The 57,671-nt window shown below is 69.5% G+C and carries 55 protein-coding genes and 3 pseudogenes (1 of these 58 cut by a window edge); 34 read left to right on the forward strand and 24 right to left on the reverse strand.

Annotation, left to right across the window (positions count from 1 at the left end):
• Positions 1-173 precede the first annotated feature (173 nt).
• From smpB to O7632_RS00685, 3 genes are all read right to left on the reverse strand, one after another.
• Positions 174-668, reverse strand: a complete 495-nt coding sequence (gene smpB / locus O7632_RS00675; RefSeq protein ID WP_278110481.1) for an SsrA-binding protein SmpB — start codon at positions 666-668, stop codon at positions 174-176.
• Positions 669-942: 274 nt separating this feature from the next.
• Positions 943-1,251: a type II toxin-antitoxin system PemK/MazF family toxin gene (locus tag O7632_RS00680; RefSeq protein WP_278110483.1), complete on the reverse strand. Its 309-nt coding sequence runs from the start codon at positions 1,249-1,251 to the stop codon at positions 943-945.
• Complete coding sequence (locus O7632_RS00685) at positions 1,251-1,487, reverse strand: ribbon-helix-helix domain-containing protein (RefSeq protein WP_278110485.1); 237 nt, start codon at positions 1,485-1,487, stop codon at positions 1,251-1,253. The genes O7632_RS00680 and O7632_RS00685 overlap by 1 nt, the downstream gene beginning before the upstream one ends.
• Positions 1,488-1,552: 65 nt before the next feature.
• Here O7632_RS00685 and O7632_RS00690 point away from each other — a divergent pair, with 65 nt between their 5' ends.
• The 9 genes from O7632_RS00690 (at position 1,553) to O7632_RS00730 (ending at position 10,283) form a co-directional block, all read left to right on the forward strand.
• Positions 1,553-1,741 carry a hypothetical protein gene (locus O7632_RS00690; protein WP_278110487.1) on the forward strand — a complete coding sequence of 63 codons (189 nt, stop codon included), beginning with the start codon at positions 1,553-1,555 and terminating at the stop codon, positions 1,739-1,741.
• An 81-nt stretch (positions 1,742-1,822) separates the two neighbouring features.
• On the forward strand, positions 1,823-2,005 hold the full coding sequence (locus O7632_RS00695; protein WP_278110489.1) for a hypothetical protein: 183 nt from the start codon (positions 1,823-1,825) through the stop codon (positions 2,003-2,005).
• Positions 2,002-2,091: a K(+)-transporting ATPase subunit F gene (kdpF, locus tag O7632_RS00700; protein WP_278110491.1), complete on the forward strand. Its 90-nt coding sequence runs from the start codon at positions 2,002-2,004 to the stop codon at positions 2,089-2,091. Before O7632_RS00695 ends, kdpF begins: the two co-directional genes overlap by 4 nt.
• On the forward strand, positions 2,091-3,746 hold the full coding sequence (kdpA, locus tag O7632_RS00705; RefSeq protein WP_278110493.1) for a potassium-transporting ATPase subunit KdpA: 1,656 nt from the start codon (positions 2,091-2,093) through the stop codon (positions 3,744-3,746). The genes kdpF and kdpA overlap by 1 nt, the downstream gene beginning before the upstream one ends.
• 5 nt (positions 3,747-3,751) lie before the next feature.
• Positions 3,752-5,887, forward strand: a complete 2,136-nt coding sequence (gene kdpB / locus O7632_RS00710) for a potassium-transporting ATPase subunit KdpB (protein ID WP_278119744.1) — start codon at positions 3,752-3,754, stop codon at positions 5,885-5,887.
• Complete coding sequence (locus tag O7632_RS00715) at positions 5,887-6,768, forward strand: potassium-transporting ATPase subunit C (protein WP_278110495.1); 882 nt, start codon at positions 5,887-5,889, stop codon at positions 6,766-6,768. Before kdpB ends, O7632_RS00715 begins: the two co-directional genes overlap by 1 nt.
• 111 nt (positions 6,769-6,879) lie before the next feature.
• Positions 6,880-9,435, forward strand: a complete 2,556-nt coding sequence (locus O7632_RS00720) for a DUF4118 domain-containing protein (RefSeq protein ID WP_278110497.1) — start codon at positions 6,880-6,882, stop codon at positions 9,433-9,435.
• On the forward strand, positions 9,432-10,115 hold the full coding sequence (locus O7632_RS00725; RefSeq protein WP_278110499.1) for a response regulator: 684 nt from the start codon (positions 9,432-9,434) through the stop codon (positions 10,113-10,115). Before O7632_RS00720 ends, O7632_RS00725 begins: the two co-directional genes overlap by 4 nt.
• Before the next feature lie 15 nt (positions 10,116-10,130).
• Complete coding sequence (locus O7632_RS00730; RefSeq protein WP_278110501.1) at positions 10,131-10,283, forward strand: hypothetical protein; 153 nt, start codon at positions 10,131-10,133, stop codon at positions 10,281-10,283.
• Between the two features lie 595 nt (positions 10,284-10,878).
• Here O7632_RS00730 and O7632_RS00735 read toward each other — a convergent pair.
• From O7632_RS00735 to O7632_RS00755, 5 genes are all read right to left on the reverse strand, one after another.
• Complete coding sequence (locus O7632_RS00735; protein WP_278119745.1) at positions 10,879-11,526, reverse strand: response regulator transcription factor; 648 nt, start codon at positions 11,524-11,526, stop codon at positions 10,879-10,881.
• Positions 11,527-12,169: 643 nt separating this feature from the next.
• Positions 12,170-12,931 carry an ABC transporter permease gene (locus O7632_RS00740; RefSeq protein WP_278110503.1) on the reverse strand — a complete coding sequence of 254 codons (762 nt, stop codon included), beginning with the start codon at positions 12,929-12,931 and terminating at the stop codon, positions 12,170-12,172.
• Positions 12,928-13,746 (reverse strand): ATP-binding cassette domain-containing protein, encoded by an 819-nt coding sequence (locus O7632_RS00745; protein WP_278110505.1) that lies wholly within the window; start codon positions 13,744-13,746, stop codon positions 12,928-12,930. The genes O7632_RS00740 and O7632_RS00745 overlap by 4 nt, the downstream gene beginning before the upstream one ends.
• On the reverse strand, positions 13,743-14,126 hold the full coding sequence (locus tag O7632_RS00750) for a DUF1048 domain-containing protein (protein WP_278110531.1): 384 nt from the start codon (positions 14,124-14,126) through the stop codon (positions 13,743-13,745). The genes O7632_RS00745 and O7632_RS00750 overlap by 4 nt, the downstream gene beginning before the upstream one ends.
• Positions 14,126-14,458, reverse strand: a complete 333-nt coding sequence (locus O7632_RS00755; protein ID WP_278110533.1) for a PadR family transcriptional regulator — start codon at positions 14,456-14,458, stop codon at positions 14,126-14,128. The genes O7632_RS00750 and O7632_RS00755 overlap by 1 nt, the downstream gene beginning before the upstream one ends.
• A gap of 720 nt (positions 14,459-15,178) precedes the next feature.
• Here O7632_RS00755 and O7632_RS00760 point away from each other — a divergent pair.
• Positions 15,179-16,468, forward strand: a complete 1,290-nt coding sequence (locus O7632_RS00760) for an MFS transporter (protein WP_278110535.1) — start codon at positions 15,179-15,181, stop codon at positions 16,466-16,468.
• Between the two features lie 248 nt (positions 16,469-16,716).
• Here the strand turns inward: O7632_RS00760 and O7632_RS00765 are convergent, their stop codons facing one another.
• Positions 16,717-17,658, reverse strand: a complete 942-nt coding sequence (locus tag O7632_RS00765; protein ID WP_278110537.1) for an AraC family transcriptional regulator — start codon at positions 17,656-17,658, stop codon at positions 16,717-16,719.
• An 81-nt stretch (positions 17,659-17,739) separates the two neighbouring features.
• On the opposite strand from O7632_RS00765, the gene O7632_RS00770 reads away from it, so the two are divergent.
• The 9 genes from O7632_RS00770 (at position 17,740) to O7632_RS00810 (ending at position 25,436) form a co-directional block, all read left to right on the forward strand.
• Positions 17,740-18,573 (forward strand): NmrA family transcriptional regulator, encoded by an 834-nt coding sequence (locus O7632_RS00770; RefSeq protein WP_278110539.1) that lies wholly within the window; start codon positions 17,740-17,742, stop codon positions 18,571-18,573.
• Positions 18,574-18,657: 84 nt separating this feature from the next.
• Positions 18,658-20,190 carry an AMP-binding protein gene (locus tag O7632_RS00775; protein WP_278110541.1) on the forward strand — a complete coding sequence of 511 codons (1,533 nt, stop codon included), beginning with the start codon at positions 18,658-18,660 and terminating at the stop codon, positions 20,188-20,190.
• Entirely contained in the window at positions 20,187-20,447 is a 261-nt protein-coding gene (locus O7632_RS00780) for a phosphopantetheine-binding protein (protein ID WP_278110543.1), read from the forward strand. The genes O7632_RS00775 and O7632_RS00780 overlap by 4 nt, the downstream gene beginning before the upstream one ends.
• A 2-nt stretch (positions 20,448-20,449) precedes the next feature.
• The gene (locus O7632_RS00785) at positions 20,450-21,499 is read left to right on the forward strand and encodes a hypothetical protein (protein WP_278110545.1); all 1,050 of its coding nucleotides are present in this window, start codon (positions 20,450-20,452) and stop codon (positions 21,497-21,499) included.
• Entirely contained in the window at positions 21,492-22,307 is an 816-nt protein-coding gene (gene trpA / locus O7632_RS00790) for a tryptophan synthase subunit alpha (RefSeq protein WP_278110547.1), read from the forward strand. The genes O7632_RS00785 and trpA overlap by 8 nt, the downstream gene beginning before the upstream one ends.
• Before the next feature lie 13 nt (positions 22,308-22,320).
• The gene (locus O7632_RS00795) at positions 22,321-22,695 is read left to right on the forward strand and encodes an ectoine synthase (RefSeq protein WP_278110549.1); all 375 of its coding nucleotides are present in this window, start codon (positions 22,321-22,323) and stop codon (positions 22,693-22,695) included.
• Between the two features lie 10 nt (positions 22,696-22,705).
• On the forward strand, positions 22,706-23,842 hold the full coding sequence (locus O7632_RS00800) for an acyl-CoA dehydrogenase family protein (RefSeq protein ID WP_278110551.1): 1,137 nt from the start codon (positions 22,706-22,708) through the stop codon (positions 23,840-23,842).
• The gene (locus tag O7632_RS00805) at positions 23,839-24,570 is read left to right on the forward strand and encodes a hypothetical protein (protein WP_278110553.1); all 732 of its coding nucleotides are present in this window, start codon (positions 23,839-23,841) and stop codon (positions 24,568-24,570) included. The genes O7632_RS00800 and O7632_RS00805 overlap by 4 nt, the downstream gene beginning before the upstream one ends.
• A 149-nt stretch (positions 24,571-24,719) precedes the next feature.
• Complete coding sequence (locus O7632_RS00810; RefSeq protein WP_278110555.1) at positions 24,720-25,436, forward strand: hypothetical protein; 717 nt, start codon at positions 24,720-24,722, stop codon at positions 25,434-25,436.
• Between the two features lie 145 nt (positions 25,437-25,581).
• On the opposite strand, the pseudogene O7632_RS32170 reads toward O7632_RS00810, so the two are convergent.
• From O7632_RS32170 to O7632_RS00830, 4 genes and pseudogenes are all read right to left on the reverse strand, one after another.
• Positions 25,582-28,362, reverse strand: a pseudogene (locus tag O7632_RS32170) (BTAD domain-containing putative transcriptional regulator); the annotation flags it as partial.
• A 310-nt stretch (positions 28,363-28,672) separates the two neighbouring features.
• Entirely contained in the window at positions 28,673-29,014 is a 342-nt protein-coding gene (locus O7632_RS00820; protein ID WP_278110557.1) for a hypothetical protein, read from the reverse strand.
• A 5-nt stretch (positions 29,015-29,019) separates the two neighbouring features.
• Positions 29,020-31,092, reverse strand: coding sequence for an ISAzo13 family transposase (locus O7632_RS00825; protein ID WP_278119747.1), 2,073 nt, complete (start codon positions 31,090-31,092; stop codon positions 29,020-29,022).
• Positions 31,093-31,179: 87 nt separating this feature from the next.
• A complete protein-coding gene (locus O7632_RS00830; protein ID WP_278110560.1) occupies positions 31,180-33,180 on the reverse strand; it encodes an AAA family ATPase in 2,001 nt (666 codons plus the stop codon).
• A 248-nt stretch (positions 33,181-33,428) separates the two neighbouring features.
• Between O7632_RS00830 and O7632_RS00835 the strand changes: the two genes are divergently transcribed.
• The 7 genes from O7632_RS00835 to O7632_RS00865 all read left to right on the forward strand — a co-directional run bounded on the left by O7632_RS00835 (position 33,429) and on the right by O7632_RS00865 (position 39,401).
• Positions 33,429-33,704, forward strand: coding sequence for an acyl carrier protein (locus O7632_RS00835; protein ID WP_278110562.1), 276 nt, complete (start codon positions 33,429-33,431; stop codon positions 33,702-33,704).
• Positions 33,701-34,720, forward strand: a complete 1,020-nt coding sequence (locus tag O7632_RS00840; RefSeq protein WP_278110564.1) for a beta-ketoacyl-ACP synthase 3 — start codon at positions 33,701-33,703, stop codon at positions 34,718-34,720. The genes O7632_RS00835 and O7632_RS00840 overlap by 4 nt, the downstream gene beginning before the upstream one ends.
• Positions 34,717-35,484: a 3-oxoacyl-ACP reductase family protein gene (locus tag O7632_RS00845; protein WP_278110566.1), complete on the forward strand. Its 768-nt coding sequence runs from the start codon at positions 34,717-34,719 to the stop codon at positions 35,482-35,484. Before O7632_RS00840 ends, O7632_RS00845 begins: the two co-directional genes overlap by 4 nt.
• A 30-nt stretch (positions 35,485-35,514) precedes the next feature.
• The gene (locus O7632_RS00850; protein WP_278110567.1) at positions 35,515-36,726 is read left to right on the forward strand and encodes an acyltransferase domain-containing protein; all 1,212 of its coding nucleotides are present in this window, start codon (positions 35,515-35,517) and stop codon (positions 36,724-36,726) included.
• Positions 36,727-36,993: 267 nt separating this feature from the next.
• Positions 36,994-38,490, forward strand: a complete 1,497-nt coding sequence (locus tag O7632_RS00855) for an FAD-binding protein (RefSeq protein WP_278110569.1) — start codon at positions 36,994-36,996, stop codon at positions 38,488-38,490.
• A 74-nt stretch (positions 38,491-38,564) separates the two neighbouring features.
• Positions 38,565-38,939, forward strand: coding sequence for an SgcJ/EcaC family oxidoreductase (locus O7632_RS00860; RefSeq protein WP_278110571.1), 375 nt, complete (start codon positions 38,565-38,567; stop codon positions 38,937-38,939).
• A 12-nt stretch (positions 38,940-38,951) separates the two neighbouring features.
• Positions 38,952-39,401 (forward strand): acyl-CoA thioesterase, encoded by a 450-nt coding sequence (locus O7632_RS00865; RefSeq protein WP_278110572.1) that lies wholly within the window; start codon positions 38,952-38,954, stop codon positions 39,399-39,401.
• 517 nt (positions 39,402-39,918) lie between these two features.
• Here O7632_RS00865 and O7632_RS00870 read toward each other — a convergent pair.
• A complete protein-coding gene (locus O7632_RS00870) occupies positions 39,919-41,148 on the reverse strand; it encodes an RCC1 domain-containing protein (RefSeq protein ID WP_278110574.1) in 1,230 nt (409 codons plus the stop codon).
• Positions 41,149-41,586: 438 nt separating this feature from the next.
• Between O7632_RS00870 and O7632_RS00875 the strand changes: the two genes are divergently transcribed.
• Together O7632_RS00875 and O7632_RS00880 are read left to right on the forward strand one after the other, a co-directional pair.
• Positions 41,587-41,928: a hypothetical protein gene (locus O7632_RS00875; protein WP_278110575.1), complete on the forward strand. Its 342-nt coding sequence runs from the start codon at positions 41,587-41,589 to the stop codon at positions 41,926-41,928.
• A 37-nt stretch (positions 41,929-41,965) separates the two neighbouring features.
• Positions 41,966-42,415 carry a hypothetical protein gene (locus tag O7632_RS00880; protein ID WP_278110577.1) on the forward strand — a complete coding sequence of 150 codons (450 nt, stop codon included), beginning with the start codon at positions 41,966-41,968 and terminating at the stop codon, positions 42,413-42,415.
• Positions 42,416-42,461: 46 nt separating this feature from the next.
• Here O7632_RS00880 and O7632_RS00885 read toward each other — a convergent pair whose 3' ends face one another.
• From O7632_RS00885 to O7632_RS00905, 5 genes are all read right to left on the reverse strand, one after another.
• A complete protein-coding gene (locus tag O7632_RS00885) occupies positions 42,462-43,466 on the reverse strand; it encodes a DMT family transporter (protein ID WP_278110579.1) in 1,005 nt (334 codons plus the stop codon).
• A gap of 35 nt (positions 43,467-43,501) precedes the next feature.
• Positions 43,502-45,109 (reverse strand): radical SAM protein, encoded by a 1,608-nt coding sequence (locus O7632_RS00890; protein ID WP_278110582.1) that lies wholly within the window; start codon positions 45,107-45,109, stop codon positions 43,502-43,504.
• Between the two features lie 606 nt (positions 45,110-45,715).
• The gene (locus O7632_RS00895) at positions 45,716-46,009 is read right to left on the reverse strand and encodes an amphi-Trp domain-containing protein (RefSeq protein ID WP_278110583.1); all 294 of its coding nucleotides are present in this window, start codon (positions 46,007-46,009) and stop codon (positions 45,716-45,718) included.
• Positions 46,010-46,095: 86 nt separating this feature from the next.
• A complete protein-coding gene (locus O7632_RS00900) occupies positions 46,096-47,091 on the reverse strand; it encodes a serine/threonine-protein kinase (RefSeq protein WP_278119749.1) in 996 nt (331 codons plus the stop codon).
• A 236-nt stretch (positions 47,092-47,327) separates the two neighbouring features.
• Positions 47,328-48,746: a hypothetical protein gene (locus tag O7632_RS00905; RefSeq protein WP_278110585.1), complete on the reverse strand. Its 1,419-nt coding sequence runs from the start codon at positions 48,744-48,746 to the stop codon at positions 47,328-47,330.
• Between the two features lie 186 nt (positions 48,747-48,932).
• On the opposite strand from O7632_RS00905, the pseudogene O7632_RS00910 reads away from it, so the two are divergent.
• A pseudogene (locus O7632_RS00910) lies at positions 48,933-49,130 on the forward strand (ATP-binding cassette domain-containing protein); the annotation flags it as partial.
• A 48-nt stretch (positions 49,131-49,178) separates the two neighbouring features.
• Here O7632_RS00910 and O7632_RS00915 read toward each other — a convergent pair.
• Genes O7632_RS00915 through O7632_RS00935 form a run of 5 tightly spaced genes read right to left on the reverse strand, consistent with a single transcriptional unit; the run spans position 49,179 to position 52,861 of the window.
• A complete protein-coding gene (locus tag O7632_RS00915; protein WP_278110587.1) occupies positions 49,179-50,825 on the reverse strand; it encodes a polyamine aminopropyltransferase in 1,647 nt (548 codons plus the stop codon).
• Positions 50,825-51,250: a DUF350 domain-containing protein gene (locus O7632_RS00920; RefSeq protein ID WP_278110588.1), complete on the reverse strand. Its 426-nt coding sequence runs from the start codon at positions 51,248-51,250 to the stop codon at positions 50,825-50,827. The genes O7632_RS00915 and O7632_RS00920 overlap by 1 nt, the downstream gene beginning before the upstream one ends.
• A 24-nt stretch (positions 51,251-51,274) precedes the next feature.
• Complete coding sequence (locus O7632_RS00925) at positions 51,275-51,670, reverse strand: DUF4247 domain-containing protein (RefSeq protein WP_278110590.1); 396 nt, start codon at positions 51,668-51,670, stop codon at positions 51,275-51,277.
• Positions 51,671-51,696: 26 nt separating this feature from the next.
• Positions 51,697-52,200 carry a DUF2617 family protein gene (locus tag O7632_RS00930; protein WP_278110592.1) on the reverse strand — a complete coding sequence of 168 codons (504 nt, stop codon included), beginning with the start codon at positions 52,198-52,200 and terminating at the stop codon, positions 51,697-51,699.
• A 1-nt stretch (position 52,201) separates the two neighbouring features.
• Entirely contained in the window at positions 52,202-52,861 is a 660-nt protein-coding gene (locus tag O7632_RS00935; RefSeq protein ID WP_278110594.1) for a DUF4178 domain-containing protein, read from the reverse strand.
• Positions 52,862-53,033: 172 nt separating this feature from the next.
• Here O7632_RS00935 and O7632_RS00940 point away from each other — a divergent pair, with 172 nt between their 5' ends.
• From O7632_RS00940 to O7632_RS00960, 5 genes and pseudogenes are all read left to right on the forward strand, one after another.
• Positions 53,034-53,471 (forward strand): DUF1622 domain-containing protein, encoded by a 438-nt coding sequence (locus O7632_RS00940; protein WP_278110595.1) that lies wholly within the window; start codon positions 53,034-53,036, stop codon positions 53,469-53,471.
• 46 nt (positions 53,472-53,517) lie between these two features.
• Positions 53,518-53,709, forward strand: coding sequence for a phosphatidylethanolamine-binding protein (locus O7632_RS00945; RefSeq protein ID WP_278110597.1), 192 nt, complete (start codon positions 53,518-53,520; stop codon positions 53,707-53,709).
• A gap of 16 nt (positions 53,710-53,725) precedes the next feature.
• Entirely contained in the window at positions 53,726-53,956 is a 231-nt protein-coding gene (locus tag O7632_RS00950; protein WP_278110598.1) for a hypothetical protein, read from the forward strand.
• Between the two features lie 75 nt (positions 53,957-54,031).
• The gene (locus O7632_RS00955) at positions 54,032-56,587 is read left to right on the forward strand and encodes a SpoIIE family protein phosphatase (RefSeq protein WP_278110600.1); all 2,556 of its coding nucleotides are present in this window, start codon (positions 54,032-54,034) and stop codon (positions 56,585-56,587) included.
• 165 nt (positions 56,588-56,752) lie between these two features.
• A pseudogene (locus tag O7632_RS00960) lies at positions 56,753-57,671 on the forward strand (glycoside hydrolase family 15 protein); its annotated part runs 971 nt beyond the window's last position; the annotation flags it as partial.

Consider the following 57,671-nt stretch of genomic DNA (forward strand, 5'->3'; position numbering starts at 1 on the left):
ATCTCGTCGGCGAAGAACCGCCCTGGTGTTGGACCCCACGGCGGAGTCACCCGCCATCGGTCGAGCGGACGCAGCGGTCGGGCGTTGGCGATGCCGCAATGCCGCGATGCGGCGATGCGGCGATGCGGCGATGCGGCGATGCGGCCGATGCTGGTTGCGGTCGGCGTGGTTGGTCAGCCCTGGTGGCGGGGCCTGCCCTTGAGTCGACGGCTGAACTCCCGGGCGATCTCCCGGTTCGCCTCCCGCTCGGCGATGGCCTGCCGCTTGTCGAATCCGCGCCGGCCCTTCGCCAGGCCGAGTTCGACCTTCGCCCAACCGTTCTCGAAGTACAGCGACAGCGGTACGAGCGTCAGACCGCCCTCCCGGAGACGTTCCAGGATCCGATCGATCTCCACCCGACGCAGGAGCAGCTTCCGGGTACGCCGGGGCTGGTGGTTCGTCCAACTCCCGAAGCCATACTCGGCGATGTGCAGCCCGTGCAGCATGATCTCGCGGTCCCCTTGCTGCGCGAAGGCGTCCACCAGCGACACCCGACCGGCCCGCAGCGACTTCACCTCGGTGCCGACCAGGACTATCCCCGCCTCGTAGGTGCGCAGGATCTGGTAGTCGTGCCGCGCCCTCTTGTTGGTGGCCACCAGCAGGTGACCGCTTTCGCCGGATCTCCCCATGGAACCATCACCTCGCCACGGCGCCTCCCCACAAGGGTATCGGGGCGCGGCGGGAAGCGGGCTCGACGCAAGAGTCCGGACCCGGGTACGCATCGAAGTCCGGCTCACTCACAGCACCCGCCTCCACCACTCGTCCAGGTCCGCGCCACCCAAGGCGCGCTCCGGCGCCCACACACACAGGCCGTACCCGCACCGCGGCCCAAAGTCAACGTCCCGCGCGGAGCATCAGGCTCAGTCCGAATCCCTTCCTTCCTCTCCCTGTTCGGGTGGGTTCCTATTCGGGCGGGTCGAGGTCGTAGGCGGCGAGGATGGCCTCGGCCAGGGCGGGTTCCTGGTGGGGCAGCAGGTAACCGAGGTGCCGGCCCAGGGCGCTCTTGGGGATGGTGACGACGTTGTCGCAGCTGACCACGCTGTTGCGGTCGAGCCCGTTGGCCGGGCCGACGGGGACTTCGGTGGACAGGCCGCGAATGATGCTGGTGATGGGCGCGACGGTGAGCCGGGCAAGGTAGGGGCGTACCGCTTCGCGCGTCAGGACGAGTACGGGCCGGGTCTTGTCGAGGTGGGCGAGGTGGACCGGTCGCATCAGTCCAGGTCTTCGATCGGGACTGCGGCGGCGTGCTCGGCGAGGCGGTCCAGATCCGCATCGGGTTCGACGCGGGCGAGGATCGCGGCGTCGCGGGCGGCGGCGGTCTGCCGTCGCTCTCGACGCAGCGCTCGGGCCACGACGGCGGCCCTGCTGGGTGCGTCGCCATGGCGGACCAGCTCGTCAACGAACTCGACGAGATCGTCCGGCAGGCGTACGGCGATCTGGGTACTCATGCCGTCGATGGTACCGGATCGATACCTGTTCGAATACCGGATTGGGACCTCTCCCTACTTCGCGGGTGTCTGTCGGGCCTGCCTATCCGGGCACCCTCGACGGTCGGTCCAGCCGACTTGAGTTGCTGCGGCCGGGGGTGGTGTTCGCGTACGTGTTCGAACTGGGCGAGGACTGGACCCACGCCTGCACGACTCTCACCGCCGTGGACACCGTCCCGGCCCACCGCGAGCGCCGCAGGTGGTACGGGACATGAACCGTGACGCCCGGGATCGCCCGGTCGAGGGCGGCGTGAAGGGGGCGTTAAAAAGCGCCGGTCCGCCGTGATGGTCGCGTGATGGCCCCTGTCATTGCGGGCCTGGCTGGCGTTGTGATTGCTCGGCGCGGCCGGAAGGCGGCCCGTGGCAAGCCGGTACGGCGATTCGAGGAGTCAGGCGTGTCTGACGTGGTGTTCGTGGTGTTGACGCTGGCGCTGTTCGCAGTGCTCGCGCTCGTGGTGAGGGGTGTGGAGAAGCTGTGAACGTGGTCAACGCCGTCGGTCTGGTGCTGGCGACCGGGCTGGCCGTGTTTCTGGTGGTCGCCCTGCTGTTCCCGGAGCGTTTCTGATGACCGTGACAACAGCGGGTGCGCTGTTCATCCTCTCGCTGGCGGTGGCGCTGGTCGCCGTGCACCGGCCGTTCGGCGACTACCTGTACCGGGTGGTCTCCGGCACCCGGCACTCCCGTGTCGAGCGGGGCGTCTATCGTCTGGTCGGCGTCGATCCGGTGGCCGAACAGTCCTGGGCCGTGTACGGCCGCAGTCTGCTGGCGTTCTCGGCCGTCTCGATCCTGTTCCTGTACGGGTTCATGCGGCTGCAGAACCACCTGTGGCTGTCGCTCGGCTTCGACCCGGTGATGACCCACGGCGCGTGGAACACGGCGGTGTCGTTCGTGACCAACACGAACTGGCAGTGGTACTCGGGTGAGTCGACCATGGGTCACCTGGTGCAGATGGCCGGCCTGGCGGTGCAGAACTTCGCCTCGGCCGCCGTCGGCATCGCGGTCGCGGTCGCGCTGGTCCGCGGGTTCGCCCGCAGCCGTACGGGCGGGTTGGGCAATTTCTGGGTGGACCTGACCCGGATCTTGCTGCGGGTCCTGCTGCCGATCTCGGTCCTCGCCGCGATCGTGCTGATGATCGGCGGCGCGGTGCAGAACCTGTCCGCCGGCACCGAGGTCACCACGCTGACCGGTGGCGGCCAGACCATCACCGGCGGGCCGGTGGCCAGTCAGGAGGCGATCAAGGACCTCGGCACCAACGGTGGTGGCTTCTACAACGTCAACAGCGCCCACCCGTTCGAGAACCCGACCGCCTGGACGAACTGGTTCGAGATATTCCTGCTGCTGGTGATCCCGTTCACCCTGTCCCGGGTCTTCGGTCGGATGGTCGGGCAGAACCGGCAGGGCTACGCGATCGCGGCGGTGATGGCGATCCTGGCGATCTCGAGCATCGCCCTGACCAACGTGTTCGAGCTAGCCGGCGACGGCACGGTGCCGCAATCGGTGGGCGCCGCGTTGGAGGGCAAGGAGGTCCGGTTCGACGTGTCGAACTCGGCCATGTTCGCGTCATCGACGACGCTGACCTCGACCGGCTCGGTGGACTCGTTCCACGACTCGTACACGGCGCTCGGTGGCGGGATGTTGCTGGTCAACATGATGCTCGGTGAGGTGGCGCCTGGTGGGGTCGGTGCCGGTCTCTACGGCATGCTGATCCTGGCCGTGATCACCGTGTTCGTCGCCGGCCTGATGGTCGGCCGCACCCCGGAGTACGTGGGCAAGAAGATCGGTTCGCGGGAGATCAAGCTCGCGTCGCTGTACTTCCTGGTGACCCCGGCTCTGGTGCTGATCGGCACGGCGGCGGCGTTCGCCACTGGCAACGACTCCACCGCGCTGAACACCGGCCCGCACGCCCTGTCCGAGGTTCTGTACGCGTTCACCTCGGCGAGCAACAACAACGGGTCGGCGTTCGCCGGCCTGACCGTGAGCACGCCGTGGTGGAACACCGCGCTGGGCCTGTGCATGCTGCTCGGCCGGTTCCTGCCGATCATCCTCGTGCTCGCCCTGGCCGGCTCGCTCGCTCGACAACAACCGACGCCCGTCTCCGCAGGCACCCTGCCGACCGACCGGCCGCTGTTCGTCGGGATGGTCGTGGGCGTGACGGTGATCCTGGTCGCGCTGACCTTCCTGCCGGCTCTCGCGCTCGGCCCGCTGGCGGAAGGGCTGTGACCGTCATGAGGGAGAAGGACATGCTCGATCCGCGACAGCTGATCCGGTCCCTGCCGGACGCGCTGCGCAAGCTCGACCCCCGTACGTTGTGGCGCAACCCGGTGATGCTGATCGTCGAGATCGGCGCGGCCTTCACCACCGTTCTCGCCGTCGCGGCCCCGTCGGTGTTCGCGTGGGCCATCACCGTCTGGCTCTGGCTTACCGTGCTCTTCGCCAACCTCGCCGAGGCCGTCGCCGAGGGCCGGGGCAAGGCGCAGGCCGCAGCCCTGCGCAAGGCAAAGACGGACACCGTCGCCACCCGGCTGCTCGGCTGGACGCCCGGCGCGCGGGCCGACGCCTACCAGGAGGAGGCCGTCCCGGCACCCGGACTGAGGCAGGGCGACATCGTTCTGGTGGAGGCCGGCGGCGTCATCCCCGGTGACGGGGACGTGGTCGAGGGCATCGCCAGCGTCGACGAGTCGGCCATCACCGGCGAGTCCGCGCCGGTGATCCGGGAGTCCGGCGGTGACCGCAGCGCGGTCACCGGCGGCACGAAGGTGCTCTCCGACCGGATCGTCGTGAAGATCACCCAGAAGCCGGGGGAAAGCTTCATCGACCGGATGATCGGTCTGGTCGAAGGCGCGAACCGGCAGAAGACACCGAACGAGATCGCGCTCAACATTCTGCTCGCCGCGCTCACGATCATCTTCCTGCTGGCCGTGGTCACCCTCCAGCCGCTGGCGATCTTCTCCAAGGCGTACCAGGCAGCCGCGCCGGACACCGGCGCGATCACCGACAGCGGAGTCACCGGTGTGGTGCTCGTGTCGCTGCTGGTCTGCCTGATCCCCACCACCATCGGTGCGCTGTTGTCGGCGATCGGCATCGCCGGGATGGACCGTCTGGTGCAGCGCAACGTGCTCGCCATGAGCGGGCGGGCGGTGGAGGCCGCCGGCGACGTCAACACGCTGTTGTTGGACAAGACCGGAACGATCACGCTGGGCAACCGGCAGGCTGCCGAATTTCTCCCGGTCGAGGACGTCACCGCAGACCGGGTGGCCGACGCCGCCCAGTTGTCCAGCCTCGCCGACGAGACCCCCGAGGGCCGGTCGGTCGTGGTGCTCGCCAAGAACGGATTCGGCCTGCGGGAGCGCGAGCCGGGCCTGATGCCGCACGCCGTCTTCGTGCCGTTCACCGCGCAGACCCGGATGAGCGGCGTCGACCTGACCCCGGACGCGGCTGTCGACGGCGGCACGGCCGGGCAGGTGCGACGGATCCGCAAGGGCGCCGCCGCCGCCGTGATGAAGTGGGTACGCGAGAACGGCGGCCACCCGACCGAGCAGGTCGGCCAGATCGTCGACGAGATCAGCGGCATCGGCGGCACCCCGCTCGTCGTCGCCGAGCACCTCGATGGTCGACCGGCCCGCGCCCTCGGTGTCATTCATCTCAAGGACGTGGTCAAGGCCGGCATGCGGGAACGCTTCGACGAGATGCGCCGGATGGGCATCCGCACCGTGATGATCACCGGTGACAATCCGCGTACCGCCCGGGCGATCGCGGACGAGGCGGGGGTGGACGACTTCCTCGCCGAGGCCACCCCGGAGGACAAGCTCGCGCTGATCCGCAAGGAGCAGGAAGGCGGCCGGCTGGTCGCGATGACCGGCGACGGCACCAACGACGCTCCCGCGTTGGCGCAGGCCGACGTCGGTGTCGCCATGAACACCGGTACGTCGGCCGCGAAGGAGGCCGGCAACATGGTCGACCTCGACTCCGACCCGACGAAGCTGATCGAGATCGTGCAGATCGGCAAGCAGTTGCTGATCACGCGCGGCGCGTTGACGACCTTTTCGATCGCCAACGACATCGCGAAGTATTTCGCGATCATCCCGGCCATGTTCGCCGGCATCTACCCGAGCCTGGACGCGCTGAACGTCATGCGGCTGTCCAGCCCGGAGTCGGCGATCCTGGCCGCGGTGATCTTCAACGCGGTCGTCATCGTCGCGCTGATCCCGTTGGCGCTACGCGGCGTGCGCTACCGGCCGGCCGCCGCGTCACGGCTGCTGCGCCGCAATCTGCTGATCTACGGCCTCGGCGGCGTCGTCGTGCCGTTCATCGGCATCAAGCTCATCGACCTGCTCATCCAGCTCATTCCAGGGATCTCGTGATGCGCCTACCTACCTGGCTCGCCCTGCACCTGGCCGCGCTGCGCGCCCTGCTCGTCTTCACCGTGCTGCTCGGTCTGGCCTACCCGCTAGCCATGGTCGTCGTCGGCCGGTTTCCCGGCCTGGCGAGCCGGACCGACGGTTCGATCATCGAGGTCGACGAACGGCCCGTGGGCAGCGCCCTGATCGGGCAGACGTTCACCGACGCGGACGGCGACCCCGTCCCACGCTACTTCCAGTCCCGCCCCTCCTCGGCCGGCGACGGATACGACCTCACCTCCACCAGTGCCAGCAACCTGGGCCCGGAGGACATCGTCGACACCATCGCCGTCGACTCCGACGACACGACCCTGAGCCTGCTCACCCAGGTCTGCGCCCGCAGCGCAGCGGTCGGCGAGCTCGAGGGCGTCGACGGACGACGCCCGTACTGCACACTGGACGGAGTCGGGGCCGTACTGGCGGTGTTCCGCCGTGACGGCCTGTCCGGGCCGGTCGTTCGGGTAGTCAGCGTCAACCAGACCGCACCCGCCACCGCGTTCATCGCACGTTACGACGGCGTACCGGTGGAGCTGGCCGACCCGGGTGTGGACTACCGGGCGGCCGGGGCGACCATCGTGCCCATCCGGGGCGACGCTCCGGCCGAGCCGGCGGTGCCGGCCGACGCGGTCACCGCCAGCGCGAGCGGTCTCGACCCGCACATCAGCCCGGCGTACGCCGAGATCCAGGTCGACCGGGTGGCGCGCGAGCGGGGCGCGGACCCGAGCGAGGTCCGGCGCCTGGTCGAGGAGCACACCACCGGCCGGTCGCTCGGCTTCATGGGCTCGCCGGGGGTGAACGTGTTGCAGCTCAACCTCGCGTTGGACGAACAGCTTCCGGCACGCTGACCACGACGGCACGCTGAAACGACGGCGCACCGACCACGACGGCGCCGGGCCGGGACGCTGGCACCGTCCCGGCCCGGCGCCCGCCGGCAACGCTAGGAAAGGACACTCGCCGTGCCACGGGGAGAACTGCGCATCTACCTCGGTGCCGCACCCGGCGTCGGCAAGACCTATGCCATGCTCGAGGAGGCCCACCGCCGCGCCGAACGCGGCACCGACGTGGTCATCGGGTTCGTCGAGACGCACGGCCGAAAGCACACCGCCGCCATGATCGGCGACCTGGAGACGGTCCCCCGCCGCACGATCACCTACCGGAACACCCAGTTCACCGAGATGGACCTCGACGCGGTCCTGGCCCGCCGTCCCGAGGTCGCCGTCGTCGACGAACTCGCCCACACCAACGTGCCCGGCTGCCGCCACGAAAAACGCTGGCAGGACATCCAGGAACTGTGCGACGCCGGGATCACCGTACTGACCACCGTCAACGTCCAGCACCTGGAGTCGATCAACGACGTCGTCGCCCAGATCACCGGCACCACCCAGCGGGAAACCGTCCCGGACGCCGTCGTCCGCGCCGCCGAGCAGGTCGAACTGGTCGACATGACCCCGGAGGCGCTCCGCCGACGAATGGCACACGGCAACATCTACCGCCCCGACAAGATCGACGCCGCACTCGGCAACTACTTCCGCGTCGGCAACCTCACCGCCCTGCGCGAACTGGCCCTACTCTGGCTGGCCGACAAGGTCGACGAGCAACTCGACGCCTACCGAGCCCAGCAGGGCATCTCCGCGACCTGGGAGGCCCGCGAACGGGTCGTCGTCGCGCTCACCGGAGGGCCGGAAGGGGAGGCGCTGATCCGGCGCGCCGCCCGGATCGCCGCCCGCAGCAAAGGCGCCGACCTGCTCGCCGTACACATCGCTCGTAGCGACGGCCTCGCCGGCGCCGACCCGGCCCGACTCGCCCGGCACCGGGTCCTGGTGGAGAGCCTCGGCGGCACCTACCACCAGGTCCTCGGTGCCGACATCCCCGCCGCGCTGCTCGACTTCGCCCGGGGCGTCAACGCCACCCAACTCGTCCTCGGTGCCAGCCGACGCGGCCGCGTCGCACAGCTGTTCTCCCGTGGAGTCGGCGTCACCACCACCGCGCTGTCCGGGCCCATCGACGTGCACCTGGTCACCCACCCCGAGGCTGGTCGCGGCCGGACCGGACCGACGGTCCCGGCCGCGCTGTCCCGACGTCGCCAGCTGTACGGCTTCGTCCTCACCGTCGCGGGCCTGCCCGCCCTGACCGCGCTACTCAAGGCGCTCCCCGATCTCAGCCTCACCAACGACATCCTGATATTCCTCGCCTGCGTCGTCGGCGTGGCACTGGTCGGTGGGCTCTGGCCGGCGCTGCTCGCCGCGCTCGGCGGGTCTCTGCTGCTGAACTGGTTCTTCACCCCGCCCTTCTACACACTGACCATCGCCGAGCGTGACAACTGGCTCGCCCTCGGTGTCTTCGTCGGCGTCGCCGTCGCGGTCAGCTGGATCGTCGACGTGGCCGCCCGACGTACCCGCGAAGCAGCCCGCGCCTCCGCCGACGCGCAGACTCTGGCCACCGTCGCCGGCAACGTACTCCGTGGCCAGCGGCCCTTGCCCGCACTGTTGGAACGGCTCCGGGAGACCTTCGCGCTCCGCGCGGTCAGCGTGCTCGAGTTGGTCGAATCCGCTGGCGGGCGACCGGATCGGGCCCGTGAGGAGGGCGCCTGGCGGATCGTCGCGAGCGTCGGTGAGGCACCGGCGACGAACCCCGACGCGGGCGAGACCGCCGTACCGGTCGACGAACGGCTCACCGTCGTGCTCCGCGGCCGTCGGCTGGAGGCCGCGGATCGGCGCATCGTCGAGGCGTTCGCCGCCCAGGCCGCCGTCGCGCTCCGGCAGGAGCGCCTCGCCGCCCAGGCTGCCGCCGCCCGGCCGTTGGCCGAAGCCGACCGGATGCGCACCGCGCTGCTGGCCGCCGTCAGCCACGACCTGCGCACCCCCCTCGCCTCGGCCAAGGCCGCCGTGTCCAGCCTGCGCAGCCGCGACGTCGATTTCGACGCCGACGACCGCGACGAGCTGCTGGCCACCGCCGACGAGTCGCTCGACCGACTCAGCCGCCTCGTGGCGAACCTGTTGGACATGAGTCGGCTGCAGGCCGGGGCACTCGGCATCACCGCCGCCACGATCGGCCTGGAAGACGTCGTACCCCGGGCTCTGGACGAGCTCGGCCCACCCGCCACCGACGTCGCCACCGACATTCCCGCCGATCTGCCCGCCGCCACCGCCGACCCGGGCCTGCTCGAACGGGTTCTGGTCAACCTCGTCGCCAACGCCCTGCGCCACAGCCCACCCGGGCGACCACCCACCATCACCGCCAGCGCCCACGCCGGCCAGGTCGAACTCCGCGTCATCGACACCGGCCCCGGCATACCCGAAGACCAGTGGGACCACGTCTTCCTGCCGTTTCAGCGACTCGGCGACCGCGACAACACCACCGGCGTCGGACTCGGGCTCGCCCTGTCCCGTGGCCTTGCCGAAGCGATGGGCGGCAGCATCACTCCGGAGACCACGCCCGGCGGTGGACTCACCATGGTGCTGCGGCTGCCCGCCGCCACAGCCGCCGAACCCACGGAGGGCCCACCGCCATGAACCGGATCCTCGTCGTCGACGACGAACCACAGATTCTCCGCGCGCTGCGCATCAACCTGCGTGCCCGTGGATACCACGTCGACGTCGCCGCCACCGGCACCGCCGCGCTCAAAGCCGCCGCCAGCCACCCACCCGACCTCGTCGTGCTCGACCTCGGTCTGCCCGACCTCGACGGGGTCGACGTCATCCGAGGGCTCCGTGGCTGGACCACGGTCCCGATCATCGTGCTCTCCGGCCGCGCCGGCAGCGACGACAAGGTCACCGCCCTCGACGCCGGCGCGGACGACTACGTCACCAAACCCTTCGGCGTCGACGAACTCCTCGCCCGCATCCGCGCCGTCACCCGCCGACACGCGTCGGGCACCGACCCGACCGGCCCCACCGCGCGACTCGGCCACCACACCGTCGACCTCGCCGCCCACACCGTCACCGCCGACGACGGCACCGAGGTCAAACTGACCCCCACCCAGTGGCGGGTCCTCGAGACACTGCTGCGCAACCCCGGGAAGCTGATCAGCCAGCGCCAACTCCTGCACGACGTCTGGGGCCCGGGTTACGAGACCGAGACCAGCTACCTACGCCAGTACCTGGCCCAGCTACGCCGCAAACTCGAACCCAACCCCGCCCGGCCACGCCATCTGCTCACCGAACCCGGCATGGGCTACCGCTACCAGCCATGAAACGGAGCAACCACTGTGGAGATACTCGGCCACCTGGCGCTGATCGTCCTCGCCGTCGGAGCGATCTTCCTCGCCGTCGCCGTCGGCGCGGGCCTTGTGAATCGGACGCCGATGCACCGTCCTCCCCCCGCCGACCCACCACACCGGCGGGACGACGACCGTCAGTGAAACCCCGGCCCACCCCGGCTGCAGCGGCGGGACGTGGTGCTCCATGGGTGCTCGATCGTCTACTACGGATGACAGGTTGGGCGTTCGAGTCCCTTCGGGCGAGCGAGATCAACAGGAGTCCGAGCTGCGGGAACGCGGCTCGGGACTCTCTTGTTGTGTGACTGGTGTGGACGGTGGGTGTCACGTGGGTGCGACGTGGGTGCCACGCCCGTCGGCGGTTTCCCCTGGAGGTGTAGCCGCGATTCGTGCGACGACCCACATCCACCGATTACTCATCGTGATCAACAGACGTGCCTCGCCGGGGCGACCCGCACCGCAAGGTCTCCCAGCGCCACTCGCCCAGGCCTGTGCACATTTGGCGTACCTGGCTCTGCGCAGGAGACCCGTACGCCGACACCGCCGGCCGCGAGGTCGGGCAACACTCCTCGGGTCACGACTCCGGCTGCGAACGCTGCGGTCGGCCCGTACATGACGCCGCCCGTGGCGTACCTCATCCGTGATCAGATTCAGGGTGCTCAGCTCTTCGTCGTCGCCCCACGGCCCTGGATGCTCGGCAGTTCCTCGGTCTCACTTATGGTGGGGCAGAGCCAAGGACTCAGCCTTCCAGGTAGGCGAGGACCGCCAGGATGCGGCGGTTGTCGTCCTCGGAGGGCTTGAGACCGAGCTTGGTGAAGATGCTGTTGCTGTGTTTGCTGACGGTCTTCTCGGTGACGAACATCCGGGCGGCTATCGCAGCGTTCGAGCGGCCCTGCGCCATCAGGGTGAGGACCTCATGCTCGCGTGGGCTCAGCTCCAGGAGCTTAGGGTCGGTGGAGCGGTGGGTGAGGAGCGCACTCACCACGTCGGGGTCCATAACGGTGCTGCCGGTAGCGACCTGCCGGACACTGGCGACGAATTGGCCGACGTCCGTAACCCGGTCCTTCAACAGGTAGCCCACCGCGCCCGCGCGATCCGACATCAGCTCCCTGGCGTAGATCTGCTCGACATACTGCGAGAGCACCATGATGGGCAGCCCTGGAATCTGGCGGCGGGCCTCGATCGCGGAACGCAGCCCCTCGTCGGTGAAGGTCGGCGGCAACCGAACGTCGACGATGGCGACGTCGGGGCGGTGCGTCGTCAGCGACCGGATCAGCGCGGGTCCGTTGTCAACGGCTTCCACGACCTCGAATGAATTGGCCCGCAGGATCCTGATCAGGCCGGGTGTGACGTGGAAGGCAAGTTGACGCCCGTTGTTGGTGATCATATGCAAGCCCGCTGCGGGGGCCGCGTTTGTCGAGGTCGAGGGAACCGCGGCTTCCGGACTGGCCGCGGGTGCGGCCTTCGGCGCCGCCGAGTCGTCACACGCGGCGAGTGCCGCTATCACGGCGACGGGAAGGACGAGGGCCAGGGTGGCCCGATGGAACCGGGAGATCTTCTGCGTGGTCCTGGAAATGAGCTTCCACGGTTTCTGCATTTCGCTCGATCCTGCTACCACCCAGTCGGGATAGGAGTTACCCCTACCCTCGCCAGGGGCAAACCAGAACCCGTCAGGCAGGTGCCCGATCCGGGCCGGGCGCACCAACGCCTGCCAGTGGGCCGGTCAGCAGGTGGGTGCCGGTGGACCAGATTCCCGGCCGACCACCGCCAGCCGGCCGCGAACGTCCCGGTCCGTGCAGTTCGAGGTTCAGGTCGCGCTTTGAAGGGCTGGGCAGCGCGTGGTACTCCATGGGTGCTCGAACGTCGAGGAACCAGCACGGACCCGCCAGGACCCAGCCGGAGTTCCCTCCCGGCGATTTCGCCACACCGGCGCGACCACGACCAGCCGTGAGGCTTTGGATTCGTCCCTGACCAGACGCGGCCGCCGGACGAGACGTCACCGATCGGGCCGGTGGCGTCCGCACATCGATTCAGGAGATTCGGCGACGGTAGGTGACAATCGCGAGGGTGTACGCGATGACGAGGATGCCGACGCACCAGGCGAGGGCGATCCAGATGTCGGCGCCGACCGGCTGCTGCGCGAACAGATTGCGGATCGCGTCGACGATGGCCGTCACCGGCTGGTGCTCGGCGAAGGCACGTACCGGTCCGGGCATGGTGTCGGTGGGCACGAAGGCCGAGCTGACGAACGGCAGGAAGATCAACGGGTACGAGAATCCGCTCGCGCCGTCCACGCTCTTCGCGGTGAGCCCGGGGATGACGGCGAGCCAGGTCAGTGCGAGGGTGAACAGGATCAGGATGCCGGCGACCGCGAGCCAGGCAAGCACCCCCGCGCTCGTACGGAAGCCCATCAGCAGTGCGACGCCGACGACGACCACGAGCGAGACGAGATTGGCGACCAACGACGTCAAGACGTGCGCCCACAGTACCGACGATCGAGCGATCGGCATGGACTGGAATCGCTCGAAGATGCCGCTGCGCACGTCGAGAAAGAGCCGGAACGCGGTGTAGGCGATCCCGGAGGCGATCGTGATCAGCAGGATTCCGGGCAGCAGGTAGTTGACGTATGTTCCTGACCCGGTGTCGATGGCACCGCCGAACACGTAGACGAACAGCAGCATCATGGCGATCGGCGTGATCGCGGTCGTGACGATGGTGTCCGCGCTACGGGCGACGTGCGTCAGTGACCGGCCCAGCAGGACGGCGATGTCGCCGAAGGAGTGCCTTGTCATAGCTGTTCCTCACCTGTCCGCGCCAGTGGTGGAATTGCTGGCGGACCGTCCTTGTCGCCTGCGCCGACGATGGCGAAGAAGACGTCCTCGAGGGTTGGCTGCTTCTCGACGTACTCGACCTTGGCGGGCGGGAGCAGCTGCTTGAGTTCGCCGAGGGTGCCGTTGACGATGATGTGGCCCTCGTGGAGGATCGCGACGCGGTCGGCGAGACTCTCGGCCTCGTCCAGATACTGGGTGGTGAGCAGTACGGTCGTGCCCTGGTCAGCGAGTTCCTTGACGGCCTGCCATACCTCGACGCGGGCCTGGGGGTCGAGCCCGGTCGTCGGCTCGTCGAGGAAGATGACCGGCGGGTTTCCGACCAGACTCATGGCGAGGTCGAGACGGCGACGCATGCCGCCGGAGTACGTCGACACCCTCCGGGCTGCGGCGTCGGTCAACGAGAAACGACCGAGGAGTTCGTCGGCGATCCTGCCCGGGTTGCGCAGGTGCCGCAGCCGGGCCACCAGAATGAGGTTTTCCCGGCCACTGAGGATCTCGTCGACCGCCGCGAACTGCCCGGTGAGGCTGATGGACTCCCGTACCTGTGCCGCCTGGGTGGCGACGTCGAAGCCGTTGACGGTGGCGGTCCCCGCGTCCGCCTTGAGCAGTGTGGCGAGCGCCCGTACGACGGTCGTCTTGCCGGCGCCGTTCGAGCCGAGCAGAGCGAAGATGCTGCCCCGCGCCACCTCGAAGTCCACCCCCCGCAGCACCTTCAGCTGCTGGTAGGACTTCTCCAGCCCGCGTACGCGGATCGCCGGGGCCTGCCGCGTCGTCATCGCGGTTCCTCCGCGCTCGCGGGGTCCTCACCGGCGGCGAGCGCGATGGCGCGTGACAGCCGGTTCCGTTCCCGGCTCACGTACCCGCCCTTGTCGTAGTTGGCGATCAGCGTCTCCACGAACTCCACCGGGTCGTCTCCGACGATGTCCCGGATCTGGGTGCCGTCCGCCGCCGCCCGCTCGAACAGGTCGGCGACGTCCTCGAACAGCGACGCCGCACTGTCGCCGTCCATCGCCCCGAAGTGCATCAGGTACCGCTCGATGGCGTCGACCGCCGCCCGGTACGGCGGTGGGAGCTTGCGCACGCGTGCCTTGTACGCCCGCCAGCGCCGCTTGGGGCCGACCACCTTGCCGAGGAATCCGTTCTCCGTGTCGAACATCATTGCTTGTCTCCTTTGTGGAGTGTTTCCAGTCGTTCGGAGAGAAAAATCCAGGTCTTCCAGAACTCGTCGAGGTGCTCCCGCCCCTGGGCATTGAGCGAGTAGACCTTGCGCGGCGGCCCTTTCTCGGACGGGACCTTCTCCACGTCGACGAGGCGTTTCTGCTCGACCCTGACCAGCAGGGCGTAGACAGTGCCCTCCGCGATGTCGGCGAAGCCCTGCTCCCGGAGCCACGCGGTGATCTCGTACCCGTACGCGGGTCGCATCGACAGGACCGCCAGGACGATGCCCTCCAGCGTGCCCTTGAGCATCTCCGTCATCTGCCTGCTCACAGATCACCACCCCGCATGTCGGTACTAAGCAACACTGACTACCGGTACATAGTAACACTGACTAGCCGCATCGCAAGTACCTCGCGACGGCGCCGACACAGGACCGGAAGCTGAGGGCAGTTCCGCCGCCGGCGGTGCCGGGTTGACCAGTACGGCACATCATCAGCTGTGGTACGCCCGATGAGGACGAGGTGGGCGAACAGGCGGCGGACCTCGTTGCTACTCGGCGGGATCAGGCTGTGCTCGCTTGGGGTGGTGCCCCCTTGGTGGCCTCGGCGGCGCGGGTGACGACGAGGACTTTGCAGTACCAACCGATGCCCGGTTCGTTACAAACCCGTTCGAACCAGGCCGCCTGTGCCAGACCGGCGACTGGGTACACTGGACGCCGAACGATGAATTGGAATTCATCGTTCGCATTGACCAGCAGGTGAAGCTACGTGGTTTAGTATCGAGCGCTGAAAGTCGAGGTACTTCGAAATAATATCATCTGATCCCAGCCGAATTCGTTGCGCCCGGCGCCCCACCACTGACCACGAACGGAAAATCGATTGCTCTGTGCTGCCACCTCCGTCGGCGCAGCGACCGGTCCTCGACGCGACGTACGAGGCAACGCAGAGCAGGGATGAACGTCGGGTCGCCGGCATCTGGACCGAACCGATGTGGCACTTCACCCCTTTCAAGAGTGGGAAGAGTCTGAACAATTTTGATCTCGGAGCCACTGTGACAGAATTCGACAAATCTCCTCGGGAAGCGCAGCGATCGGTCGCCCGATCATCCCGTCTCGGCCTGTTCCGCGAAGGCGATTTTCGGCGCTTCTTCGGCGCGACCCTAGCCGGTCAACTCGCTGACCGGTTCGTGTTTCTCGCGCTTCCTCTAGTGGCAATCGTCTGGGTTGAGGCTAATGAGTTCGAAGTCGGCGTTCTGACAGCGCTGACGACGGCCGGCTCGCTGCTGATCGGGCTTCCGGCGGGTGCCTGGATAGACCGCTGGCGCAAGCGCCCGGTCATGATCTCCACAGATCTGGTACGGGCAGGGCTGCTGCTGCTCGTGCCCCTGGCATGGTGGGCAGACGCCCTGTCGATCTGGCTGCTGTTTGCCGTCGCGCTCGCCCACGGCATGATGACCGTGCTGTTCGAGGTCGGCTACACCAGCTATCTTCCCGCACTTGTCGGCCGTGAGCGCCTGGTGGAGGGAAACGCGAAGATCGCTGCAGCGCGCTCCGCCATGAGCATCAGCGGCCCGGGCGTGGCCGGACCGCTGGTCGCCTGGCTGGGCGCACCGCTGACACTGGTCGTCAGCTCCGCCGGGATGCTGTTGTCTGCGCTGGGTGTGTTGCGAATCCGCAAGCCCGAACCGCAGCCACAGAAACCCGTCACCCGGCATCTCATCCGAGAAGTCGCAGAAGGATTGCGGTTCGTGCTTGGCCATCCACTGTTACGCCCCATCCTGTTCACCGACGGCATCTTCAGCCTCTTCCTCATCACCTACCAGACCATGCTGCTGGTGTTCCTGTCCCGACACTTGAACCTTGGCTCGTTCGGTATCGGTCTGGTGCTCTCGGTAATGGCGTCAGGCGGACTCGCTGGTGCTCTGCTCGCCCGCCGAGTGATCGCCCGGATCGGCCCCGGCCCAGCTGTCTGGTTGACGACACTCTGCACGGCACCGGCCGCCGCGATACTGCCTATCGCCCGGCCCGGCTGGCTAGTCTGGCTTGCTGCCGCCGGACTAGCCCTCGTCTCCGCGGGCGGCGTGATCCGCTTGATCTCGCAGGTAGGGCTCCAACAGGCAGCCACGCCGGACCGGCTGCTTGGCCGGATGAGCGCCACTGCCCGCTTCGCCCAATGGGGCAGCATGCCGATCGGCGGACTGCTCGGTGGAGTACTCGGCGGGCTGCTCGGCGCGCAAGCCGTACTTTTCATCGGGGTAGCCGGAATGACAGCCGCGTTCCTGCCCGCCGTCCTGTCACCGCTGCGCACAACGCGCAAGCTACCGTCGACGGCAGGGGTGTGACCGTGGGGTTGACTTCGTTTGCCGGACAGGGCTGGGCTTCGGCTCAGAGATGACCTGCTGGCGGACGCTGCGCCGCTGGACCGACGCCGGCGGGTTCGGCCGGATCCACCAGATCTCGCTCTCCGAACTCAACGCCCGCGGCCGGCATCGACTGCTCCAGAGCGATCATCGACGGCGCGGGCACTCCACCCACGGTATGACGAACTGCCGACATCGGTGGTGGATCCGGCCGCTGACAGTTGGACGACTCAGTGCGCCATGGCGGCGCTACGGTGTTCCTGCGGGCTCACGCCGTACACCCGCTTGAACGCCGAACTCAGGGCGAACCCGCTGCCGTAACCGACCTGCCGGGCGACCGCGTTGAGCGTGGCATCGGACTGGCGCAGCAGGTCGGCGGCCAGCGCCAGCCGCCACTCGGCCAGATAGGTCATCGGCGGGGTGCCGACGGCCTTGCGGAAACACTCCGCCAGCGTCGCCCGGGACACACCGACCTCGGCGGCGACCCGTGCCAACGTCCAGTCGTTCGCCGGATCCTCGTGGAACATCCGTAGCGCCTCGCCGGCCACCGGGTGCGCGTGCGCCCGGTACCAGGCCGGGGCTTCGCTGTCCGGGCGGTCGAACCACACGCGCAGTACCGAGATGAGCAGCAGGTCGAGCAGGCGGTCGAGTACGACGCCCTGTGCCGGTCCCTGTTTGGTGACTTCGCCGGCCAGCACCGAGATGAGCATCGAGTCCCAGGTGTCGTCGGAGATGACCAGCAGCGGCGGCAGTACGTCGAGCAGGCGCTGGCCGACGGCGCCGACCTCCTCGTACACCCCGAGCAGCATCTGGACCGACCCGTCGGGATTGCTGCCCCAGGTGCGGACTCCCAGCGACATCCGCTCCCGGAGCTCGACGCCGTCGGGCGTGAGGCACTGCTGTCCGGGGTGGACGATGACCTGCGGCGGAGTCGCCGTACCGTCGCTCATCACGTAGGGATCCGGCCCTCGGATGATGGCGACGTCACCTGGGCGCAGCCACACCGGCTCGCCGTGGTCCGGCTCGACCCGAGCTTCGCCGCTCAGCATTGCCGCGAGGCAGAGCGGCGACTTGTCTTCGACCCGGATCGACCACGGCGGATCCAGGATGGTACGGAGGAGGAAGGCACCACTGGCGCGCGGCCCTTCGAGCAGTCCTGCGAGTGCGTCCACCGCCCAAGAGTAGACGATCGAATATGCATTCCGGAATCCTGGCCATGGACCGTCCAGACAGCGGCGTCCAGACTTGTAGTCATGACAGCAAACGAGAACACCACGTTGGTCCTCGGCGGTACCGGCCGGGTCGGCCGCCGGGTCATCCAGAGGCTCGTCGAGCGCGGCGTGAACGTGCGGGTCGGCTCCCGCAGCGGTACGCCTCCGTTCGACTGGGAGCAGCCGTCCACCTGGGCCGACGCCTTCGTCGGTGTCAAGTCCGCCTACCTGATGTACTACCCGGAGATCGAATGGCCCGGCGCCAGCGAGGCCGTCGCCAAGGCGGCCCAGCTGGCCGTCGACGCGGGCGTCCAGCGGCTGGTCCTCCTGTCCGCCCGAAACCAGGACGAGGCCGACCGGTGTGAGGACGCGGTGACGCGCCTCCCCGTCGAGTGGACCATCGTCGCCCCGGCCTCGTTCAACCAGAACTTCGACGAGGGCGTCTTCCTCGAGCCGCTGCGCCAGGGCGTGCTGGCCCTGCCCTGTGGCGACAACGCCGATCCGTTCGTCGACGCCAACGACATCGCCGACGTCGCGGTGGCCGCCCTCACCGAGGACGGCCACGTGGGCGAGCGCTACGAACTGACCGGTCCTCGTCTGTGGACCTTCGCCGAAGGGGTCGCCGAGATCTCCCGGGCGACGGGTCGTGAGCTCAGCTACGTACCGATCACTCGCGACGAGTTCGCCGACGCGATCGTCAAGGACGGGGCACCGCGCGAGTTCGCCGATCCACTGGCGACGCTCATCTCCGAGTTCTTCGACGGCCGCAACAGCTCGCTGGCTGACGGTGTCGAGCGTGCCCTGCACCGCAAGCCCCGCGACTTCGCGGACTGGGTGGCCGAAGTCGCTCCCACGGGCGTGTGGAACGCCGCCTAGTCCGCGGCCGCCGGTGATGCCCGTCGAGCAGCGGCGGGTGCCGGTCTTGCGGTGATGTTGCGGGTGCGCCCGCACGATTCCAGTGTGAAATCTACACGGCTCTGGACTTCGTTCGCTCGCCAGGTCGACACCCGTCCCCTCGCCACGGCCCTCGTGGCGGGGGACCGGCACATTTCCTACGGCGAGCTGGCCGACTTGGTGGCCGACGCCTCGGCCATCCTCGACCAGCTCGACACCACCGGCGGCGCGCCGATCGGCGTGCCCGCCACCAAGACGCCCCGAACCATCGCCATGGTCCTGGCATGCCTGCGGGCGGGCCTGCCGGTGGTGCTTCCCTCGGCTACGCTGCCCGCCGCCACGTCGCGGCAACTCCTCGCCCGGGCCGGGTGCCGCCACGTCGTCGACGCCGACGACGCCGGCCCCGGCCCGGCGGGAGGTACGCCAGGCCCGGCCACCCCCGTCGACTCCGACGACGTCGCCTTCGTGCTCACCACGTCGGGGTCGACGGGTCTTCCCAAACTGGTGCCGCTCACCGCAGGCGCGGTCGAGCGCTTCGCCGACTGGGCCGCCGTACAGTTCGACCTCGGCCCCGACGCCTCGGTACTCAACTACGCCCCGCTGAACTTCGATCTCTGTTTCCTCGACGTCTGGGCCACGTTGCACCACGGCGGGCGCGTGGTCCTGGTCGATCCGGACGCCGCCACCAACGGGCGCTATCTGCTCGACACGATCGACGACAACGCCGTGACCGTCGTGCAGGCCGTACCAATGGCCCATCAGCTGATGGTCGACTCCGCCGGCGATTCCGCCGGCGATCCGGCCCGGCAGCTCACCACGGTCCGCCATGCGCTGTTCACCGGCGATCACATGCCCGCCCGGTGCCTGGCCCGGTTGCCCGCCGTGTTCCCCGCCAGCCGCTTCTACAACGTGTACGGCTGCACCGAGACCAACGACAGCTTCCTGCACGAGGTCGACCGGGACGCGCTGCCCACCGACGGCGTCCCGCTCGGCACCCCGTTGCCCGGCGTCGAAGCGGTCGTCCTCGACGACCAAGGCACTGTGGTCAGGGGCGCGGGGCGCGGCGAGTTGGTCGTCGCCACGCCGTTCCAGTCCGCCGGCTACCTGGGTGCCGACCCGGCGGTACCTGGTCCTTTCGTCGACGCCCCCGTGGGCCGACCGCCTGGCACCGCCACTCGCTTCTACCGGACCGGCGACGTCGTGCGCCGTGACGGTTCCGGCGTCCTGCACCTCGAAGGACGCACCGACTTCCAGGTGAAGGTGCGCGGCACCCGAGTCAACACGGCTGTGGTGGAACAGGTACTGCTCGATCACGACGAGGTCGCCGAGGCCGTCGTCCTCGCTGTCACCGACGCGGTCGCCGGCCACCTGCTGCACGCGGTCCTGCGCCGCGAGCCAGGAGCGACCGTCAACACGCTCCGCCTCCGCGAGCACTGTGCTCGGTACCTGCCGACGGCGGCCATTCCGTCGACCCTCCGCCTGTCCGAGACCCCCTTGCCCCGCACGTCGACCGGCAAGGTGGACCGCCAGTTTCTCGTCAAGACCCTGAGTCTGCCTCGCCCCGAGGCGACCACCACCAGAAAGGAACCAGCACGATGAAGCACGAAGGCGTCATCAAGAGCTTTCTGATCAGCGAGTTCATGCCCGACGTCACGGCGTCGGAACTCGCCAACGACTACGACCTGCTCGCCAACGGTGTGATCGACAGCCTCGGGCTGCTCAAGCTCATCGCCTGGATCGAGACCGAGTTCGACGTCACCGTCGACGACGCGGCACTGGACCCGGACAACTTCCGCACGGTCGACGCCATCGACGCCTTCCTGGCGCGGACGTCGGTCCTGGCCAAGGCGAGCTAGCCGTGCACGACGCGTACGCCGCCCTGCAGGCCGGTCGACCGGTCGACACCGCGATGTGGTCATCGTTCTGGGACGAGCTCAGCGCCAACACGCTCGACCCGGGCGAACCAGCGGCGCTCATGGCAGGACTCAGCCTCGACATGGTCGCCCCCGAGACGCTCATCGACCTGGTGCGATCGCTGCGCGCGCGGCGCACCGGGCCGGTCCGCTCCTTCGCCGGAGCGGTCAACGTGGTCGGCACGGGCGGCGGCGCGTCGACGTTCAACGTCTCCACCGCTGCCGCCTTCGTCGCCGCCGCGCTCGGGGCACGGGTCGTGAAGACCGGGTCGCGGGCCTACGCCAGCCGGTACGGCTCGATCGACCTGCTCGATCGGCTCGGTATCCCGCTGACGAAGTCGTACGACGAAACGGCAGCGTCGCTGGCTCGTCACGGCGTCGCCTTCGCTGGCTACTTCGTGTACCCGGTCGAGCTGACCGTGCTGGCCCGGCGCATTCTGCCGCTGCCCATGCGGCCGTACGGCCGGGTGCTCAACACACTGGGCCCGTTCCTACCGGCGTTGCCGGGAACGCGTCAACTCACCGGCCTGCCGAACCCCGGACTTCTGCCACTGGCACGCCGGCTGGCGGAGGCGGTCGACGACCGCGAGGTGTGGCTGTCCACCAACGACGTCGGCGCCGACGAGCTGATCAGCTTCGCCAACAACGTCATTCACTGCGGCTCGCCGGCGGCCGAGATCCGACTCGGTCCTGGTGATCTGGGCACGGCCGACGGCAGCATGCCGGACCTGGCGGCGGCGGCCGAACCAGACCGGGTGGTCGAGCACTTCCTGGACGTCGTGTCCGGGCGGGCGGGCGAAGTCGCCGTCCAGACCGTGGCCCTCAACGCCGCCGCACTGGTGATCGCGTCCGATGCGGAGTCGAGGTGGCGCCCGACCGTCGCCGCGGCGATCGCGGCGATGCACGACGGGGCGGTGCGCGAGCTGGTCGACGCCGTACGGGCCAGCAGGTCGATCCCGGCTGCGCTGGTAAGCGAGGTGACCTCCGGTGGCTGACGGCTTCTTTCCCCAGCCGCCTGGTTTGGCGGTGTTCCTCAACGCCGGTGACCCGCCGTTCGACGTGCTCGACGACGTCGCCGACATGCTCGACGACCACGAGGTCGACGTCCTGGAGTTGGGCGTGCCGTTTCCCGATTCGATAAGCGACGGACCGGTGATCCGCCGGTCCGCTGATCGGGCGCTCGCCGCCGGGACCGAACTCGAGGACGCCCTTGCCTTCGTCGCGCGGTGCCGGGCCCGGCACCGTCATCTGCGGGTGGTCGTTCTCGCCGACTGGGCGCACACCGTCCGGCCCCGCTCGATGGCGCAGGTCGTCACGGCCATCGCGGAATCCGGGGCGGCGGGGGCGCTGCTCCACGGGGCGCCGCCGCGGGCCCGCCCGGACTTCTACGACCGGGCCGGCGCCGCCGGGTTGCCCGTCGTCACCACCTGCTATGCGTCCTCCTCTGCCGAGGTCGTGGCCGAGGCGGGGTCCCACGCCTCTGCCTACGTGTATCTGGTGACGCACTACGGCCCAAGCGGCGCCGGCCCCGCCCCTGACCCGGACGCACTCCGTGTCCCGATAGACGCCCTGCGGGCCCTGACCGACGCGCCGATCGCCGCCGGCTTCGGGGTGCGCACGGCAGCCGACGTCGAGCGGGTGCGTGCGGCCGGTGCCGACGCCGCCGTCGTCGGCAGCACCATCGTCGCCTGCGCCGAGGCGGCGTTCACCAAGGGCGGTGACGTCGTCGGCGACCTCGCCGACCTCGTCACCGGCCTACGTCCCCACCATCGCCGGTCCCTACGACCGGTCAGCCACTCCTGAGAGGAACGATCCGATGATCGTACGCAGCCTGGACAGCGTCAAGACCGTCGACTGGGGCAACGGTTTGAGCCGCCGTTTCCTGCTGGAGGGCGACGGGCTCGGCTACACCCTCACCGACACCACGGTGCGTGCCGGCACCAAGTCGCTGCTCGAGTACCGCAACCACCTGGAGGCCTGCTACTGCATCGAGGGTTCCGGCGAGGTCGTCGCCCTCGACGGCACGGCGCACCGCATCACCCCGGGCACGCTCTACGCGCTCGACAAGCACGACGCCCACTACCTCGTCGCCGACCCGGACACCGACCTGCGCCTGGTGTGCGTGTTCTCGCCCGCGTTGCGGGGCGACGAGCGGCACAGCCTGGACGCCGCCGGCGCCTCCGCTTACTGAGGCCGCAGGCATGCGCACCTGGGACGAGGATCAGCTCGCACTGCGCGAGGGCATGCGCCAGTGGTGCCAAGACCTTGCCGGCGCCGAGCACGACGCCATCGGGACCGGGTTTCCGTGGGACGCGTGGAAGCAGTTCCGCTCGTCCGGGATACTCGGCCTGCCGTTCGACCCGGCCCACGGTGGGGCCGGTGCCGACCTGCTCACCACCATGTTCGTACTGGAGGCTCTGGGCCACGGGTGCCGCGACGGCGGGCTGAGCTTCTCCTTGGCCACCACCCTGTGCAGCACCGGGGTCCCGCTGCAGCACTTCGGGACCCCGGAGCAGAAGGAGCGGTACCTGCCGCGGGTGTGCTCGGGCGACCTGATCGGTGCCCACGCCATCAGTGAGCCCGACACCGGGTCGGACGCTCTGAGCATGCGGACGATGGCGGTCCGCGACGGCGACCACTTCGTGCTCAACGGCAGCAAGAGCTTCGTGACCAACGGCCCCATCGCCGACGTGGTCGTCGTCTACGCCCGCACTCGACCCGGTGGTGGGCCGATCGGCATCACCGCCTTCCTGGTCGACGCGGACACTCCCGGTTTCTCGGCTGGACAGCCGATCAAGAAAATGGGATTGACGTCGTCGCCGATGAGCGAGCTGTACTTCGACGACTGCCGGATACCGGCCGACCGGGCCATCGGCGGGATCGGGCGGGGCTTCCTCCTGCTCGAGCACGTCATGAAGTGGGAGATCCTCTGCTCGTTCATCATCAACGTCGGGGAAATGCAGCATCGGTTCGAACGCTGCCTGGAGTACGCCCGGACCCGCACGCAGTTCGGCAAGCCGATCGGCTCGTTCCAGGCGATCTCCCACAAGCTGGTCGACATGCGCATCCAGCTCGAGACGGCACGCCGGTGGCTGTACGACACCGCCGAACGCCTCGTCGCTGGCGAAGACGTCACGACGGACGTGGCTATCAGCAAGTTGATCACCAGTGAGGCGAACGTGGCCTCGGGGCTGGCGGCGATCCAGATCTTCGGCGGCAACGGCTACATGTCCGAGTACGGCCTCGATCGCGAGTTGGCCAACGCGGTGGGCGGCACCATCTACTCGGGGACGACCGAGATTCAGTACAACCGGATCTCCTCGATGTTGGGGCTGTGACCGTGCTGCTCAAGGTGTGCGGCGCTACCAGCCGCAACGACGTCGCCCTACTCGCGGCCGCAGGCGCCGACCTGATCGGTCTCTGGCATGGGATCCCGGATGGTCACGCGGACCTGTCCCTCGGCCGGTTCACCGCCCTGGCACGGGCGTGTCGTGCCGAACCGGGGACCCCGGTACGGCCGGCCCCGGAACCGATGTTGGTCACGTTCCTGCGAGATCCGACCGCTGTCCTCGGCGCGGCCCGCGCCGGCGACGTGCGGTGGCTGCAACTGCATGGCTACCAACCGCCGGGCATGGTGGCGGCGATCAAGCGAGCGTGGCCGGAGGCCACAGTGGTCAAGGTGCTGCACGTCACGGGTGACGTCTGCGCCGAGCGTCTGCTGCTGGCCTCGTACGAGCGGGCGGGGACCGACGTGTTCCTGTTCGACGCCACGGGTACCGGGGGGCGGGTCGGGAGTACCGGCCTGTCACTCGACCCCGATGTGGTGATCGATCTGGCGGAGGCGACCACCCGGCCGTTCCTCCTCGCCGGGGGCATCTCGGCGGCCACCCGCGAGCGATACGAGAAGGTCGCCGCCCACCCCCGCTTCGCGGGTGTCGACGTCGACACGGCGGCGCGGGATGTCACGGGAGCGTTCTGCGCCGACAGCGTCAGCGGTCTCCGACGCCATTGGCGTGCCGTCCGGTCCGGTCGGGGTGACCCGGCTTCGGTCGGGGCGGCTGCTTGATCGTGGCGACCACGTCTCCCGGCGACACCGTCGTACGGACGCCGGGGGGCGTGGCGCCATGTCCGCTTGAGGGCGGTGGTGAGTGGCCGGGCGAGCCGCGCACCGACCGATCCGGAATCGCTCGTCCACAAGCCAGAGGAGGTCGCCTGATGGCACCACCGTTCGTTGACGCCCTGATCGGCGCCCGACGTCCCGTGATCATGGAGTTGAAGCCTCGTTCGGCCGACGGCGACGATCTGTTCCGTGGCCGGTCACCGGCTGAGATCGTGGCCCGGTACGAGGCCGCAGGCGCTCCCTGCCTGTCGGTCGTCACCGGCCGTTGGTTCGGGGGTGACACCGACCTGCTGGCCGAGGTCGTCGGACGCACTGATCTGCCGGTGCTGCAGAAGGACTTCGTCACCAACGCCGGCCAGCTCCGCACGGCGAGCGAGCTCGGCGCGTCCGCGGTACTTCTCACGGCGACGCTACTACCGAAAGTCGCGCTGGCGCGGTTGGCCGAGCGGGCTCTCGCGCTCGGCCTCACCCCGTTCATCGAGGTCGCCAACGCTGCCGAGGTCGAGGCGCTTCCGGCGGGTGAGGGGTGTGTGGTGGCCGTCAACAACAGGGACATCCGAATCCGGGAACGTGGGGATACCGACATCGACCGCAGTCTCCGACTGCTGCCGGCGGTGCGGCGCACGGGGTCGCCGTGCCCGGTCAGCGCCAGCGGTATCGACGACCCGCAGGTGGCAGCCGGACTGCTCAATGCCGGCTTCGCCGGACTGCTGGTCGGGACACACCTGCTGCGGGCCGACCGCCTTGAGTCATGGTGCGAGAAGCTCGACGACCTGCGTTCAGCGTCGCCCGCGCCGCGTCCAGTGGGCTGAGGGACAGGTCGTCCCACTCCACGGCGCAGGGCACACCGAGCTCGTCGGCGGCCGCGATCACCCGGGAGGCGAGGTCGTTGGCTTCGAGGTACCGCCGCCCCGCGACGAGGACACGGGCGACCCGCAAGGGGCGCTCCTGGTCGTACGGGTCGAGTTCCATGGCCGACTCGAGTCGGCTCATCGCCTCGTCCATGTCGCCCGCGTCGAGAGCGGCTGTCAACACGATGTCGAGCAGTCCGAGCACCCGTCGACGGACGACCTCGCGGCGCTGGGCGATGCCGTCGTCGTAAAGGTCGTCGGGCAGCAGCGGCCCGCCGTAGGCGGCGAGGGCGACACGTGCCCGGGAGACCCGCTCGTTGTGCTGTGCGGCGGCGGCCGCCCGGGCCAGGTCCTCGAACGAGTGCAGGTCGACCTTGCACGAGGACAGCGACAGCAACTGCCCCGTACGGTTGATCAGCGTGCCGTAGGTGGCGCGGGCCCGGGTCAGTACGTTCTTGAGCCGACGCTGGCCGACCCCGGGCATCTCACCCGGCCACAGCGTCTCGACCACGGTCTCGACCCGAACGGACCCGCCCGCGAGCACGAGATGCTTCACCAGTTGGCTGACCCGGCCGGTCCCGGGGCAGACTCCGATGCCCTGACGGACCTCGAACCCACCCAGCACCCGTACCGCGTAGTGGCCGCCGTTGGGCGAGGCGGCGGTCACGACGGCCGGGGGCAGTCGGATGGCCGATCGCAGGACGCCGACCACGCGCTGCTCGCGGCGGTCGGGCAGGTCGGGATGACCGAGGCTGGCGGCACGGTCCAGGGCGGCCAGGAGGCACTGGTGGGCGGCGTCCGCCTCGCCGGCGGCGTGGCGGACGTAGCCGGTCAGCAGTTCGGCTTTCCACTGCAGAGAAGGGGCGATCTCGCCGTCTTTGAGCATGCGCTGCAGCACGTCCGCCGCCTCGGGCTCGCCCCGACGGGCACCGATGAATGCCTCGGTCAGCGCGAGAGTCACCGGGTCCTCGATGCGGTGCTCTCGAGCGGCGGCAAGCAGCCGGGCCGACGGCGCGTCGGCCCCGACCACGGCGCAGGCGTCGGCGGCCTCGCACAGGAACAGCAGACCGCCGCCGTCGTGGATCAGCTGGCCTAGGTGCGCCTCGGCGCGGGCCAGTTGGTCGAGCACTCCGGACATGTCATGGTCGTTGGACGCGACGATCAGGCGGGTCCAGGCGGCGTGCCCGGTCACCCAGTCGATCCGCAGTACCTCGGCGAGCCGCATGGCGTCGTCGAGGATGGCGAGTGACCGCTCGCCCTCACCGCCCAGGGCCAGCAGCCGGGCCTCCATGACCAGGCACAACATGCGGTCGAACTGGGTGTCGCTGGCGGCACCGAGCCAGCGCAGCAGAACGGCACCTTCGCCGGTCTTGCCCAGGGCGGACAGGACCTCGGTGGCGAGGCTCCGCTGGACCCCGGCGACGCGTCCGGGTTCACCCAGCTCGCCCCACGTGATGGCGGCCTGGCGCATGGCGTTCTCGGCCCGGCGCAGGCTCGGTCGGTCGGAGCGGTCGGACAACGCCATGCCCAGGGCCTCGAGCAGGCTGGCCTGGGCACGGGTGCCTTCGGGCGCACTGGCGAGAAGCCGCTCGACCTGGGCGAGCACGTCGAGGTCGCGCAGCTGTGCCCGCTGGATCAGCCATTCGCTTTCGACTTCGAGGGCAAGGTCGTCGTCGTCGTCGCGCTCGCGCACCACACGCAGAGCCCGACCGATGACCTCTCGTTCCTCGGCGAGCTGGCCGACGTTGCGGTGGATCCGGGCCAGGTGCAGCAGCACCTGGGGGGCGGCTTCGGCCGCCGGCCCGAGGCGGGCCATCAGCTGGATGAACTCGACCGGGTCGAGCTGGTTGATCCGTGCGGTGGACAGCTTCGCGATGAGGGTGGCCGCCTGTTCGGGCTCGCCGCTGTCGACCAGCAGACTGGCCGCGGCCAGCTCGGCACCCTGCGACATCAGCAGTGGGGCGGCCCGCTGGGCGATGGCCGGGTCGAGTGGTGCGAGCGCGGACAACGTTTCCTTCGACTCGCTGCACAGCCGCGACCAGCCGTCGGCGCCGACGGCGAACGGAATGCCCGCCCGGATGAGGCGTCGCAGCAGCCCCGGCTGGCCCAACCCTTCGACGAGACTGTCGTTGACCACCGGAAACGCGGCCACCTGGGTCAGCAGATATCGGTCGGCCGGGTCAAGGTCACAGGCGTAGTGGTCCATCAGCTGACGGATCAGGTTGGTGTGCCGGAGCAGCACGGTGGCGGCCGCCATGCGGTCGGACGTCCGGGCGAGCCGCCGCAGCATCACCAGCAGCAACGCCGCCCATCCGCCAGAGAGGTCGTGCAGGGTGGTAGCGAGCCGTTCGCCGTCTTGGTCGCCGACCTCCAGCCGGGCGAGGGCCATCGCCTCGGCCGGGGTGAGACGCAGGTCCTGGGTGTTGAACCGCTCGGCGGTGCCCCGAAACTCCATGGCAGCCAGCGGTGCCGGCAGCAGCCGGCTGCTGACCAGGATGCGCACCGGCTGCGCACCGTCCTGGGCCAGGCCGGCCAGCCAGGACGCGGCCTCGTCGGTGAGGGCCTCGGCGTTGTCGATCAGCAGCAAACCTGGCCTGGGCGATGTGGCCAGCAGCTCGCCTACCCGTCCGGCGGCGCCGTTGGCCGACATCCGTGGCCATCCGGTCCGCTGGTCGGCCGCGTCAAGGATCGCCGAGGTGAGCTCGTCGACCGTGACCGGGTGGTCGCGTGGCAGGCACACCTCGATGCCACTACTGACACTGGACCGGACCTGTCCGACAAGGACGCTTTTACCGAAACCCCCGCCTGCCTCTATGAGGACCGAGTGTCTCGCGTTGACAATCTCCTCCACGAGCCGCTGACGCGGGACGAAAGGCATTAGCGCCATAAGAGGCTGACCCCTCTATGCCAGCTGAATCGGCAACCGTAGCAACACCATCACACCGGTCGAAGCTACTTTAGACTAACACGATCGGAGCGTTAGAAATCAACATGTTGGTTTTCGCTGAGTGTCCGGGTGTGTACAGCTAACGGCTGATCGACCGCTCGCGGGAGAGACGCCCTGATTACGACGATGCCACCACCGAGCAGCAGGTCGGCGGGCTGACGACGGCAGCCCCAGAGAGCCGTGCCTCGACACCGACGTCGGTCGATCGGACTCGGGGCGGCCAGAGGCGACCGCATCCCGCCCGGATATCTCAGGACATGGGGGACAGAACCGATCGGTGTCGCGGGTGGACGGTGAGGAGACCGCCGAGGGGTGGCAACCCCGGTCCCGCCGGCCGTCCGCCGTCGTCGTCGTCGTCGGGCAGCGCACGATCGGCGCCCGCCTGGCCAGCACGTCCGGCAGCCGACCCCAAGCCGACGATTTTTGCCAACACCGACAAATTGCTGGACGGCGTGGCCAAGTAGCAGAGGCGGATCTCCGCCCGACCCATCTGGTCGCGCTCGTCGACTGCGTCATCGGTCAAGATCATGAAAAGTCCGGCACGAACCCTGATACTCCTGGTCATGGCCATATCGTCGATATGCCGCGCCATCCCGGCTACTCGTGCTCGGCCACAGCGGCGAGGAGTCCAGCGGCAGTGCGGTGCCGCCGCTCGGCCACGCCGATCCTCCGGGGGTGGGCGCGGAGGATCGGCAGTACGTCGTTGATCGCACCGCGCAGCGTACTGCGGCTGACGTTCAGCAGCTCAGCGAGGACGTCGATGCCGCAGACACCGCGTTGGTAGAGAATGGCCGCGAGGATCCGGTCGCCGTCGGTGATCTTCTGCCGGAAGACACCACCGCGGGTCCCTGGCCGCCGCCGGTCGCCGCGTCGGCTGTCCCGGCGCTCTTCGACCACAGCTGCGTACGGCACCATCAGCTCTTCCAAGAGGGTGTGCAGTGCCGCGCGGCTCATGCCGGTCAGTACGGGGTCGGTCAGCGCCTCACGGGTGGGATCCCCCGCTGGAGGGCGTCGACCAGAAGCGGTGTCGCGCGCCCAGGTTAGTAGGTCGTCGGCACGGGTGAAGTGGCGCGCGACAGCCGGGATGATGCTGATCTTCTGCTCCGCCAGCAGCTGGCGGGTCGCTTTGATCACCTTTCCGATGGTGACCGGGTTAATCTCGAGCACGTCACACAGCACCTTCTGGGAGCAGACCTGCCGCAAGTAGAGGACAGTGACCAAGACCTGGTCCGACGGCGAGAGCAGCGGTCGGCCACGACTGCTGGTGGTGGGCACACCCGCGCCGCCACGCGATAGGTCGCGGCGTCGTTCGGCATGGGCCGTCCGGGCCGCCTGAGCCGCGGCCAGCCTCGCCCGCAGGGCATCCAGTTCTTCGCCGCTCATCCCGGTCAGCCGGGGATCCGCGAGCAGTTCCAGGGTCTGGGCTCGGGCCTCAGCACGGTCAGCAGCGCGATCGGCGCGATCGGCGGTGCCGGGCCTGGTGCCGGGCCCGGCACCGGGAGCGTCGGTCGGAGCTATGTGGTAGTTCCACCGGCCGTGCACATCGGACGCGGGCGTCGACAGGTTCTGCCGCCGATCGTGACCGTCGGCAATGCGAGTTGCACCAACGCCCGAGTCGGATGCGGCCGTACCCGTGGTCGTCATGATCGTATTCACCACCACCTCGTGGCTGGTCAGGGAACGCCCGCTCCAGCTCATGGAGAGATGGGAGAACAGCTGGTACCCGATGGTGTTCCATTTCGAGGTGCCAGCCGGAAAATGACACACCATGATCGTCAGTCCGGTCTCGGCGGCCCGTGCCGCGAGCTCCGCCTTCCACAACCGGTGGCGATAGCCGTTGGCGGCTCCGGCGTCCGCCGCGATCAACAGACGGTTGGCAGCTGGATACTCCAGCGCGCCCCGCTCGCGCCACCAGCACCCGATCGAGGCGACCGCGAACGCTGTCGTCTCATGGTCGATGCCGACGCTCACCCATCCCTTGTCGACGGTCGGCCCGGCAACCCCGAACGCGTCGACGCCTGGACCGACGAAGCCGCGACCCTCGACGCGGACCGGCTGTTCGAGCGGTCGCCGGTCGGGTCCGTCCGGCGGCCGAGGTCCTTCTTGATCGGCCTCCGCCGGCCGACGGCCGAGTTGTTCCTTCTTCCTCGTGTCCACGCTGATCACCGGCTCGCCGGCCAAGAGATGCTGTTTGACCAGCTCGTTGATGTAATGGAACTGGACGTCCCGGTCGGGGTGCCGCTGGCCCTCCAGCGTCTTGGCGGCCCCTCGTGACGTGAAACCGTTCTCCCGCAGCAGCCGCCCCACGGTCGGCGCCGTCACCCGATGGCCCTGCCGAGTCAGCTCTCCGGCCAAACACCGCAACGACTTCGTCGTCCAGCGCAGCGGCGACGTCGGATCGCCGTGTTCGTCCGGCTCGACGAGTGCCATCAGCGCGGGTACCAGCTCCGGATCGGCGGTTTCGGCCCGCATACGGCCCGCGCCGGACCGGCGGATCCGCCCCGCCGGCAGCGCGTCGGCACCACCTTCGAGTTCGGACACCCCTTTGCGTACGGTCGATTCGCTCACGCCGGCCGCTCGCGCGACCGTCCGGATCCCGCCGTGCCCCAGCAACCGGGCCTCGGTCGCCAGCGCCAGCCGTTGTTGCCGCTCGTTCAGGTGCGGTAACAGCTGGGCGAAGCGCGTCGCAAGCTGATCGTTGACAATCTTCGACAATCCCATCCCACCCACAACCCCGAGACCATGTAGCAAGTGCGGTTACTTCACGGCTCCGAGCTCGTGGTGGTGCTGACTCGTTGCCCCAGGCTCCGCCTGTTGCCAGGAGGTGACGTGACGACGTCGGGCGTCGCTGACCTGTTCGTCGACCGCCTGCCGGACGACGGTGTGCCGAAATTCGTAGATCGCCGGCCGGTACGGGTGTCGGGCGCCTGCGGCGGTCACCTCGGTGAGGATCCCGACCTCCAGCAGTGCCTCGAGCGCGTCCAGGGCCGACAGCACGTCCAAGCCGGCCGCGCCAGCGACCGCGTCGAAGGCGAAGGACGGCCCGGTGACCGCCGCGACCTGGAGCAGCCGGGTGGCGTTCTGTCCGATGGCGGCCTGCTTGGCGGCCACCAGCCGCGCGACCGCCGGTGGTACCGAGTCCGAGCCGGCCTTGTGCCGCAACATCTCGACCAGCATGAACGGGTTCCCGCCGCTGCGGGCATGCGCCCGGCGGATCGGGTCCGCGTCGGTGCCGGCCGTGTCGACGCTCTCCCTGGTGGTCGCACCGTCGGCGACGATCGATCCGGTGTCCAGCTTCTGCGTGAGTGCCCGGGTGGAAGCGAAGTCGAGGCCGCCGAGGGCTATCTCGGTCCCTTCGCCGACGTGCTCGAACGGAAGCATCGCCTCGTCCAGGCTGGCCCGCACCCGTCGTCGGTCGGAGGTCGGCAGGTCGTTGCGGGCTGCGGCGACAACGCACAGCCGGGCATCCGCGGTGGTACGCAGCACATGTCGCAGCAGCGCCGCCGTCTGCGGATCGGCCCAATGGACGTCGTCGATGAGCAACGCGCAGGGCCGCTCGCTGGCCGCCACCAGCAGCAACTGGGTCAACGCGGCGAACAGGATCGACTGTTCCGGCAGTTCACCGGGCGGACAGGGCCCGCCGAGTGAGGGGAGCAGCAGCCGCAACGGACCCCGTACGGCCGGGGAAACCGCTTCGAGTGGGTCGTCGGGCGAGGCCGCGACGTAGCCGTCCAGCGCCTCCACGAAAGGCTGGTACGGGATCATCGCGCCCTCGTCGCATCGGCCCACCAGCAGCAGCCCGCCCTCGGTGGCCATCGCCTCCCCGGCCTCGCGCAGCAGACGTGTCTTGCCGATGCCGGACTCGCCCGTGACCAGGACGAACTGCCGACTTCCTCGGCTGGCCCGGGCCCAGGCCCCGGTCAGCATCGCCATCTCGTGATGGCGCCCGACGAACGGAACCGGACGGTGCTCGGCGGTGGTCCTGGTACCCGGCGCGGTCGGTGCCGACGAAGGGCCGAGCAACGCCAGATAGGCGGCCTCGGTCTCCGGCGACGGATCGACGCCCAATTCCTCGGCGAGGTACCGGCGCAGTCGCTGGTACGCCCGCAGGGCCTCGCCCCGGTTTCCCATGGCCTCGCGTACCGCCATGAGGCAACGGTGCGCACTCTCCCGCTCTGGTGCCCGGGTCGTCGCCTCCTCGGCGAGGAGAGCCGCCCGGTTGTGGTCCCCCGTGCCCGTCGCCGCCCGGCTGGCGATCTCGAGGGCCGTGACCAGGCACTCGGTCAACCGCTCGCGCTGTTCGCCGACCCAGTCGCCCTCGTGCTCGGACAGAAACGGGAAACGCAGCCGATCCGCCGCCTCCGTGGCGAGCCGATCGGCCCCGGCCAGGTCGCCGGCGTTGAGCGCCTGCTGGGCCGCTGCCACCGAACGGGTCGCGTACCGCACGTCGACCAGCACTCCTTTGCCCAGTGCGAGCACGTACCGCCCACCTCGTTTGACCAGGGGGTTCGTCTCCTCGGCCTGCAGCGGTCCGACGAACGCCCGCAGCCGGCTCACCAAGGTACGCAGGGCCGACGCCCAGGTGGGCGGAAGCTCGCCTGGCCAGATCACGTCAGCCAGCTCGTGCCGCGTCACCCCCTCGGGACCAGCCAGGACGAGACGCGCGAACGCCACTCTGGTCTGTGCGCTCTGAAGGTGGTGCACGGTGCCCGCGCACCGCACGGCCATCGGTCCCAGCAGTTCGATCGCAGTGTCCATGAGTGGGCCGCCCCCGCAGTCGGAAGTTGCTTGTCTGGTGTCGACAGGGTCCGGCGCGGCGGTACCAGCGGGGTACCGGCGTCGCGGTGGTACCGCCGGTCCGTCGACCACGGCCGTCGCAGAGCGCCGCGCCGGCCAGCGGCGGATCGACGTGTACGGGCGGGACGAGGTCTGAGGCTTGCGAATCGCTTGCACCGGCGCTCGTACGTTCCATCCGTCAGATCGATCACGATGACCAGGAGTGCGCCATGCAGCTTCCTACGCTCGAGGTGTCCGTCGACCGGTTGATGGCGGTGAGCCGGATCGAGGACTTCGATCCGGACACGCCGCTGACCTCGTCCGGCGTCGACTCGCTCGACCTCATGGAATGGGTCTACGACATGCAGGAGCGGTACCCGGACATGGGAGTGGACGAGTCGATCGTCGAAAGCATCGACGACACCGTCACCTTCCGGGGAATTCACCAGCAGTTGCTGACCGCCCGCGGTGCCGTCCCGGTCGCCTCCGCGACCGGCGACGCGTGACCGCGCAGCTGCCGATGTCGGGCGTCGGCGTCATCGGGTGGGGTAGCTACCTACCCGAGGGCAGATTGACCAATGCGGAGCTCGCTGAACGGTTCGGTGTGGACGACGACTGGATCGTGCATCGTACCGGCATCAGGGAACGGCGAATCGTCGGACCGGGCGAGACCACCGCCTCGCTGGCCGTCGAGGCCGGTCGGCGGGCGCTGGACAACGCCGGGGTGCGACCCGATGAAATCTCGCACCTCATCCTCGCCTCGGGTACGCCCGAGCAGTTGTCGCCGGCGACGTCCGCGTTCGTACAGCGGGAACTGGGCACGTCCGGCGGCGCCCACGACGTGAACGCCGAATGCGCCAGCTTCGCCTACGGGTTCGTGGTCGCGGCCGGGCTCATGGCGATCGACCCACGGCCGGTCCTGCTGATCGGCAGCGACACGCACTCGCTCGTCGTCAACCCCGAGGACCGGGACCTGGGCGTGCTGATCGGTGACGGAGCCGGGGCGGTCGTCCTGGCACCCCACGACCGCAGCTGGCTACGAACCTGGGACATGGGTTGCGACGGGACCAAGGTCGAGAGCCTCAAGATCCCGGCCGGCGGCAGCCGGCAGCCGGCGAGCGAGGCGACGCTTCGTGAGAAGCTGCACTACGCCCAGATCAAGGGCAACGAGATCTACCTGCACGCCGTCCGGTTCACCGTGGGCTCGCTACGTCGCACGCTCGAGTCGGCGAACCTCGGCCCCGACGACATCGACCACCTGCTGCCGCACCAGGCGAACCTGCGCATCATCGACTCGATCGTCGAGCGCAGTGGGGTGCCTCGGGACCGACTGATCACCAACATCGAGCACTACGGCAACACCGGGGCGGCGTCGATGCCGATCGCCCTGGCCGAGGCGCTCGACGCCGGGCGCATCCAGCGGGGCGACCGTGTGATGTTCGCGGCGTTCGGTGCCGGCATGGTGTGGGTCACCGCCCTGATCGAATGGGGCGCGGGCGAGCCGACGGGGTGGCGGTCGTGACCGCCCCCGCAGGTGCCCGCCCGCTGTCGGCGCAGCGCCCGGAGAAGCCGGTCGCTCTGGTCACCGGTGCGTCCGGCGGCTTCGGTGCCGCCGTGGCGGTCGAGCTCGACCGGCTCGGCTGCCGCGTCGCGCTGCACTACAACCGTGCCGCCGACGGTGCCCGCGAGGTCAGCGAGCGCCTCGGGAACGACTCCGTCGTCGTCCAAGCCGACGTCAGCGACTGGGACTCGGTCAACGCCCTCCACCATCAGGTCGTCGAGAGTCTCGGCGAGGTCGACATCCTGGTCAACAACGCCGCCGTCCGCAAGGACTCGCTGCTGATGAGCCAGTCGCCCGAGGTATGGGGCGAGGTCATCCAGACGAATCTGATGGGCACCTTCCACATGTGTCGCGCCGCACTGCCGTCCATGATCAAACGACGGTGGGGGCGGATCATCAACGTGGTCTCGCCGTCGGCCCTGGTCGCCACACCCGGCCAGACCGCCTACGCCGCTTCCAAGTCCGGGGTGATCGCGCTGACCCGCACGCTGGCCACCGAGTGCGGCCGGCGCGGGGTGACGGTCAACGCCATATCGCCGGGGTTCATGGAGACCCGGATGACGGCGAGCGCCACCGAGAAATTTCGGCAGAACCTCGCCGCCAACCTGCCGGTCCCCCGGCTGACCACCCCCGAGGAGGTCGCTCCGGCCATCGGCGTCTTCCTCGACAACGGTTACCTGACCGGACAGGTGCTCAGTGTCGACGGTGGGATCTCGCTCACCTGAGACATTTCAACCACTGTGGAGGACAGCGATGTGACGGCCACCGACGTGGCGCACGGTACAGCGCTGCTGCTGTGCTGGGCGGGGGCAGATCCGGCCGGTGAACGCGTCGCCCGGGCCAGGGTCGCCGAGGCGCTGCGGGCCGGGGCTCCGCTGCCCGGTCCGGGCCCGGGGGCGGTACGCGGGGCAGTGGTCACGACGGGGGCCCAAGCCCTCGACCACCTCGCGGCCGCCCCGGTACGGCGGGTTCCGGCCGGTGGCCCCCGGCCGGTCGCCCTGCTGCTGCCGGGACACGGGTCCCAGCACCACGCGATGGCGACCGGCCTGTACCGCGACGAACCCGTGTTCCGGGCGGCCGTCGACGACGTCCTCCTGGCATGGCGGGCCGAGGGCGAGGCGATCCGCGCCGACTGGCTCGGCACCGGTGCGGGTGCCGGGATTCCGATCGACGACGTACGTCGTGCCCAGCCGCTGCTGTTCGCCGTCGGCTACGGGCTGGGCCGGCTCCTGATGAGCTGGGGCGTCACGCCGACCGAGGCGCTGGGACACAGCGCCGGTGAGGTCGTGGCGGCCACGCTGGCCGGGGTGTTCACCGTCGCGGAGGCCGTGGCACTGGTACGTGGACGGGTCGGCGCGGCCACGGCGATTCCGCCCGGCGGGATGCTCGCCGTGGCCGCGTCCGTCGACCGGCTGGGCCCGTACCTGTCTGGACAGGTCGCGGTGGCGGCGGTGAATGCCGACCGTCGGACGACGCTGGCCGGGCCGGGCGCCGAACTGGCCGCAGTGGCGGCCCGGCTCGCAGCCGACGGGGTGTCCGTCCGGGCTATTCCGGGCACCACCCCGTTTCACAGCCCGGCGATGGAACCGGCTGTCGCAGCCGCCGAGCTGGCCTTCGTCGCCGTGCCCGGCCCGGCCCGGTTTCCCGTCCGATCCGGCTACACCGGGCAGCTTCTGACGCCCGAGCAGGCAGGCTCCGCGCGGTTCTGGGCCCGGCAGGTCGTCGACACCGTCCACTTCGGGTCCGCGTTGACGGCGCTGCTCGGCGGCGGGGACCGCCTGCTCGTCGAGTGCGGACCGGGCCGGACCCTGTCCGCGTTCGCCTCCCGGCAGCACGCGGTACGCGCCGGTGGCAGCGCGGTACTGTCCATGCTGCCCGGCGGCCGGTCGGACCGTCGCGCCGTTCTCGAGACCGCAGCGGCCCTCTGGTGTGAGGGCCACCAGCTCGCTCTTGACGGCCGTTGGTGAGTCGTCCGGGCCCGTGCGATCCTGCCGTTCTCGCACCCGCTGGGACGCACTGTGTGCTCGCCGGCCCCCGCTCCGCCGCGCCGGCCCGACTTCACGGCGCCGGCCGCCGACCCCACCGGATCGCCCCCCGAGTCAACCGCGCCGGCCGCCGACCCCACCGGATCGCCCCCCGAGTCGACCGCGCCGGCACCGCTGGGACCAGGCAAGATACCGTCCGCGGCGAACGAGCTTGCGTTCTCCTTGCGATTCCAGGCGTACCAACGAGGTATGAATAGCGACCTCACCCGCCGGAAGGTCCTCTCCGGTCTTGCTGTCGGCGTGGGCGCGGCGGTCCTCGGATGGAACCCCACCACCCGGGCGTGGGCCACCGCCCCTGATCCGACAGCTCGCATCAAGCATGTTCCCGCCCTCGACGGCACGCTCGTTCTCCCCGCCGACACGTCGGCGTTCAGCGAGGACTTCGGCCACCTCTTCACCCGACAGCCGCAGGCTGTCCTCACCCCCGGCTCGGTGTACGACATCCAGAAAACCGTCCGCTACGCCCGCATCAACCGGATTCCCGTCGCGGTCAACGGGCAGAGCGGGACCGGCAACGACGACCGCGAGTCGCACTCTCACTACGGTCAGGCGCTGGTCGAGGGTGGCATCGCCATCGACCCGAAACCCCTCGGCTCGATCCACTGGATCTCGCGGGGCATCGCCGACGTCGATGCCGGCGTCACCTGGTCGACGCTGGCGCTGCGGGCGTTGGAGTCCGGCCAGTCGCTGCCCGTCTACAACGACTTCGCCCACCTGTCGATCGGCGGCACGCTGAGCGTCGGCGGCCTCGGCGGCACCAGCCAGCGTTACGGCTCCCAGGCCGACAACGTGGAGTGGCTTCTGGTGGTCACCGGCACCGGCCGGCTGGTCAAGTGCTCCCGCTACCACAACCGTGACCTGTTCGAAGCGGTCCTCGTCGGCGGCGGGCAGTACGGCATCATCGTGCGGGTCGGTGTCAAGCTGATCCCGGCGAAGACGACCGTCCGCTCGCTCGAGTTCACCTACACCGACCGGGCCGCCTTCCTCCGGGACTCGTTGGCCGTCATGCGGGCCGGCGTGGTCAGCGACCAGAACGGTTACGCGGAGCCTCGGGCCGATGGCGGCGGCTGGACCTACCGGTTGGCGCTCGGCATGTTCTTCTCGGAACCCGACCAGCCCGACGTCGCCGCGCTGCAGGCCGTGCTCTCACCCGAGGCGACCGCCGGCCCGACTGCCGACATGCCGTACCGCGACTGGCTGCTGCGCTTCGACCCGAACTGGGCGGCGCTCAAGGCGGCCGGGTTCTGGGGCAGCAAGAAGCCGTGGCTCATGATGTTCGTCGGCGTGGAGAACACCCCTGCCTATCTCGACACCGTCCTCGGCGAACTGACGGCCACCCAGATGGGTCCCGGACCGGTCCGGATCTCACCGATGAGCGCCCGGCCCCTGACCCGGCCCAATTTCATCCTTCCCTACCACCAGTCGGAGGAATTCTTCGAGGTCAGCCTCATCCGGATCCCGGCGCCGAATCACCCGGACGTGGCGGGCCTGCTGTCGCAGAACCGTCGCTTCTACGACCGGGCCGTCGACCTCGGGGCCAAGCGCTACCTGGTGGGCTCGGTGCCCTCGATGACCCAGTCCGACTGGCAGGCCCACTACGGGTCGCGGTGGAACCAGCTCGTCGCCCTCAAACGCCAGTACGACCCGGCCGGGATCCTCACCCCGGGTCAGGGCATCTTCGCCTGACCCGGCCGACGGCCTTCTCCACCCACCGGTCGACGGCCCACCCGACCCCTCAAGCCCAGCAAGGAGACCATGCCATGCCGGCACACCGCCCGGAAGACATCCCCGGCCTCATCGCAGCGGCCTTCAACAACAACGACATGCAGGCCATGCTCGACATCTACGAGCCGGACGGCATCCTCGTCACGCCGCCGGACGGCGCCCAAGAGGTGGGGCTCGAGGCCGTGACCGAAGCCCTCAAACCGATGTTCGCCGCCATCACGGCGGCGGAGATCACGATGACCAGCGTGATGCGGGCCGGCGACATCGCCATGACCCACGCCGACTGGCACCTCATGGGCAAGGACGAGGCCGGAGAACTGATCGACCTCCGTGGCAAGGGTACGGTCGTGTCCCGCCAGCAGCCCGACGGCACGTGGCGGATCCTCTTCGACGATCCGGTCGGGGTCTGAGGGCGGCCTGGCATGCGAACCCCGTTCAGCGTCCGCATCCAGACCCGCGGCTACGAGCTCGATCGACAGGGCCATCTCAACCAGGCCGTGTACATGCAGTACGCGGAGCACGCCCGCTGGCGGTTCTTCCACGCCGCCGGCCTCACCCAGGACGTCCTGGGTGAGGCCGGCATCGGCCCCGTACTGCTCAAGGCGACCGTCCGGTTCCAGCGCGAGCTGCAGTCCGGGGACGAGGTCGACGTGGGCTGTGTCGTCAGCGGCGGGCAAGGCAAGCTCGTCGAACTCATGCAGCGCTTCGAGCGGCCGGACGGGACCTCGGTGGCCCGGATCGAAGCCGTGATCGGGCTGCTCGACCTGACCACTCGCCAGCTGCTGCGGGATCCACGCGCCACCATGCGTGAGCTGGCCACGAAGCCTGACGTACTCGGTCTCCACGCGGCGCCGAGCATGGCCGGGGCCTGACGACGCCGTCAGGTTCCCGGTGCGACGGCACCGACAACGGCGTACTGGTCCGGTGTGGTCCCCACGTCACCGGACTCGGCGCGAGGCGGCCACCGCTGAGCGGTCCTCCAGTTGTTCCCGACCGGGGAACGGAGACCGCGGGCGGTGGCCGCTGCCACGAGGGCGCTCAGCGCCGCATGGCCTGCCGGATCCAGCCACGGATGTTGTCGATCCGGGAGGTCGTCTCGACATCCGCGTGCGGGCAGCCCGGTCCGAAGCTTTCCACCGAGACCAGCTGCGGCGGCCCGTACCCGGGCTCCAGGAAGTACGGCGGGTCCGAGTCACGGAGATGGACGCGGGCCGGTCCGCGACACCCAACCGCTCCGGGGGCCTTGCACCAACAGCAGCACCGCCGTCCCTGCCAGGCCGGCCGCCCCGGCGGCGGACGGCCCGAGGCCGACTCGAGGAGGCCGGTCGCGACAGTGGCACGACCAGCCTCCTCCCGACCCCGGTGCGCTGAGCCGGTGGCGTCGGCGGGTCAGCCCGGCAGGGCTACCTGCGCGGGAGTCAGCCGATGGGTGGTGGTGCCGTCGCCGAGCTGCCCGTGCGTGTTGTCACCCCAGCACCACAGCGTGCCGTCGGTGCGCGTCGCGCAGGCGTGATAGGTCACGCCAAGGCCGCCCGTCCAGGCGATGGCGGTGCCGACCTGGGTCGGGCTCGACCGGTGGGTGGTGGTGCCGTCCCCCAGCTGTCCCGACGCGTTCCGGCCCCAGCACCACAGGCTGCCATCGGTACGCGCCGCGCACGACGAGTCGACGCTCGCCTCGACATTCGCCCAGGTGGTGCCGGTCCCGACCCGCAGCGGGGTGGTCTGGGAGCTGGAGCCCTCGCCCAACTGGCCGTAGCCGTTCTCGCCCCAGCACCACAGCGTGCCGTCGACACGCACCGCGCAGGTGTGTACGTAGCCGGCCGTCGCGCCGGCCCACGTGGCGGTGGTACCGACCTGTGTCGGTGTCGCCCGATAGCTCAGAATCCCAAGGCCGAGCTGCCCGTCCGAACTACTGCCCCAACACCACAGGGTGCCGTCGGTCTGCACGGCACAGGTGTGGGCGTAACCGGTCGTGACGCTCGCCCACGTGGTCGCCGTACCGACTTGTACCGGGGTGGTCGCCTTGGAGGGAGACAGGCCGACACCGAGCTGAGCGTGGCGGTTCGTGCCCCAGCACCACAGGGTGCCGGTGGTCTGAACGGCGCAGGTGTGACTGTTGCCGGCGCTGACGGTCACCCAGGTGGTGCCGGTGCCGACCTGCACGGGGGTGTTCCGCTTGGTGGTCGTGCCGTCGCCGAGCTGCCCCTTGGCGTTGTTGCCCCAGCACCACAGTGTTCCGTCGGTACGTACCGCGCAAGCGTGCCCGCCTCCGGCGTCGACGCTCGCCCAGGTGGTCACGGTACCGGCCTGCACCGGACTGGTCCGGTTGGTGTTGGTCCCGTCGCCGAGCTGGCCGTAGAAGTTGTTGCCCCAGCACCACAGCGTTCCATTTGTACGGATCACACAGGTGTGCAGGTCGCCGGCGGCGACCTGAGACCCCGACGCGGCGGTGATCGAGGCGTCCGTGCTCCGGTCGGCGGGGCCGACGCCCGCCGACGCCGCGCCTGCGGTGAACCCGATCGCCAGTACGGCGATCCCGGCGGAGGCCACCGCTGCCACGGCGGTACGGGCCACCCGCCGCCATCGCGTCCGCAGCCAGCCCTCCTGATGTTCGTTCATGTCCTGATCTCCCAAAGATCGTCGTTGCGCGTCGTGGACGCAGTGCTGCCCCGGCAGGTCACCAGTGACCCACCATTACATAGACGAAACTCTACATTGATGCGTATCAACCTTAGCGATGACCTGCCGGACCCGCCGTTACCGCTTGCGGTACACCACCAGCGTCACGGGCGAGACCGTGCGGTAACACCACAAAAGCCAAGACGACCCGGACCACTGCCACCGACCGGCGATCGTCCCGGGTCGGGCAGCGGTGGTCGGTTACGCTCGCTTCGAGACCGTTATAGATTAGTTACTTCAATTTGTGGCTACTGTAAGCTCGCAACGACGGCCTTCGATGACGACGCGGGGACCTGGAGCCGGCACCGTCTTCGCGCGGACGAAGGTGTGAGCAGGGTCTGAGCAGGGTCGCCTGGCGAGCCCGCGCGTGGCTCGCGCGTGCCAGCCGGCGCCCTCCACGTGCTCGACTACGGCACCGGCTGGGGTAGCGGTGACGCCAGCTCGGCGGTGTACCGGATCGAGTACGACGCCGGCGGCGGCCGGGCGCCGATCGCGGCCGCGACCGCCGATCCGACCACCGGCAACGCGCCGCTGACCGTACAGTTCAGCTCGGCCGGAACCATTGATCCGGACGGGGACGCCATCACGTACGCGTGGGACTTCACCACGAACGGCAGCACCGACTTCGCGCTGTGCGGATCGATCCGGCTTGCGGGCGGTGACCTTCGGCACCTGTCGAAGGTCACCGCCTGCGGGTTTCCCCGAAGGTCGACGGGGTAGTCGACCGCGGCATCCCGCCGGCCGACGAGGAGCTGCTGTGAGACTGGCACCCAACTGGAGCACCATGGCCCGCACCGGTACCCGGGGCGTCGTCGCGGCGATGGCCATGTCCGGGCTGCGGCAGGCCACCACGTCGCTCGACATGCTGGAGAACTCCCCGCCGAAGTCGGTGATGGAGAAGCTCGCACCACAGCTGCTCGATCGGCTGCACCCGAGTCGGCACCCGGCTCTGCTGGCGGCCGCGCACTGGAGTTACGGCCTCGGTGCCGGGATCGTCTTCGGAGCACTCCCGGCCCACCTGCGTCATCGGCTGTGGGTCGGTCCGGCGTACGGGCTGGTCCTGCTGGCCGCCTTCCACCTCGGTGTCGCTCCGGCGCTGCGGATCGAGCGGCGGTTCACCGACGTGCACGAGCAACTGTCCCTGATCGCCGACCATCTCCTGTACGGCATTGTGGTGGCCGGCGTCCCCATGCCGCACCGCGACTGAACCGCGCGCGTCGCGACTGGACCGAAGTTGGTTGCCGGCCTGAGCGCTATCGGCTCTCACGGGCGTCCGCCGGGGCAGCGATCGCCGCCTCGGCGGCCGGCGGCACGGGTTCGACCGACGGTACCGGTTCGGCCGCCGGCACGGCCTCGATCGGCGGGTCGGTCTGCTTCGCCCGATTAGCGAGGTAGACACCGACCAGGACGACCAGCCCGCCGACGATCTGCGCGGCGCTCGGAGTCTCCCGCAGCAGTGCGATGGCGGCGACGATGGTGATCACCGGGACCAGGTTGATGAAGCTGGACGCCTTGGACGCCCCGATCTGCTCGATGCCGTGGTTGAAGAAGACGTAGGCGAGCACCGACGAGCCCACACACATGAAAACGGCCGCGAACAGCAGATCGGCCGGCAGGCCGGGCAGCCGGCCGAGATCCCGGACAGCCCCGTCGGAGAGCAACAGCCAGGGCAGGAGAGCCAGACTGCCGTACGCGAAGATGTAGTAGGTCTGCACCATGGACGTGGCCCGGGGCGCGAACCAGCGCAGCAGGAAGTTGTACAGGCCGAAGCAGAGCGTACTGGCGATCAGTAGCAGGTCACCGACGTTGTAGCGGGACTCCGCGACCACCCGCCAGTCCATCCGCGTGATGATGAGCACGACCCCCAGGTAGGAGACGACGAATCCGGCGGTCTGCCACCGGTTGGACCGTTCCCGCCTGGCCAGCACGCTCAGGCCGAGGGTGACCAGCGGGATCGTGGCCTCGGCCAGCGCCGCGTTGATCGCGGTACTGCGGGCGAGCCCTTCGAAGTAGAAGTAATAGCAGAGGGTCACCCCCACCACGCCGAGGATCGCGAACTGACCGTGTTCACGGAGGGTGACACGCAGCCGCAGCCGCATCGCCAGGCAGACGGCGAGCAGCGCGACGGCGGCGACGGCGAACCGGCTGAAGGTCACCGACGCGGGCAGCAGCGAGTCCAGCAGCAACTTGCCGGCGATCGCCGAACCACCCCAGAAGAACGCCGCCGCCACCAGCGCGGCATAGGTCAGACTCCGCAACCGCTTCTCCTACGACGCTTCGCCGCCATCGGCGCTCAGGCCAGCACCGGCTCGAGCGTGCCGTTGGGCGCCAGCGTCGTGAGGAACGTCGCTTGCAGGGCACCCAGCGCGCGCATCTGGCCGTCGACGAACGATAGCAGTTCACCGTGTGCCGGCCCGGCCCATCGTGGATCCGCGTCGAGTCGGGTGAGAAGTCCGTCCATGAAGGCGTACGTCTGTTGTTGAATCCTGCTGATTCCGGCTTCCAGTTGTGCTTCGGTCGTGGCCCACGCCGCTGGTCCGTCATAGAAGCACTTGATCCGTACCAGGTCACGCAGTCGACGGGTGAGGTGGTCCTCGAATCTGGGCAGCAGGTAGTTGGTGTTGAGATCGGTGAGGATCCGCAGCAGTGTGGTGGCGGCCGGGTCGTCGAGGTCGTAGTTGGCGACGTCCCAGACCGACCGGCGCGGCTTCACCGACATTTCATCACCGAGCCGGATTCCGGGCAGCGTCTCCACCCTGGAAGTCAGGTTCCACACCGTGCAGAGTCCGACCTGCCGGAGAAACCTGAGTGTGTTGCGGATCTGCGGCAGAGTAACCTGCTGATGAAAGGTGATCACGCCGTTGGTGGAGCCCCACACGCCCAGCTTGCGTAGCTCGGTGAACGCCCTGAGCGAGGCGTTGGTGTGGACCTTCTTGTTGTAGATGTCCAGCGTCTCGTCGTCGCCCGCCTCCAGACCGAGGTAGGTGCTGACCATCCCGACGCCGCGCAATCGACGGATCAGGGCGAGGTCACCCGGGTTGTCGAAGTCGAAGCTGTCCGCCCGTACGAAGACGTCGAACGGTATGCGCAACTGACGCTCCTCCAGCTCGGCGCAGAGTCCGAGGATCCAGCTGCGACTGTTGAGCGACCGAGTCACGAACGTGGCGTCGTAGAACCGGAGCAGGAGGTTGCGCTCCGCGAAGAACGGTAGAAGCGACTCCATCTCGTCCACCAGGTTCTTGGGTGAACGGTATCGAAGGCTCATGGTGTCGTTGCCGAGGAACCGGTTGGCGTTGCAGAAGGAGCAGGGAAACGGGCATCCCCGCTGGCCGAGGATGCCGATCTCGATCGGGACCCCGCGATCCCTGCACCGCTGGGCCACGTCCCGCGCCGCGAACGGCAGCACGTCCAGCGACGGCATCGGGGTACGGTTGGGGTTGCGCACGACCCGCTGCTGGTCCTCGGCGAAGTAGGAAACGCCCCGCAGCGCGTACGGATCGTCGCCGCTCTCGATGGCCCCCGCCAGGTCGACCAGCCCGTCCTCCCCTTCTCCCCGGATGACGAAGTCGACGCACCGGTATTCACCGAGCAACTTCTCGTCGAGATAGGTGGCGTGTTCGCCACCGAAGACGATGGTGGCCGGACCGGACATCTTGACGAGCTGTGCGAGTTTCAACGCGGACGGCAGGGTGGCGTAGTTGACACTGACACCGATCAGCCCGAATTCGGATTCGGTGATCTCTCGGCTCGCCTCCCGCTCGTTCTTGCGGTCCGCCCGGAGATCGATGATGGAGACGTCGTGTCCGTTGTGCCGGAGGAGCGCGGCGGCGAGGCCGAGAGCCAGGTTCTCGTGATAGACGTACATTTCCCGCATGTCGTCGTTGTCGGTTTGCGGGTTCACCAGAGCGATCTTCACCGATACCCCCCGTAGCTCAGCGCCGGGCCACAGTCCCCGGCTCGGTCGGCGAGGCGGCGTTCCGGGTATGCCGGCACACCACTGTCGACCGCCGACATGGGCAGGATTCTATATAGATGGTGGCGCGCGGTCCAGGTCTGGTCGAACCGATCCTCGAGTTTGCACTGTCCGTGACCGACAGTGTTGATCATCGAAATGGCCGGACCGCCAGCGGACGTATCCGCATGGCAGGCCGGACAAGAGTAACGCCCCTAACCCGCACGAGTAGGACAATCGCCGGCATGGACGGCCGCGCTGACGTGTTCCGATCCACGAGATCGCCGGTTGCCGTGCGTCGATCTACCCAACGGCCGCCCTCAGCCTAAAACGTCCGAGGTCATACCTAATTACGTTGATCGGTCATTGTAAATTGTCGATGAAGAGGCTGTTTCAGTGGTATCGCCCCAGAGCTCGTCTGCTCCGGCACCGTACCCCCGGCGGAGAGCCGGAAGCCGCCTGGCTGCCAGCCGCAGCCGCAGGCGCGTGAGGCGGCCGACGGTCCGGGCGCGCGGCGGTGCCCCGGTCGGGCCCCGCCGCGCAAGCCAGACCGGACTACTCCGCGGTGACGTCGTCCGCCGCCGCGTCGGTGTCGACGGGCTGGTCCGCCTGGCTGGCCGGTCCGGCGGCCTGCTTCGGGTTCGTCCAAGAGAACTCGATCTCGATCGCGAACTCGTCGGTGTCCTCCTGTTCGATCTCCAACTCGCACCGCACCTGGTCGGCGACGGAGATCGCGCCGCCTGCTCCGTAGAAGACCTGTCCGTTGTCGTCCAGCTGACTGGCCAGCTGGCGCAGCCACGCGGCCAGATCGGCTCGGGAAACGGTCCGGGTGTCTTCGTAGATGTCCACGTCGCCATCCTTACATTCCACTCACGACTGACTGCGGGCCGGGTGGGTACGGAGCCGGCGGAAAGCGGGACAGGGGTCGACGCGAATCAGGCTGACGACGAGCGTGACCAGCCCTGCGGGCCGTCGGCGACGTCGGTGGCCACGTCGGTGGCGGCGTCCGCGGCCTGGGCGTCCCATCGAGACACCCTGGCCCGCTTCCCCCACGGAGGTGCCGGAGCCGGCCGGGGACGCGGTACGGTCAGGTCGGCGATCGGCACGTACACCTGGGCGTCCACCGCGTCGGCCCAGAGCAGGGCGGCGGCCACGCTGCTCGGCCGCAGCCGGGGATCCCGGGCCATCGAGCGGAGGCACAGGTCGACCACGTCGGCGGGCAGTCCGTCGATCGGCGGCAGTGGTTCTGGCGCGATGTGCCGGGGCGGCCGTCGCATGCCGGGTTTCAGCGGCCACGGCAGCCGGCCCGCCAGGCAGAGGTAGAGCAGCACGCCGGTCGCGTAGCTGTCGCTGGCCGGGGTGGCCGCGCCACCGTCCCACCGCTCGGGTGCGACGAACGCCGGCGTACCTTGCAGGCTGCCGTCGGGATCGGTCTCCGCCCAGCCGGCCGCCTTGGCGATGCCGAAGTCGAGTACCTTGGCCCCGGACGGCGTGAGCACGACGTTGGCCGGCTTGATGTCGCGGTGCACGATTCCTTGGGCGTGGGCGGCGGCGAGCGCGGCGCTGACCTCGGCGCAGATCCGGACCGCTATCCGCCAGTCGAGCGCTCCGGTCGCCAGGTGCGCGGAGAGTGTCAAGCCTTGGACCAGTTCCATCACGATGTACGGGCCCGGTTCCCCGTTCGGGCCGTCGGCCAGGCCGAAGTCGTGGACGCTGGCGACGTTGGGGTGGGCCAACCGTGCCGCCGCCCTGGCCTCCCACCGGACCTTTTCCAGCAGCGTCTCGCGGTCGGCGCGGTCGGCGCGGTCGGCCGCGATCATCTTGACCGCCACGGGCCGGTCGAGCACTTCGTCGTGCGCCTGCCACACCTGTGACATGCCGCCCACGCCGACCAGCAGGTCAAGGCGGTACCGGCCACCCAACGTCCGCATGACCTTCCCCACGCCGCCGTTGCACGGATCGACGACGTTCGTCGCCGCTTCCCTCTTCTCGTCGTCCCGGTGGTCGGAGACCACCAGCTTCATCCGTACCCCTTGATCAGGAGAGGGAAACGCCGCCGGGTGGTGACCCGGGCCGGGTCGCCCGGAGTGGTGACCGGCCGGTGCCGGCACCGGCCCTGGCGGGTTCGATGCCGGCACCGGCCGGTCGGCGTGAGCGAAACGGACAGTCAGCCCACCGGGCTGGTGAACGCCGGCTGCGGGGTCACGACGCGCTTCATGGCGGCCCGCACGGTGTCCGCCACGTCGGCGTCAGCGCGGGCTGGTGCGTCGTAGAGGTGTTCGAAGGTGCCGGAGACGTCGACGATCACGTGGGTGGAGCCCGCGTGGTTGTAGATGTTGAATCGGAAGTCTGGTCCGATCCAGGCGAGCGCGGCGTTCGGCACGGTCTCCCCCGCGTACGGGTTGAGGGTGCTGGCGAGCGGCTGCCCGACTCCGGGCATCTGCGGCCAGATGGTGAGGTGGGTGTTGGCGGTCGGGTTCACCGCGGTGACGTTCGCCGACAGGACCCACGTGTTCTGTGTACCGACCGTGCCGGGGCTGGTGATCGTCGCCGTGGCCGCCGGGCCGAGCGCGCCGGGGGCACCGAGGCCGATCCGGGTGTCGGTGATCCGGGTGGGGGTCACCGGACGGAACCGCATCCCGTAGCCGTCGAAGCTGACGTCGAAGGCACCGACGAGGTCGACCACGACGTGCGTACCCATGGCGGACCCGTTGTGGATCGCGATCGACGGCAGCTCGGGGCAGGGGTAGTGCACCGGGCAGCGAGCGACCGGCACGATCGCCAGGTTGGGCACGGTCCGGCCGGCGGTGAAGTTGAGCGTCGACGCGGTCGGCACGTCACCGATGCCGTTCCAGGTGGTCAGGTGCCCGTTCGCCAGCGGGCTGACGGCGGTCACGTTGACGACGACGGCTCGGGCGGCCGGGTTGTAGAAGTCACCGAAGTCGATCGGGATGGTGACGACGTGACCGCCTTCGAGTCGACCGCCGAAGCTGGGATCACGGGTGTCCAGGATCCGGAGAGGTTCGAACGGGTAGTACTCGCTGCCGGTCACGGCCTCGGCGGCGGAGATGTAGTAGCCGGTCACGTCGGCGATGACCTGGGTGCTGCCGCCTCGGTGCAGGATGGATACCCGGCCGCCGGTGCCGACCGGCACGGTCACGGAGTTGGCGATGGTCTTGCCGGCGGTGAAGTTCAGGTTGGAGGTCGCGGGCTGGGACCCGCCGGTCGGGAAGACCGTCAGGTGCCCGGCTGCGGTCGGCGCGGTGACGGTGACGTTGAGCACGACCGCGGACACACCAGTGGCCGGTACGGCATGCAGCCCGGCGACCTGCACGTTGGTCACCTGGTTGTCGGTGACCGCGCCGGCCGGGGCACCGAGTCCGATACGGGTGTCGAGCAGCCGCGCCGGCCCGACGGAGTTGAACGTGCCGACCGCACCCGTCGGAGCGGCGTTGGCCGACGTGGTGGCCGATGTGGTGGCCGACGCGATGGCCGGCTCGGCGTGGGCGGGACTCGGACTGGCTGCGAGGGCAGTCAGCAGTGCGACGGCGCTGGCACTGGCGCCAGCGACGCGGATTGCGCGCAAGGTGGAACCCCCATGTCGAGGACCGGGATCAGCGGTCTGGTGGATGCCAGCAGCAACCGTCCAAAGTGGCCCATCGCGGCGGCTGGGATCCACACCCTACCGGCTCCGGGTGACATCGACGTGCCCTGTGGGCAGAACATCCTCGTCGGCCGGTACAGCAGGCCGGCGAACTGGGCCGGGCCGAGCATGGAGGACGCGGCGCGGGCCGCCGCCGCCCACGACATGATCCTCGACCTGCCGTACGGCTACGACACCCTGCTCGACCGCGAGTTCAAGAACGGTCACGACCTGTCCGGTGGCCAGTGGCAGCGGCTGGTCGCCGCCCGCAGCCTCTACCGGGTCGCCCGGCTGCTGGTCTGCGACGAGCCCTCCGCCGCGCTCGACGCCCCTGCAGGCCAGCGGATACCTGCCGGACGACACCCCGGCGTCGGCTCAGTAGCCCCGCCATGCCTCCCGGCTGTATTCCAACACCCGGGGCTGCAGCAGCGTCGACGCCTCGACCGGCATCCGGTCCCGGTCCGGCGGGAAGACCTCGGCGGCCCGCAGCACCCGCTGGCCGAGGAAACGCAGCGTCGGCGCGTCACCCGGCAGGGTCAGCGTCGGCGCGCGGGCCGCGTCGGCGGTCGAGGCCGCGAGCACGAATCCCCAGTCGCCGAAGGACGGCACGTCGACGTGGTACGGCGTACCGACGTATCCGGCCCGCAGGATCGACGCCTCGATGCTCCAAAACGCGCGCGGGGCGAAGTACGGCGACCCGGCCTGCACCACCAGCCGTGCCTGCGGGGCGAGGACGTTGCGGATCAGCGCGTAGAACTCCACCGAGTACAGCTTGGCGGTGGCCGTCTGGTCCGGATCGGGCAGGTCGACGATGACCGCGTCGAAGCGGTCCCCGGCGGTCCGCAACCAGGTGAAGGCGTCGGTGTGCACCAGCCGTACCCGAGGGTCGTCGAAGGATCCACCGTTGAGCGCCCGGATGTCCGGGTCGGTACGCGCCAGCGCCACCACCGCCGGATCCAGTTCGACGAGCGTCACCGACGCCACGTCCGGGTAACGCAGCACCTCCCGCAGTGCCATCCCGTCACCGCCGCCGAGCACCAGTACCCGGCCGCGCGGGCCGGCCAGCGCCGGATGGACCAGCGCCTCGTGGTAGCGGTATTCGTCGACCGAGCTGAACTGCAGGTCGCCGTCGAGGTAGAGGCGCAGATCGGGTCGTTCGGAGACCGCCGACAGCGACCGGGTCAGCACGATTTCCTGGTAGCGGCTGCGTTCGGCGTGCACCACCGGATCGCGGTAGAGCTGCTGGCGGGTGGTCACCTCGAAGTCCTCGGCGATCAGGAACGCGCCACCGAGCAGGACACCGACTCCTACGGTGGCCACGCTGACCGCCACCCGGCCACGGGCGGTCAGATCGCGGCGGAACACGGTGGCGACGAGCAGGATGCCAGCCAGGGCGTTGACCAGGCCGACCACCAGAGCGCCGCGCAGTTGACCGAACATCGGGATCAGCAGTAGCGGGAACGCCAACGCGCCGAGCAGCGCGCCGACGTAGTCGGCGGCGAACAGGTCGGCGACCGCGCTGCCGGCCGCCTGTTTGCGAATTCGCTGCAGCAGGACCATCAGCAGCGGGATCTCCGCCCCGATCAGCAAACCGAGAACGAAGGCGGTCGCCACCAACGCGGGAACGTACAGGTTCAGCCAGGCGAACGCGGCGTACAGCCCGAACACCGACAGCCCGCCGAGCAGGGCCAGGGTGAGTTCCACCGCGGCGAACGCGGCGACGGCGTGCCCCTGCAGCGGCTTGGCGGCCAGCGCGCCGACGCCCATGGCGAAGACCATCACCCCGAGCACGATCGACGCCTGCCCGACGGTGTCACCGATCAGGTAGCTGCCGAGGGCGACCAACGCGAGTTCGTACACCAGGCCGCAGGCGGCGCAGACGAAGACCGCCGCGAGGACGGCGGGCCGCGCCAGGCGGCCGAACAGGCCGGCACGAGCCGCCGGACCGGGATGACCGGGACCGGTGTCGCCGTGGCCGGCAGGGTCGGGACCGCCCGGTACGGCGGCCACGACGCTCGACATCAGCTGATCGCCGCCGCGACGATGGCCCCGGTGGCGAGGTGGATCACGGCGGTGACCCAGACGGCGGGGTGCGCCTCGGCGTCGACCAGGATGTCGCCGAGCTTGCCGGGGGTGACGGCGTCGAGCAGCACGAACGACAGCGCCATCACGGCCAGACCGAGGAGGCCGTACGCGCTGGTGCCGAGCAGGCCGACGACGAAGTCGTTCTCTCCGGCGGCGATCGCGGCGACCACGATGGTGCCGACCGCGAGGAGGTTGGAGGCCAGCACCACGGTGGCGTTGCGGTTGCGGTCGACCCAGATCTGGTCCCGCAGCCGGCCCGGAGTGATCACGTCGACCAGTACGTAGCCGATGGCCATCAGGACCAGGCCGACGCCGCCGTAGGCGAGGGTGAGCAGCAAATCGACGAAGAGTGTACGCAGCATGAGGGGCTCCAGATGGTTAAGGGATCACTTGCCGGTGCCGGGACCGCCGCCGCGGGTGGTGCTGCCACGGGTCCAGCTCCAGGAGTTGCCGACTGTGGACCGGTACCGGGGGTAGGCCGTCGTCATCCGTTCGACGAGGATCAGCGTCCCCAACGCGTACGGCAGGATCACCACCGAATCGTCGCCGTACCGCAGGTAGTAGCGGTCCGCCTGGGTGTGCTGGTCGTCGGGCCGGAACGTACGGGTGAGTTCCTGCATCACCTGCCGGGGCGCGCGGTCGGACCGAAAGCCCTTGGCGTCGGAGCCGATGTCGTCGACGACCGAACGGGTGTAGGTGCGTTCGACGTAGCTCCGTGGGGAGAACGTCCCGAACGCCAGGCCGGAGCAGGAGACGACGACGCCGACCAGGGCGGTCAGCACGCCTCCGATGATCCATTTACGGGAAGTCACGAGATCGTCACCACCGTTTCGGTCTCGACGAGTTCGGCGGTCTGGGGATAGGCGTGCCAGGTTCGCCAGGTCACCGCGTCCTCGCCGAACCGGGCGTACAGGGCGGTCACCGCGTCCGGGCTGCCGGCGAAGACGCCGACCAAGCCGTGTGGATCGTCGGCGAGGCGGTCCCGCAGGTCGGCGACCTCGCGGGTGAGTTCGGCCGCGTCGAGGACGCGGATCCGGGCGGCGAAGCGGTAGCCGGCGCCGTCGTCGACGCGCGGCGGCAGATCCCGGCGCGGACCGGGCAGGCAGGCCACGGTTTCGATCAGGTCACCGGCGGGACCGGAGAACACCACCTGGTGTGACGCGCCGAGTAGCCGCAGCCGCAGCCCGGCCGGCCGAGCCGGTGGCAGCGGTATTTGGAGAACGTGCAGCGCGGGCTGTTCGGGCAGACCCAGCGCGAAGCTGAGATCGGCGGCGGTGGTGTCGGCGTACGGTGCGTCGAGCGTGACCAGCATGTCAAGCGGTCCGTCCGGTCGACGGCTGACCACCGCTGGGATAGATCATCAGCTCGGCCCGGTGCAGGACCTCACCGAGTCCGACCTCCCACCGCGGCGAGTCGCCGTACCCCTCGAAGGACAGCCGGGCGTTGTCGGGTGCGGTGTAGTCGTGGTAGCGCACCGTCCCGCTGGGCGCGAGCCCGGTCGCGCCGACACTGGTGAACCGGGCCTGGCCGGATTCGTCGAGCCGGTAGCGCCGACCGGCGTGGTCGATCGAGGGCGCTCCGGGGCGCAGGCCCGGGTCGGGCGCGGCCTCGGTCCAGAGCACGACTTCGAGGTCCGGGTCGGATTCGACGGACAGCCACACCTTGGCGCCCCGGGCGTCGTCGAGGAAGTGCTCGCTCCAGGTCCAGCTGCCTTCGGCGAAGTGCAGACTGCCCCGTACGGCGTACGACTGGCCTCGGATTTCCACGATGTCACCGGGAGCGAGCCGGCGTGGATCGCCGCGCAGCGCGTCGGTGTCCCCGCTGTGGAACGGGTCCACCGGTCCTCGCCCGGACGACTTCGTCGCGCTGGAACGCACCCGCGTACGCCACACGACGATCAGCACCGTCACTGTCCCGGCGACCGCGATCACGCATCCGAGTCCGGTGACCAGGTAGGCCATGGTCCCGTTCATCGCCGCCCCCCATTCCTCGTTTCCTCGCACTGGTCGAAGACCGTAGCAAGGACGTGCACGTCGACCCATGGGAGGCTTTTGGGTAATCGATTGACCACGATGCGCGACTGACTCGATGTGTCATTGACGCGGGTCCGGGTATCCGCGCTGTCATCGAGTGTTGGGATGAGAAATGGACTTCGAGCCGACGATCAGGACGGTCGGGACAGCAATCGACACGGCCGGCGTGGGAATCATCTTGATCGGAGCCGTCGTCGGTACCGTCCGCTTCTTGTCCGGCACATTTCGTAAACACAATCCGACTATGGCCTACCGCCGTTATCGGCAGGGCCTCGGCCGCGCGGTCCTGCTCGGTCTGGAGTTCCTCGTCGCCGGGGACATCATCCGCACCGTCGCCATTTCACCTACCTTCAGCAGTGTTGGGGTGCTAGCGCTCATTGTTGCCGTACGTACCTTTTTGAGCTTTTCACTCGAAGTCGAACTTACCGGTCGCTGGCCCTGGCAGGACTCCCGGGCGCAGCGCCAGCCAGCAGGCCGGACGACCGAGTCCCGACTAGAAGGGACCGGTCAGCCGCGCCCCGGCGGGGATGATCCGGCTGTTCACGGGTAGTCGACGGCGACCAGGAGTCAGGCGAGCGTCACCGTCGGGAGGCGTCATGTCAGGCAAACGTCCAGGCAGCAAGGGATACGACACACAGCGTGCCCGGCTACGCAAGGAGCTGGAGAACTCCGGGCAGGCCAACGACGCGGGGGCCGACGAACGAGCCAACGAGATCCTGCAGACCGAACGCGGTCGCGAAGGTGTCCTGCGTACCGAGCGTGGTCTGGGGCCCAAGGGTGAGCGGTAACCGTCGGCCGGAGTGAGTGGCGACGCCGGCGGTCGCGCCCGCGCTGCTGCTGGTCGCGCTGCTACCGGTGGCCGCCGCGATGCCGGCGCTCGTCGCGCTCGCGGTCCTGGCCGTCGTCACGGTCACCGGAGTGATCCTCGGAAACGTGCATGCCCGGCCGCAACGTCAGGCGATCCGCGACATCCGCCTCGCCGAGCAACAGTCCCTGGAGAGTACGGAGACCGACTGGCGGCGCCGACAGGACTGACACCCCGCCCACGATGTCGCCCGACACCTGCACTGTGGATCCGGCAGGTCTGGAGCGGCGTGAAAAGCTGGGACGGTGACAACAGTGGCCCGCCCGGCGCGGACGCACCGGCCCGGCCGGATCTGGCGAACGTTGGCCCCGCTGTGGATCGCGCTCACCGTCGGGGCCGCGTACGCGATCGGTTCCGGCTGCGCCTGGCTGCTGTTCCACGCCTCGGCGGTCGGGGCGGTCTTCTTCCCACCCGCCGGGGTGACGCTCGGCGCGCTGATCCTGGTCCGGCGCAGGCACTGGGTCTGGGTGCTGGGCGCGGCCGGCACGGTCGAATTCGGGATTAACCTCTGGCAAGGGCTCGACCCGATGGCCGCCGCCGGATTCGTGCTGACCAACGTCGCCGAACCGTTGGTCGGCGCCACCCTGCTGCGGCACTTCCGGCCAGACCGGATCGATCTGACCCGCTACCGCGACGCGGTCGCGTTCCTCGGCTGCGCGGTCGGCGCGGGACCGCTGTTCGGCGCGGTGATCGGCGCCTCGACCAGCGTGCTGTCGATGGAGGCCGGCTGGTGGGCGGCGTTCGGACGGTTCTGGGCCGGCGACGGTCTGGCCGTGCTGACGCTCGGCGCGGCGCTGGTCGGCCTCGACTCGGCACGCGGCCGGTTCCGGCTCGGCCGAGCCCTGCGTGGGGTGGCCGCGCTGGGCACCACCGCCGCGCTGACCGTCGTCGGGTTCTGGCCCCGGGAGGTTCCGCTGGCCTACCTGCCGGTGCCGGTGCTGCTCGCGGTCGGGTTCCGCGGGCGGGTGGCGACCGTCGGCGCCTCCGGCTTCGTGATGGCCTTCTTCGCCAACCTGCTCAGCGCCGCCGGCCGTGGACCGTGGTCCGGGCTGGCCAGCCAGCCCCGGCTGGAGGCGGCCACCCTGCAGGTCTATCTGGCCGTCGTGGTGCTCGGCGCGTGGGCACTGTCGGTCGCGGTCGCGCAACGCGACCGGGCGCAGGCCGAGTCCCGCCGGGAGGTGGCCGCCCGCCGACGACTGCAGGCGCTGCAGGACGTGACCGCCGGGCTGGCCACCGCCGCCACCTCCGATCAGGTGGTCCGGGTCCTGGTCGAGCAGGGCGTCAGTCTGGTCGCCGACCACGGCGCGGTGGCGTTGACCGACGGCGGCGGTCGACGCCTGCGGACCTGGACGACGGACGCCGTACCGGAGAAGGTCGCCGATCGCTTCGCCGAACTCCCGCTCGACGCGGGCGGCCGGGTGCCGATCGTGGACGCCGTACGGACGGCCCGGCCGATCCGGCTCCCGTCGCTGGCCGCGTTGACCGCCCGTTATCCGGAGTTGGCCGCGACCCAGGCCGAGCCCGGCATCCGGAGTCTGCTGGTGCTGCCGATCCGGGCTGGCGACCGCTGCCTGGGTGCCTTGGCGTTCGCGTTCCACCACGACGACGCGATCTCCCCGGAGGTGGCGTCCATCGCGCAGACCCTGGCCGAACTCGCCGGGCAGGCGGTGGAACGCGCGCAACTGTACGAGGCCGAGCACGCGGCGGCCCACGAACTGCAGCGGTCGCTGCTGCCGGACATCTCCGACGACCTCCCCGGGGTGACCGCCGGCGTCTGCTACCAGCCGGCGGAACGGGGCCGCGACGTCGGCGGTGACTGGTACGACGTGTTCGAACTGCCCGGAAACCGGGTCGCTATCGCTGTCGGGGACGTGGTCGGCCACGGCCTGTCGGCGGCAATCACCATGGGCCGGCTGCAGCAGACGTTACGGTCGGTGGCGCGGACCGGGGCCGCACCAGTCGAGGTGTTGGAGGCGCTGGACACGGCCTGCGGCACGATCGCCGGGGCCGACTACACCACCGTCGGCTACGCCGAGTACAGCCCGACCGACCGGCTGTTGACCTACGCCTGCGCGGGACATCCACCGCCGCTGCTGGTCGCCGACGGCGTCGCCACTTACCTGACCGGCGCCCGGTCCCTACCGTTACGGCTCGTTCCCTGGACGCGCCGGCAGGCACAGCTGCGCGTTCCGGACGGCGCGCTGTTGGTGTGGTACTCCGACGGCCTGATCGAGCGCCGGGACCAAGTGATCGACACCGGGCTGGGTCGGCTGAGCACGATCGCCGCCGGTCTACCCGGTGACGAGCCGCAGCAATGGTGCGACCGGTTGCTCACGGACATGACCGCCGGCCAGGCGATCACCGACGACATCGTGGTGGTCTGTGTACGCCTGGGCGGGCTGCCGACCGATGGAGAACAGGCGACGGTGCTGCGGGCTACCTTGTCGTCGCCGGCGGATCTGGCGGCAACCCGCCAGGCGCTGCGGAGATGGTCGGCCGGGCACGAGATGTCCGCCGACCAGACCGACGCGCTCCTCGCCACCTGCAACGAGGCGTTGATCAACGCGCTGGAGCACGCCTACCACGGTCGGCCGGCCGGCCCGGTCGCGCTGCAGGTGGTGCTGCTCGATCGACAACAGGTACGGGTCGAGGTCACCGATCGGGGTGCGTGGCGGGGGCATTCGTACGGCGACGGCGACCGGGGCCGGGGACTGGACCTGATCAACCGGTTGTCCCGACGGGCGGTGCTGGATCTCAGCGAGGCGGGTACCCGCGTCACCATCACCCTGCCCGGACGGTGAACCGGCCGGGGACACCCCACAGCGGGACGGCCGAGAACATGGACGGCCGCTGCGGTGCGCGAAACGCCGGATCGATCCAGTTCGGCAAACGCTTTCCGGGCCAGAAGGGACGCGCGAGGCCAGCTCACCCACCGCCACCAGACCGCATGATCACCGCCACGGTGGGTAGCCGGTGTGATGGCCGACATCGCCAGCCACGGACTGCTCAGTGACTGTCAGGGCGCAGCCCTGGTCTCCCAGGCAGGATCCGTCGACTGGTGGTGCCCCGCCCGGTTCGACGCGCCGAGCGTCTTTGCCCGGCTGCTCGATCCCCAGGCCGGACACTGGTCGATCGCCCCGGCCGACGAGCACACGACGACCCGGCGGTACCTGGACGGCACCATGGTGCTGCGGACCGACTTCCAGACCACGACCGGGCGACTACGGGTCACCGACGCCCTCGCGCTCGGCCCCGGCGAACGCGGCCACCGCATCGGGCTCGGCTCACCACACCAACTACTCCGTCAGGTGGAGGCGACCGCCGGGACCGTCGACGTGGCCGTCGAGGTGGCGGCCCGACCCGGCTACGGACTGGTCATGCCGACCGCCACCAGCATCGGTACCGACGGTGTCGAACTGACCGGCGGCGGCGACCGACTCACCCTGACCTGCGGCGCCGACCTGCCGCTGACCGTCACCGACGGCACGATCCGCGCGCGCCTCACCCTCACCGAGGGCGACACGGTCCGCTTCGCGCTCCGCCACCGGCCCGCCAACGACCAGCGCGGTGGCCCGGACCCGTCGGCGTCCGTCGACGACACCATCGCCGCCTGGCGGTCCTGGGCGGAACTGCACCACGGCTACCAGGGCCCCTACCTCGACCAGGTACGCCGCAGCGCGTTGGTGTTGCAGGCGTTGACCTACCAACCGACCGGGGCGGTGGTCGCCGCCCCCACCACCTCCCTGCCCGAGGAGGTCGGCGGCACCGCCAACTGGGACTACCGGTACGGCTGGCTGCGCGACGGCGCCTTCACCATGCAGGCGCTGTGGGTCGCCGCCTGCCCGGACGAGGCGCACCGCTTCTTCGACTGGACGGCCGGCTCGG

Origin of the sequence: Solwaraspora sp. WMMD406 (assembly GCF_029626025.1) — a bacterium.
Classification (GTDB): Bacteria; Actinomycetota; Actinomycetes; order Mycobacteriales; family Micromonosporaceae; genus Micromonospora_E.

Bases quoted from the DNA above. Each gene is read 5' to 3' on its own strand.
- O7632_RS00735 (WP_278119745.1), bottom strand. From the start codon at position 11,526: ATGATCACCAACAACGGGCGTCAACTTGCCTTCCACGTCACACCCGGC.
- O7632_RS00870 (WP_278110574.1), bottom strand. From the start codon at position 41,148: ATGAACGAACATCAGGAGGGCTGGCTGCGGACGCGATGGCGGCGGGTG.
- O7632_RS00920 (WP_278110588.1), bottom strand. From the start codon at position 51,250: ATGCTGCGTACACTCTTCGTCGATTTGCTGCTCACCCTCGCCTACGGC.
- O7632_RS00800 (WP_278110551.1), top strand. From the start codon at position 22,706: ATGCGCACCTGGGACGAGGATCAGCTCGCACTGCGCGAGGGCATGCGC.
- kdpA (WP_278110493.1), top strand. From the start codon at position 2,091: ATGACCGTGACAACAGCGGGTGCGCTGTTCATCCTCTCGCTGGCGGTG.
- O7632_RS00935 (WP_278110594.1), bottom strand. From the start codon at position 52,861: ATGAACGGGACCATGGCCTACCTGGTCACCGGACTCGGATGCGTGATC.
- O7632_RS00680 (WP_278110483.1), bottom strand. From the start codon at position 1,251: ATGCGACCGGTCCACCTCGCCCACCTCGACAAGACCCGGCCCGTACTC.
- kdpB (WP_278119744.1), top strand. From the start codon at position 3,752: ATGAGGGAGAAGGACATGCTCGATCCGCGACAGCTGATCCGGTCCCTG.
- O7632_RS00745 (WP_278110505.1), bottom strand. From the start codon at position 13,746: ATGACGACGCGGCAGGCCCCGGCGATCCGCGTACGCGGGCTGGAGAAG.
- smpB (WP_278110481.1), bottom strand. From the start codon at position 668: ATGGGGAGATCCGGCGAAAGCGGTCACCTGCTGGTGGCCACCAACAAG.
- O7632_RS00915 (WP_278110587.1), bottom strand. From the start codon at position 50,825: ATGTCGAGCGTCGTGGCCGCCGTACCGGGCGGTCCCGACCCTGCCGGC.
- O7632_RS00830 (WP_278110560.1), bottom strand. From the start codon at position 33,180: ATGGACACTGCGATCGAACTGCTGGGACCGATGGCCGTGCGGTGCGCG.
- O7632_RS00930 (WP_278110592.1), bottom strand. From the start codon at position 52,200: ATGCTGGTCACGCTCGACGCACCGTACGCCGACACCACCGCCGCCGAT.
- O7632_RS00740 (WP_278110503.1), bottom strand. From the start codon at position 12,931: ATGACAAGGCACTCCTTCGGCGACATCGCCGTCCTGCTGGGCCGGTCA.
- O7632_RS00795 (WP_278110549.1), top strand. From the start codon at position 22,321: ATGATCGTACGCAGCCTGGACAGCGTCAAGACCGTCGACTGGGGCAAC.
- O7632_RS00940 (WP_278110595.1), top strand. From the start codon at position 53,034: ATGGACTTCGAGCCGACGATCAGGACGGTCGGGACAGCAATCGACACG.
- O7632_RS00855 (WP_278110569.1), top strand. From the start codon at position 36,994: ATGAATAGCGACCTCACCCGCCGGAAGGTCCTCTCCGGTCTTGCTGTC.
- O7632_RS00900 (WP_278119749.1), bottom strand. From the start codon at position 47,091: ATGCGGACGTTGGGTGGCCGGTACCGCCTTGACCTGCTGGTCGGCGTG.
- O7632_RS00725 (WP_278110499.1), top strand. From the start codon at position 9,432: ATGAACCGGATCCTCGTCGTCGACGACGAACCACAGATTCTCCGCGCG.
- O7632_RS00810 (WP_278110555.1), top strand. From the start codon at position 24,720: ATGGCACCACCGTTCGTTGACGCCCTGATCGGCGCCCGACGTCCCGTG.
- O7632_RS00860 (WP_278110571.1), top strand. From the start codon at position 38,565: ATGCCGGCACACCGCCCGGAAGACATCCCCGGCCTCATCGCAGCGGCC.
- O7632_RS00865 (WP_278110572.1), top strand. From the start codon at position 38,952: ATGCGAACCCCGTTCAGCGTCCGCATCCAGACCCGCGGCTACGAGCTC.
- O7632_RS00820 (WP_278110557.1), bottom strand. From the start codon at position 29,014: ATGGCGCGGCATATCGACGATATGGCCATGACCAGGAGTATCAGGGTT.
- O7632_RS00835 (WP_278110562.1), top strand. From the start codon at position 33,429: ATGCAGCTTCCTACGCTCGAGGTGTCCGTCGACCGGTTGATGGCGGTG.
- O7632_RS00715 (WP_278110495.1), top strand. From the start codon at position 5,887: ATGCGCCTACCTACCTGGCTCGCCCTGCACCTGGCCGCGCTGCGCGCC.
- O7632_RS00770 (WP_278110539.1), top strand. From the start codon at position 17,740: ATGACAGCAAACGAGAACACCACGTTGGTCCTCGGCGGTACCGGCCGG.
- O7632_RS00780 (WP_278110543.1), top strand. From the start codon at position 20,187: ATGAAGCACGAAGGCGTCATCAAGAGCTTTCTGATCAGCGAGTTCATG.
- O7632_RS00695 (WP_278110489.1), top strand. From the start codon at position 1,823: ATGGCCCCTGTCATTGCGGGCCTGGCTGGCGTTGTGATTGCTCGGCGC.
- O7632_RS00945 (WP_278110597.1), top strand. From the start codon at position 53,518: ATGTCAGGCAAACGTCCAGGCAGCAAGGGATACGACACACAGCGTGCC.
- O7632_RS00685 (WP_278110485.1), bottom strand. From the start codon at position 1,487: ATGAGTACCCAGATCGCCGTACGCCTGCCGGACGATCTCGTCGAGTTC.
- O7632_RS00750 (WP_278110531.1), bottom strand. From the start codon at position 14,126: ATGTTCGACACGGAGAACGGATTCCTCGGCAAGGTGGTCGGCCCCAAG.